This is a genomic window from Maritimimonas sp. 2210JD6-3 (assembly GCF_056591795.1).
In genome coordinates, this window is the sequence record NZ_JBWQOJ010000026.1 from 1 (window position 1) to 50,455 (window position 50,455).

Annotated in this window: 49 protein-coding genes; 32 read left to right on the forward strand and 17 right to left on the reverse strand. The window is 32.9% G+C overall.

Annotation, left to right across the window (positions count from 1 at the left end; genetic code table 11):
• Window positions 1-288 precede the first annotated feature (288 nt).
• Genes argE through AC1EUY_RS11205 form a run of 3 tightly spaced genes read right to left on the reverse strand, consistent with a single transcriptional unit; the run spans window position 289 to window position 3,264 of the window.
• Window positions 289-1,434: an acetylornithine deacetylase gene (argE, locus tag AC1EUY_RS11195; RefSeq protein WP_480195625.1), complete on the reverse strand. Its 1,146-nt coding sequence runs from the start codon at window positions 1,432-1,434 to the stop codon at window positions 289-291.
• On the reverse strand, window positions 1,434-2,828 hold the full coding sequence (locus AC1EUY_RS11200) for a YfcC family protein (protein ID WP_480195626.1): 1,395 nt from the start codon (window positions 2,826-2,828) through the stop codon (window positions 1,434-1,436). Before AC1EUY_RS11200 ends, argE begins: the two co-directional genes overlap by 1 nt.
• Before the next feature lies 1 nt (window position 2,829).
• Entirely contained in the window at window positions 2,830-3,264 is a 435-nt protein-coding gene (locus tag AC1EUY_RS11205; protein WP_480195627.1) for a nuclear transport factor 2 family protein, read from the reverse strand.
• 57 nt (window positions 3,265-3,321) lie between these two features.
• Between AC1EUY_RS11205 and AC1EUY_RS11210 the strand changes: the two genes are divergently transcribed.
• On the forward strand, window positions 3,322-3,996 hold the full coding sequence (locus AC1EUY_RS11210; RefSeq protein ID WP_480195628.1) for a peptidoglycan DD-metalloendopeptidase family protein: 675 nt from the start codon (window positions 3,322-3,324) through the stop codon (window positions 3,994-3,996).
• Here the strand turns inward: AC1EUY_RS11210 and AC1EUY_RS11215 are convergent.
• Window positions 3,993-5,258 (reverse strand): DEAD/DEAH box helicase, encoded by a 1,266-nt coding sequence (locus AC1EUY_RS11215; protein WP_480195629.1) that lies wholly within the window; start codon window positions 5,256-5,258, stop codon window positions 3,993-3,995. The two genes, AC1EUY_RS11210 and AC1EUY_RS11215, sit on opposite strands and share 4 nt — an antisense overlap.
• A gap of 452 nt (window positions 5,259-5,710) precedes the next feature.
• Window positions 5,711-6,943 carry a hypothetical protein gene (locus tag AC1EUY_RS11220; protein ID WP_480195630.1) on the reverse strand — a complete coding sequence of 411 codons (1,233 nt, stop codon included), beginning with the start codon at window positions 6,941-6,943 and terminating at the stop codon, window positions 5,711-5,713.
• 116 nt (window positions 6,944-7,059) lie between these two features.
• Between AC1EUY_RS11220 and AC1EUY_RS11225 the strand changes: the two genes are divergently transcribed.
• The 20 genes from AC1EUY_RS11225 (at window position 7,060) to AC1EUY_RS11320 (ending at window position 29,953) form a co-directional block, all read left to right on the forward strand.
• Window positions 7,060-9,417, forward strand: coding sequence for a TonB-dependent receptor (locus tag AC1EUY_RS11225; protein ID WP_480195631.1), 2,358 nt, complete (start codon window positions 7,060-7,062; stop codon window positions 9,415-9,417).
• A 133-nt stretch (window positions 9,418-9,550) separates the two neighbouring features.
• A complete protein-coding gene (locus tag AC1EUY_RS11230) occupies window positions 9,551-11,608 on the forward strand; it encodes a hydantoinase/oxoprolinase family protein (RefSeq protein WP_480195632.1) in 2,058 nt (685 codons plus the stop codon).
• A 2-nt stretch (window positions 11,609-11,610) separates the two neighbouring features.
• A complete protein-coding gene (locus tag AC1EUY_RS11235) occupies window positions 11,611-13,275 on the forward strand; it encodes a hydantoinase B/oxoprolinase family protein (protein ID WP_480195633.1) in 1,665 nt (554 codons plus the stop codon).
• A gap of 1 nt (window position 13,276) precedes the next feature.
• A complete protein-coding gene (locus AC1EUY_RS11240; RefSeq protein WP_480195634.1) occupies window positions 13,277-13,603 on the forward strand; it encodes a hypothetical protein in 327 nt (108 codons plus the stop codon).
• Between the two features lie 57 nt (window positions 13,604-13,660).
• Window positions 13,661-14,860 carry a cytosine permease gene (locus AC1EUY_RS11245; protein ID WP_480195635.1) on the forward strand — a complete coding sequence of 400 codons (1,200 nt, stop codon included), beginning with the start codon at window positions 13,661-13,663 and terminating at the stop codon, window positions 14,858-14,860.
• Window position 14,861: 1 nt separating this feature from the next.
• Window positions 14,862-15,938 (forward strand): DUF917 domain-containing protein, encoded by a 1,077-nt coding sequence (locus AC1EUY_RS11250; RefSeq protein WP_480195636.1) that lies wholly within the window; start codon window positions 14,862-14,864, stop codon window positions 15,936-15,938.
• 8 nt (window positions 15,939-15,946) lie between these two features.
• Window positions 15,947-17,530: a hydantoinase/oxoprolinase N-terminal domain-containing protein gene (locus AC1EUY_RS11255; protein WP_480195637.1), complete on the forward strand. Its 1,584-nt coding sequence runs from the start codon at window positions 15,947-15,949 to the stop codon at window positions 17,528-17,530.
• Between the two features lie 296 nt (window positions 17,531-17,826).
• Window positions 17,827-18,786 carry an NADH-quinone oxidoreductase subunit B family protein gene (locus AC1EUY_RS11260; RefSeq protein ID WP_480195638.1) on the forward strand — a complete coding sequence of 320 codons (960 nt, stop codon included), beginning with the start codon at window positions 17,827-17,829 and terminating at the stop codon, window positions 18,784-18,786.
• A gap of 18 nt (window positions 18,787-18,804) precedes the next feature.
• Complete coding sequence (locus tag AC1EUY_RS11265; RefSeq protein WP_480195639.1) at window positions 18,805-20,397, forward strand: nickel-dependent hydrogenase large subunit; 1,593 nt, start codon at window positions 18,805-18,807, stop codon at window positions 20,395-20,397.
• 80 nt (window positions 20,398-20,477) lie between these two features.
• Window positions 20,478-20,957 (forward strand): hydrogenase maturation protease, encoded by a 480-nt coding sequence (locus AC1EUY_RS11270; RefSeq protein ID WP_480195640.1) that lies wholly within the window; start codon window positions 20,478-20,480, stop codon window positions 20,955-20,957.
• Window positions 20,954-21,271 carry a hypothetical protein gene (locus tag AC1EUY_RS11275; RefSeq protein ID WP_480195641.1) on the forward strand — a complete coding sequence of 106 codons (318 nt, stop codon included), beginning with the start codon at window positions 20,954-20,956 and terminating at the stop codon, window positions 21,269-21,271. Before AC1EUY_RS11270 ends, AC1EUY_RS11275 begins: the two co-directional genes overlap by 4 nt.
• A complete protein-coding gene (locus tag AC1EUY_RS11280; protein ID WP_480195642.1) occupies window positions 21,271-21,537 on the forward strand; it encodes a hypothetical protein in 267 nt (88 codons plus the stop codon). Before AC1EUY_RS11275 ends, AC1EUY_RS11280 begins: the two co-directional genes overlap by 1 nt.
• Window positions 21,512-22,993 (forward strand): hypothetical protein, encoded by a 1,482-nt coding sequence (locus tag AC1EUY_RS11285; RefSeq protein WP_480195643.1) that lies wholly within the window; start codon window positions 21,512-21,514, stop codon window positions 22,991-22,993. Before AC1EUY_RS11280 ends, AC1EUY_RS11285 begins: the two co-directional genes overlap by 26 nt.
• A 2-nt stretch (window positions 22,994-22,995) precedes the next feature.
• Window positions 22,996-23,343 (forward strand): hydrogenase maturation nickel metallochaperone HypA/HybF, encoded by a 348-nt coding sequence (locus AC1EUY_RS11290; protein WP_480195644.1) that lies wholly within the window; start codon window positions 22,996-22,998, stop codon window positions 23,341-23,343.
• Between the two features lie 40 nt (window positions 23,344-23,383).
• A complete protein-coding gene (gene hypB, locus AC1EUY_RS11295; RefSeq protein WP_480195645.1) occupies window positions 23,384-24,085 on the forward strand; it encodes a hydrogenase nickel incorporation protein HypB in 702 nt (233 codons plus the stop codon).
• A 49-nt stretch (window positions 24,086-24,134) separates the two neighbouring features.
• Window positions 24,135-26,396, forward strand: coding sequence for a carbamoyltransferase HypF (gene hypF / locus AC1EUY_RS11300; RefSeq protein ID WP_480195646.1), 2,262 nt, complete (start codon window positions 24,135-24,137; stop codon window positions 26,394-26,396).
• Between the two features lie 4 nt (window positions 26,397-26,400).
• Window positions 26,401-26,682 carry a HypC/HybG/HupF family hydrogenase formation chaperone gene (locus tag AC1EUY_RS11305; protein WP_480195647.1) on the forward strand — a complete coding sequence of 94 codons (282 nt, stop codon included), beginning with the start codon at window positions 26,401-26,403 and terminating at the stop codon, window positions 26,680-26,682.
• On the forward strand, window positions 26,679-27,773 hold the full coding sequence (gene hypD, locus AC1EUY_RS11310; protein ID WP_480195648.1) for a hydrogenase formation protein HypD: 1,095 nt from the start codon (window positions 26,679-26,681) through the stop codon (window positions 27,771-27,773). The genes AC1EUY_RS11305 and hypD overlap by 4 nt, the downstream gene beginning before the upstream one ends.
• 20 nt (window positions 27,774-27,793) lie before the next feature.
• Window positions 27,794-28,855 carry a hydrogenase expression/formation protein HypE gene (hypE, locus tag AC1EUY_RS11315; RefSeq protein ID WP_480195649.1) on the forward strand — a complete coding sequence of 354 codons (1,062 nt, stop codon included), beginning with the start codon at window positions 27,794-27,796 and terminating at the stop codon, window positions 28,853-28,855.
• 3 nt (window positions 28,856-28,858) lie between these two features.
• Window positions 28,859-29,953 carry an NHL repeat-containing protein gene (locus AC1EUY_RS11320; protein WP_480195650.1) on the forward strand — a complete coding sequence of 365 codons (1,095 nt, stop codon included), beginning with the start codon at window positions 28,859-28,861 and terminating at the stop codon, window positions 29,951-29,953.
• Here the strand turns inward: AC1EUY_RS11320 and AC1EUY_RS11325 are convergent, their stop codons facing one another.
• Together AC1EUY_RS11325 and AC1EUY_RS11330 are read right to left on the reverse strand one after the other, a co-directional pair.
• The gene (locus AC1EUY_RS11325; RefSeq protein ID WP_480195651.1) at window positions 29,954-30,307 is read right to left on the reverse strand and encodes a DUF779 domain-containing protein; all 354 of its coding nucleotides are present in this window, start codon (window positions 30,305-30,307) and stop codon (window positions 29,954-29,956) included.
• Window positions 30,308-30,538: 231 nt separating this feature from the next.
• On the reverse strand, window positions 30,539-32,038 hold the full coding sequence (locus AC1EUY_RS11330) for an aldehyde dehydrogenase family protein (RefSeq protein WP_480195652.1): 1,500 nt from the start codon (window positions 32,036-32,038) through the stop codon (window positions 30,539-30,541).
• Between the two features lie 159 nt (window positions 32,039-32,197).
• On the opposite strand from AC1EUY_RS11330, the gene AC1EUY_RS11335 reads away from it, so the two are divergent.
• Window positions 32,198-33,115, forward strand: coding sequence for an AraC family transcriptional regulator (locus AC1EUY_RS11335; RefSeq protein ID WP_480195653.1), 918 nt, complete (start codon window positions 32,198-32,200; stop codon window positions 33,113-33,115).
• Window positions 33,116-33,154: 39 nt separating this feature from the next.
• Here AC1EUY_RS11335 and AC1EUY_RS11340 read toward each other — a convergent pair whose 3' ends face one another.
• The 8 genes from AC1EUY_RS11340 to AC1EUY_RS11375 all read right to left on the reverse strand — a co-directional run bounded on the left by AC1EUY_RS11340 (window position 33,155) and on the right by AC1EUY_RS11375 (window position 42,494).
• Complete coding sequence (locus AC1EUY_RS11340) at window positions 33,155-33,862, reverse strand: urease accessory protein UreH domain-containing protein (protein WP_480195654.1); 708 nt, start codon at window positions 33,860-33,862, stop codon at window positions 33,155-33,157.
• Window positions 33,863-34,129: 267 nt separating this feature from the next.
• Window positions 34,130-36,412 carry an FdhF/YdeP family oxidoreductase gene (locus AC1EUY_RS11345; protein WP_480195655.1) on the reverse strand — a complete coding sequence of 761 codons (2,283 nt, stop codon included), beginning with the start codon at window positions 36,410-36,412 and terminating at the stop codon, window positions 34,130-34,132.
• A 3-nt stretch (window positions 36,413-36,415) separates the two neighbouring features.
• Window positions 36,416-37,213, reverse strand: a complete 798-nt coding sequence (gene fdhD / locus AC1EUY_RS11350; protein ID WP_480195656.1) for a formate dehydrogenase accessory sulfurtransferase FdhD — start codon at window positions 37,211-37,213, stop codon at window positions 36,416-36,418.
• Between the two features lie 22 nt (window positions 37,214-37,235).
• A complete protein-coding gene (locus tag AC1EUY_RS11355; protein WP_480195657.1) occupies window positions 37,236-38,411 on the reverse strand; it encodes a THUMP-like domain-containing protein in 1,176 nt (391 codons plus the stop codon).
• 3 nt (window positions 38,412-38,414) lie between these two features.
• A complete protein-coding gene (locus AC1EUY_RS11360) occupies window positions 38,415-39,497 on the reverse strand; it encodes an AI-2E family transporter (protein ID WP_480195658.1) in 1,083 nt (360 codons plus the stop codon).
• 36 nt (window positions 39,498-39,533) lie between these two features.
• Entirely contained in the window at window positions 39,534-41,165 is a 1,632-nt protein-coding gene (locus AC1EUY_RS11365) for an ArnT family glycosyltransferase (RefSeq protein WP_480195659.1), read from the reverse strand.
• Window positions 41,158-41,781, reverse strand: coding sequence for a lipid-A-disaccharide synthase N-terminal domain-containing protein (locus AC1EUY_RS11370; RefSeq protein WP_480195660.1), 624 nt, complete (start codon window positions 41,779-41,781; stop codon window positions 41,158-41,160). Before AC1EUY_RS11370 ends, AC1EUY_RS11365 begins: the two co-directional genes overlap by 8 nt.
• Window positions 41,781-42,494: a glycosyltransferase family 2 protein gene (locus tag AC1EUY_RS11375; RefSeq protein WP_480195661.1), complete on the reverse strand. Its 714-nt coding sequence runs from the start codon at window positions 42,492-42,494 to the stop codon at window positions 41,781-41,783. Before AC1EUY_RS11375 ends, AC1EUY_RS11370 begins: the two co-directional genes overlap by 1 nt.
• A gap of 236 nt (window positions 42,495-42,730) precedes the next feature.
• On the opposite strand from AC1EUY_RS11375, the gene AC1EUY_RS11380 reads away from it, so the two are divergent.
• A complete protein-coding gene (locus AC1EUY_RS11380) occupies window positions 42,731-43,117 on the forward strand; it encodes a hypothetical protein (protein ID WP_480195662.1) in 387 nt (128 codons plus the stop codon).
• Between the two features lies 1 nt (window position 43,118).
• Here the strand turns inward: AC1EUY_RS11380 and AC1EUY_RS11385 are convergent, their stop codons facing one another.
• Window positions 43,119-44,705 (reverse strand): peptide chain release factor 3, encoded by a 1,587-nt coding sequence (locus tag AC1EUY_RS11385; protein ID WP_480195663.1) that lies wholly within the window; start codon window positions 44,703-44,705, stop codon window positions 43,119-43,121.
• Window positions 44,706-44,747: 42 nt separating this feature from the next.
• Complete coding sequence (locus AC1EUY_RS11390; protein WP_480195664.1) at window positions 44,748-45,404, reverse strand: peptidylprolyl isomerase; 657 nt, start codon at window positions 45,402-45,404, stop codon at window positions 44,748-44,750.
• A 114-nt stretch (window positions 45,405-45,518) separates the two neighbouring features.
• On the opposite strand from AC1EUY_RS11390, the gene AC1EUY_RS11395 reads away from it, so the two are divergent.
• The 9 genes from AC1EUY_RS11395 to AC1EUY_RS11435 all read left to right on the forward strand — a co-directional run.
• Window positions 45,519-46,739, forward strand: a complete 1,221-nt coding sequence (locus AC1EUY_RS11395) for a hypothetical protein (RefSeq protein ID WP_480195665.1) — start codon at window positions 45,519-45,521, stop codon at window positions 46,737-46,739.
• Window positions 46,740-46,798: 59 nt separating this feature from the next.
• Window positions 46,799-47,314 carry an isopentenyl-diphosphate Delta-isomerase gene (idi, locus tag AC1EUY_RS11400; protein ID WP_480195666.1) on the forward strand — a complete coding sequence of 172 codons (516 nt, stop codon included), beginning with the start codon at window positions 46,799-46,801 and terminating at the stop codon, window positions 47,312-47,314.
• A gap of 5 nt (window positions 47,315-47,319) precedes the next feature.
• Window positions 47,320-47,736, forward strand: a complete 417-nt coding sequence (locus tag AC1EUY_RS11405) for a 6-pyruvoyl trahydropterin synthase family protein (protein WP_480195667.1) — start codon at window positions 47,320-47,322, stop codon at window positions 47,734-47,736.
• Window positions 47,733-48,713, forward strand: coding sequence for a type I phosphomannose isomerase catalytic subunit (locus AC1EUY_RS11410; RefSeq protein WP_480195668.1), 981 nt, complete (start codon window positions 47,733-47,735; stop codon window positions 48,711-48,713). Before AC1EUY_RS11405 ends, AC1EUY_RS11410 begins: the two co-directional genes overlap by 4 nt.
• A 1-nt stretch (window position 48,714) precedes the next feature.
• Entirely contained in the window at window positions 48,715-49,404 is a 690-nt protein-coding gene (locus tag AC1EUY_RS11415; protein WP_480195669.1) for an HAD family hydrolase, read from the forward strand.
• On the forward strand, window positions 49,404-49,541 hold the full coding sequence (locus AC1EUY_RS11420) for a hypothetical protein (protein WP_480195670.1): 138 nt from the start codon (window positions 49,404-49,406) through the stop codon (window positions 49,539-49,541). The genes AC1EUY_RS11415 and AC1EUY_RS11420 overlap by 1 nt, the downstream gene beginning before the upstream one ends.
• 215 nt (window positions 49,542-49,756) lie before the next feature.
• Window positions 49,757-49,852 (forward strand): hypothetical protein, encoded by a 96-nt coding sequence (locus AC1EUY_RS11425; RefSeq protein WP_480195671.1) that lies wholly within the window; start codon window positions 49,757-49,759, stop codon window positions 49,850-49,852.
• Between the two features lie 53 nt (window positions 49,853-49,905).
• The gene (locus tag AC1EUY_RS11430) at window positions 49,906-50,175 is read left to right on the forward strand and encodes a hypothetical protein (RefSeq protein ID WP_480195672.1); all 270 of its coding nucleotides are present in this window, start codon (window positions 49,906-49,908) and stop codon (window positions 50,173-50,175) included.
• Between the two features lie 88 nt (window positions 50,176-50,263).
• On the forward strand, window positions 50,264-50,455 hold a 192-nt coding region (locus tag AC1EUY_RS11435), incomplete at its 3' end, for a hypothetical protein (RefSeq protein WP_480195673.1).

Here is a 50,455-nt window from a genome sequence, read left to right on the forward strand (position 1 = left end):
AATATGGTATAATAAATTAACAACCTAAATCTCCCGATAGCTATAGGGATTAACCTGTAGCCATATTTTAGGACAAAACATACTGTAAAAGCCTTGTCCCTGCATCACTTTTTACCAGTTTTGGGTGAATTTGAGATACTTTTTAGGGGTATAGGCCATAGCGGTCATATGCATGACCTTGTTGACTTGTGTTATACTTTAAAAGTAGCTAAATCTGAGAATTCACAAATGCACCTAACTAACGATTGAAGTCAAAAACAATAATGTTAATTTTTTATAAGTTGAATGTTAAGAAAGTTCCGTTATAAGATTTTCAAGCATTGCAACTCCTTTTTTAAGTTGTGAAATTGCTATAAATTCATTTGCGCGATGTGCTTGTTCGATAGATCCTGGGCCGCAAATAATACTTTGATACCCAGCTTCAGCAAATTGTCCGGCCTCAGAAGCATAGGCTACAGTATGCCAATGATTATTTTCTGCTATTTTCTGGGTGAACGATACAATATCATCATTTTCATCAGTATTCAAGCATGGTACAGGTGGATGTACAACCGTATTTTTTATTCTAAACCCATTAAAAATAGGTTTGATTTCTTGTTCTCTTTGCACACAGAATGCAAAATAGTCATTAAAAATATCGTTAATATTATCTTGAGGAATTACACGCACATCCCATTCAAAAGTGGTATAATCTGCTATTACATTGGTAGCGATACCTCCAAATATCTGACCTACATGAATAGTAGAATGCGCAGGTTCAAATCGCTGATCAGTATTATTTTTTGCTAAGGCATCCATTTTATTTTCTAACCATAAAATGAGCCGTGTACTTTCATGAATAGCACTTATTTCTTTGTGAATACCACTACTATGGCCAGCCGAACCATTGACTTCTGTTTTTAAATAACAAACCCCTTTCTGACCTATAATGGGGTGTAATAAAGAGGGTTCACCGATAATAGCATATTTTGGCTTCTCGTTGTAGTAAGATTTGATATGTGCAGCCAATTCGGGTGCCGCTAAGCATCCTATTTCTTCATCATATGAAAAAGCAAAATAAATAGGTTTTTTTAAATCTGCTTTTGCCATTTTTGGTAACGTTGCTAAACAACATGCTAAAAACCCTTTCATGTCTGCCGATCCTCTTCCGTATAATTTTCCCTGTTTTTTGATAAGTTGAAACGGATCAGTAACCCAATTTTGGCCTTCCACAGGAACTACATCTGTATGTCCAGATAGAATCACTCCATCATTATTTGCGGGCCCAATTCTACAATGAAGTGAAGCCTTAGCTTGCTCTTTATTAGGAACCAAAACGGTTTCAATTCCATAGCTTTCTATATACTCTTTTATCCAATGAATAATAGTGAGATTACTATCTCCGCCGAGTACAGGAAATGAAACCAGTTTTTCTAAAATATCGATTACATTCATTAACTATAATTAATTGCTGTAGCTATGATTAAAGCCATCCAAGATACTACTAAAATTGCCAAAACTATTGGAAAAATGAATTTCAGCCATTTATCTAATGGAACTCTACACATGCTAAGCATTGCTATCAATCCGCCAAGCGTGGGATTTATTAAATTTGTAACACCATCACCAATTTGAAATGCAAGAATCGTGGTCTGTCGGGTTAATCCCAATATTTCACCCAAAGGAATCATAATGGGTAAGGTCGCTAAGGCCTGTCCGCTCCCTGATGGAATGAATAAATTAATCACACTTTGCGCTACAGACATTCCGATAGCCGATAAGTATTGTGGCAATCCTTGTAATAGTTCTGCCATTTGAAATGAAATAGTATCACTAATATTTCCCATTTCTAGTAATACTTTTATAGAGGTAGCAAAACCCACCATAAAAGCACCAGGTGCCACTTTTGCGACACCGTCTAACACATTCTCACTAAATTCAGAAGGATACATGCGACAAGCGATACCGCAGGCAATCGCTATCATGATAAAAACGGCAGATAACTCATTGATATACCAAGATTGTGAAAAAACTCCCCACAAAATTATTAACAATCCGATAAAAAATATAGCAATCACGGTAATATCGGTTTTACCTAAGGTGTATTCGTTAATGTTTTTTGAAAGCGAAATTCCTTTTTCATCAAGTCCTTTTCCAAGTGATTTAGAAGGATTTTTGGTGATCTTTTTTAAGTACCATACATTATAATATGCCATTAATGATAAACTAAAAAAAGATAAAATACTACGTAACCATGCGCCAGAAAACAAAGGTAATTCAGCAACTTTATGCCCAATTCCAACGGTATAAGGGTTTATAGGTGAGAGCCCAAACCCAATGGTAATAGCACCTACCGAAATACCCGCGGCTAAGATCAGGTCGCCACCTAAGGCCAAGCTAAGTACAGCAGCAATAGGTACCAAAGCGATGTTGTGTTCATAGCCAACAGCGACTCCCATAAAGCCATAAAAAAAAGTCATGATGACTACGATGAGATATTTCTTTTCATACCCGAGTCTATTTACCAAAGTGCCTACAGCATTTTCAACTGCTTTTGAAGCATTCATGATATTAAACATAATACCACCCGCTAGGACCACGAAAATTACTTCTGCTGCCGTTTTAAAGCCCAACGGAATCGCTTTGAACATCTCTAAAAATGATACAGGAGTACTTGTAATTTCTGCATAAGAACCTGGTACTACACTATTTCGACCGTCAATAAGCACACGCTTAAATTGGCCTGCTGGTAAAATATAGGTAAGAATGCTTACAAAAACTATAATACTAAAAATAAGTACAACGGCATGCGGTATTCTTTGATACCACTTCTTACTTTTTGTATTCAAATTATTTTAAGTTTAGATTTCCAGTGGCGTAGCGAAGATTGTATTTCATTTTAATTATACGCCATCCATTTGGTTCTTTAGCAAGTTCAAAATCATAAGTCCCTACAAATTTTCTAGTAGTGCCTTTTCTAGCATTTTTTTTATAATGTGTGGCTGTAGCATAAGCAAAAACGGTAGCTTTATTATTATCTATGCTTACTAAGTAATTTCCACCAAGGTGATTCACAGCATCTAATTCTTTAAAACCTTCAGCCCAATTCGCACAAATTTCTGAAGCTAATAAATCACGTTTTTCACCACCCATAGATGTCATGTCTAGATGCACAAATTTTGAAAACACTTGGCCTTGTAAAGCTTGCCAATTACGATGGTCTATATAAATAAATAGCTTATTTATAAGTTCAATAATTTGTTCTCTTTGCGTAAATGTTGACATAAAAACTTTTTCTTAAAAGTACAAAGTATTAGTTTAGTTACCTAATAGAATTTAGACATGAATTTTAATGAATTGCTTGCAGATATTTCTAAAGAATCATCGCGTGTTATTGATGATATAATACCTCTAAATGAGTACGTAGCTATTGATTTATCTATTTATAATAAAGCACTTACTCATATCGATATTTCTTCTGCTATGACATGTGAAGCGCATATAGTTGATTATTTAAAGAAAACGAAATCGAAAGTAGCCTATGGCGGATATTTAGAAGAACGAAATCTTTATAAAGGAAGTCATAATTTCATTGGTACAGAAGATCGAAATATACATTTAGGTATTGATCTTTGGTGTAGTGCAGGTACGAAAGTGTTGGCAATATTTGATGGAGAACTGTATAGTTTTCAGAATAATAATAACGTTGGTGACTATGGACCCACCATTATTTTAAAACATATTATTGATGGTATCACGTTTTATTCACTGTATGGACATCTGAGTTTAGGGTCACTTAAAGGTCTAAAAAGAGGACAGCGAGTGACTAAAAGTGAGATTATTGCAACACTGGGTACATCTGAGGTTAATGGTGGGTATGCACCACATTTACATTTTCAGTTAATAAAAGATATGCAGGGTAATTATGGTGATTATCCAGGCGTGAGCTCTAAAAATGATTTAGATTTTTATAAAGAGAATTGCCCTGACCCAAATTTATTGTTGAAATTGAATTAAGCATTTCTATTTCTTGACCTGTTTCTACTCGATCTATTTCTATTGTTATTTTTTTTACCTCTTCGGAAATTTCTAGATTTAGAATTCTCATTGGGTTGTTTTTCTTCCGCTTTAATGGTATCAATGTCATGAATAAAAGGATGCTCTTTCACTACAGGAATTTGTTGTCGTATTAACTTTTGTATGCTTTGTAGGTATGGACGCTCTTCTTTATCGCAGAATGATAGTGCAATGCCACTTGCTTTTGCTCTACCCGTTCTACCAATACGATGTACATAGGTTTCTGGTATGTTAGGTAAATCATAATTAACAACAAATGCTAACGCAGATACATCAATACCTCTGGCGGCAATATCGGTGGCTACCAAAACCTTTGTAGTGCCATTTTTAAAATTCTCTAACGCTTTTTGACGTGCCCCTTGCGACTTATTACCATGTATAGCTTCCGCTTTTATATCGGCTTTATCGAGCAGCTTTACAATTTTATTTGCACCATGTTTTGTTCGTGAAAACACGAGCGTAGATCCCGTAATTCTAGTTTCAAGTAAATGAATCAACAATTTAATTTTTGCTTTCTTAGAGACAAAGTATAATGCTTGATCTACTTTTTCGGCTGTAGCCTGTTTTGGCTTAATCGTTACCTTTTCATACGTACCCAATATTTTTTGTGATAATGTTATAATACTAGCGGGCATGGTTGCAGAAAAGAATAACGATTGACGTTTGGGGGGTAATTTTGCGATAATTTTTCGAATGTCATGTATAAAGCCCATGTCTAGCATTTGGTCTGCCTCATCTAATACAAAATATTCAATATCTCTTAGAGTTATATAACCTTGTTGCATTAAATCTAATAGTCTGCCAGGTGTGGCTACTAGAATATCTACACCTTCTTTTAAGGCTTTTGTCTGTGCCCCTTGTTTTACACCGCCAAAAATAACGGTGTTTTTTATGCCTGTATATTTACCATAGGAGGTGAAACTTTCGGCAATTTGTATGGCTAATTCTCGAGTGGGCGTTACAACTAACGCTTTTATTTTACGCTGTTTATTCCGTAGGCTAATAGCATTATATAAGTGTTGTAAAATAGGGATCGAGAATGCAGCCGTTTTACCCGTACCTGTCTGTGCACAGCCTAGTAAATCTTTGTTACGAAGTAAAATTGGTATGGATTGTTCTTGTATAGGAGTGGGTTGCGTATAGCCTTGATCTTCTAAGGCTCTTAATATAGGCCCAATAAGGCCTAAGTCTTTAAATGTCATATAGTTTTTTGTACAAGCTACAAAGGTAGTTGAATCGTATGAATATTATTGGTTTAAATAGAAAAGGATTTTAAGAGGCTAACCACTTCTTTATTTTAGTATATACTTTTTGGCTGTTTAACAGGTCTATGTTTATACAAAAAAAGGAAGGCTACATTAGCACAAAGTCGAGTTTAAAAATTTAGAGATTTTTATAAACATACATACACAAAACTTTCGGAAAGCCTGTATTAACATGTTTTATACACTTCTTTGCCCGTTACAGCTATGGTTTCTAATTTCTCCGCTTGAAACTACACAAATGCCTATAAATAACACTATTTGCAGATATTTTTTATTTACTTCCATTTATACGTTAAAAATTGATCAAAAGGACGAACGATTTTGGTGATCTATTTTATACTTTTCAAGAACTTACCAAAGTGCTATAACTTATTAATAAATAGGTTTTTTTATAAACGTTTCTCTACTAGCACATCTCCAGAGACAATATTGTTATTAATGTCTATTCCCGAAAACTGTCCCTTTGATTTCTTACCCTCTGTAAATAATTCATATACACTTAAATAAATTGATACTTTTTGCAATAAAAAGATACCTATAATATTAAAATGGAGTTCTAGGATTTGACCTTTACTTTCTATGGAAATTCTGTCTTTTTCCAATTCAGTTCCTTCCATATTACTAATAACATTGTAATGGTATTTTTGAATTTTAAAAAGTAGTTTAATTTTGCTATTATTAATTTGAAAAGTAGCCCTGTATTTATTCGGTAATTTACCAAATATGCTTGCGTAAGGACTTTCTAAAGAAAGTTGAGATAATTTTTTTGGTAAATGACTCGGTATAACAAATCTATATTTAACTAATTCTTGACATATTGCTGGATCGAAAACGGGCGATTTTGATTCTTCTTCCATTTCTAATTTCGAATTCATCTGTTTTATCATTATTTTACCTGAAATACTATGATCATACTTATCAAAAGAAGAGTAAGCCCCAATTAATATAGGGCGCTCATTTTGAGAAGCTTTGCCTACATAAAAAATCAACTGCGAACCTTTAATTTTCTTACCTTCCATAAAATGTTTACAATCGAAGTGTACAAAATTATTCTCTTGCTTAATAACCCCAAAAAGATCATATAATACGGGTTCTTTCTTAATATTTTGATATACAAATATTAAATCAAAAGTTTTCCAATTATTATAAATAGTCATTTGACCTTTTGTCATTTTTCTGTCTTCTCCATAATAGTAGATAACATAGTAAAATTCTTCAGACGTTGAAAGATTTTTCAAAAGCTGAAGTTGTCTTTTGTTCTCTTCTTTATTATTAACTTTTTCCTCTAGAAATTCATAAATGCCTTTGTACCCTAGATAATTAAAGAAAACACTTTTGTACTCTCTACTTATCTTAATAATTGGTTTACCTGAAGCAGCCTCGCGTAATTTATTATATAGGTATTTTCCATTTACGTACCCCTTCATTATGAGTTCCAGATCATTTTTTAGATTGGGTTTTTCTGGTTCATAATTGCCAAAACCATATAGCTGAGAATCTCTATAATTTTCTACATTATGTGATGATTTAAAATGTTGAATAATTGCACTTAACACTTTTTTAAAAGTGTATTTAGTAAGTAAAAGAGCTCCATTATTTTTACTGTAATTATCATTTTCCATATAATTCCAAAATATTAGTTAGGAATTACTAATGTATAAATTAATATTTGGAATTTATAATTTGGAAAATATAGAGCTATACTTTTATCTAATAAAATTATTAAACCCCTATAAAAATGAAACGTAATCTAATTCTATTAGTTCTTTTTATACCGTTCTTTTTGTTCTCACAAGAAGTTACAGTAAGCGGTAATGTTAGGTCTTCAGATGGTGCTCTTCCAGGTGTTTCTATTATTGAAAAAGGAACTTCAAATGGTACCACTACCGATTTCGAAGGAAACTATTCTATTAAAGTTGATCAAGGTGCGACACTCATTTTCTCTTTTGTTGGATATAAATCGCAAGAAATTGAAGTAAATGATAGACCAACAATAAATATAACACTTGAAGAAGATTCATCACAGCTAGAAGAGGTAACCGTTAAAGGTTTTAGTGGTGTAATTGGTCAAGCCCGTAGAAGAGCAGAATCTGTCCAATCCATACCAGAATCTGTAGTAACTTTTACAGCAGAAGCTATTGAAACTAAAGGTATTTCAAATATACAAACATTTACAGATCAGATACCTAACGTTAATTTTACAACTTCTCAAAATATCGGAAATAACTTTTTAACTGTTAGAGGTATCTCACAAATACGAAACGGAGACTCTCCAATAGCATTTGTCATAGATGGAGTAACATTACCAGATGCAAACCTTATTAATCAAGAATTGTTTGATGTAGCTCTAATTGAAGTGGTTAAAGGTCCGCAAGGAGCACTGTATGGTAAAAATGCCATAGCGGGTGCAATTAACATTCTAACAAACGAACCTACAAATAGCTTTAAGAACAAAGTCCAGATTGGTTATGCTAATGGTAATTTATTCAAAGCACAATTATCTTCAACTGGACCATTAGTAAAAGATAAATTGTTCTATAGAATTTCGGGATCTTATAAAAAAGGTGACGGACTTTTAAACAACGTAACTTTAGACACCGAACCTGATTTTATTAAAGATCTTTCTTTAAGAGCGCAGGTAAAGGCAAATTTTTCTAATTCTGTTTCGGCTACGCTAACAGGCCAAATTATAGATGCTGAAGCAGGAGCAGTTTATTATGCGTCGCCTACTACGGGAAATGCCAATATTGACCCCGATGATTTTGATAACCTAGCAATACAAGGAGATCAACTTGGGGAATCAACATTAGACGCTATTTATGGAAACTTAAAGCTTAATTTTAATTTTAATAATACCAAGCTAACCTCTTTAACAAGCTACAATAAAGGAGAAAGAAATCACTTTGGAGATTTGGATTTTACACCAGCAGATGTGTTACGTCAAATTCAAGATAGTAATACAGAAACTATAAATCAAGAATTACGTCTAAGTTCTACGAATAGTGATAGTAAATTAGTTTGGGATCTAGGAGTTTTTTATCAAAAGTTAGATAAACAATTAATTACCGATGCAACGGCAGATTTTGGTTTTTTTGCACCTCCATTTCAACCTACAGGAACCCAGTCTAGGCTAGCAATAGGTAATTTTACAAATACATATAATACTATTGCCGCATTCGGATTTTTAGATTATAAAGTATCTGATCGTTTCTCTGTTTCTTTAGGACTACGTTATGATAGTGATAATATAAAACAAGATAATGTTAACGAAGGAACAAACCCAGAAAGAACAGATTCGCAACTACAACCCAAAATATCACTTTCGTTAAAGGCGACCGAAAACATGTTGCTATACACCAATTATGGTAGAGGTTATAGAACAGGAGGTTTCAATCAGGGACAAACAGTACGCTACGAAGAATCTTTTGAGCCTGAAACAACAGATAACTATGAGATAGGAATTAAAAATAGTTATTGGAACGATCGATTTATTTTAAACGTGTCTGGTTACTATATTAACTTTACTGATCAGCAATTATATGCGCTTGTAGTAGATGGTGCTAATGGAGCTATTAATATTGGTAACTTTAATGTTCCAGAAAGTGAATCAGTAGGTTTTGAGGCCGATCTAAAATTGAGACCATCTAAATATTTTGACATTTTGGCGAGTTATGGGGTTAGTAAAGCAACTATAGAGCGAGGTACTTCCACAATTAGCACTGGAACCAATGAAACTATAGATGTTTCTGGTAGAAATACGCCACTTGTTCCTCAAAATAGTTATAATATTGGAGTAGAATCTAATTTTAATATTTCAGAAAAAGTAGCCTTTACAGGGAATGTAAATTTAGAAGGCACTGGTAAAATTTATTGGCATGAAGATAATGCCGTAGTTTCATCAGGATACGCCCTGTTAAATGCAAGAATTGGATTTACACTCAATGATAGCTTTACACTTACACTTTGGGGAAATAATATTACTGACAAAGATTATATAACAGAATTTTTTGCGCAAACATTTTCTAATGGCGGATCTGATTTGGCTTGGTTAGGTACTCCAGCGTCTTTTGGTGCAAACATCTCTTACAAGTTCTAATGGTGTGTTTTTGTTAGATAGAAAATTTTGTTTGAATTAGCATTAGCTTAAATAGTGAATTAATTATTTGTAAAGGGTTACACTAAAATCCTCTTTGTAACCCTTTAAACCAAAATCATAATAATTTTATAATATGAGAGTCGCAACAGATATAGGCGGGACTTTTACAGACCTAGTATGCCTTGAGTTTAATCAAAAAACAGGTGATCCAATTGGTGTCAAAGTTGCAAAATCAGATACCACACCTTCAAATTTTGAACAAGGTATTCTAGATACTATCTCAAAAGGAAATGTAAACCTTAATGACATTAATTTTTTCGCTCATGGTACAACAGTAGTAATTAATGCTTTAACAGAGCGAAAGGGTGCTAAAACTGCTTTAATTACTACCAAAGGATTTAGAGATGTGTTAGAGATTGCACGTTGCAATAGACCCGATTTATTCAATTTTAACTTTGTAAAACAACCTCCATTTGTTCCAAGGTATTTGCGGTTTGAGGTTGAAGAGCGAATGAGTTATAAAGGTGGTGTTATTAAGAAACTTAATATCTCAACATTAAACTCGATAGCAAAAAGTTGTTTAGAAGAAGGTGTTGAGTCAATAGCAATTTGCCTTTTGCATGCTTATAAAAATCCGGCACATGAAGTTGTTTTGTTAAAAGCAATAAAAGAGTTAGTGCCCAATATAGAAGTAGTTAGTTCTCATCAAGTAACTAGAGAATGGCGCGAATACGAGCGAACAAGTTCAACAGTACTATCTGCTTATATTATGCCAATAGCAAAAAAATATCTCTGTAATCTTGAAAAAAAACTTAAGAAGTATGGATTGAAAAATGCGCCTTACATCATGCAATCAAATGGTGGAATAACCACCATTAATGATGTGAGTGTAAACCCAATAACTATGGTAGAATCTGGCCCAGCAAGTGGTGTTTTCGGTGCAATTGCTTTAGGAAAAGTAATAAATAAAAAAGATCTTATTGTTCTAGATATTGGTGGCACTACTGCAAAGTGTGCTTTGGTTGAGAACGGCCAGGTTAAAATTACTACCAATTACAAAATAGAACATTCTAGAACGGAAGCTGGGTATCCTATTCAAACTCCTGTAATTGATATTGTTGAAATAGGAAATGGAGGTGGTAGCATTGCCTGGATAGATGCTGGTGGTAAAATGCATGTAGGCCCCAAAAGTGCGGGAGCTGTGCCTGGCCCTGCAGCTTATGGACGTGGAGGAACCAATCTTACAACAACAGATGCTAATATTATTACAGGGCGCATACATCCCGATTATTTTTTAGGAGGCGATTTACGTCCCGATTATAGTAGTATAGAAAAAGCTTCAAAACCACTATGTAAAGAGTTACATGCAACCAAAGAAGATATTGCAAAAGGAATTATTCGTGTAGCAAACTCTAACATGATTAATGCCTTAAAATTGATTTCGGTAAACAAGGGTTATGATCCTCGTGATTTTACGATGGTTGTTATAGGTGGTGGTGGAGCCATGCATGGTGCAGATTTAGCTAGAGAATTACAGGTGAAAGAACTCATCGTTCCTGCACATGCAGGTGTGTTTTCAGCCTTTGGAATGTTAATGTCTGATTTGCGTCGTGATTATATACGTACCAATGTTATGGTTCTTGAAGAAGACAAAAAAAACGATATTATTTCTGTTTTTGAAGATATGCGTAAAGTACCTATAGACAACTATAGAGAAGATGGTTATAAAAAATCAGATGTGATTTTTACACACTATGCTGATCTACGATATGCAGGACAAGAACACTATGTAAAGGTGTTGTTGAATGATTTTTCAAACGATACACCATTAGAAGATATTATTGAGTCTTTTCATAAAGCACATAAAAAACAATACACTTTCAGTTTAGATACACAAGTAGAATTGGTGAACTTTCATTTAGTTGCTGAGGTTGAAGTAGATAAACCTGATTTTCCAAGATTAGAAAATACAGGTAAAAAAGTAGAAGATGCAATTTTTTCAATACAAGAAGTAGATTTTGATGACCTAGGAAAACATGAAACCAAATTTTACAACCGTGATTTGCTTGAACCTGGGATGAAGATTTTAGGACCAGCAATTGTTGCTGAAAAAGCAACTACTACCATTGTGACACCAATAAATAGTTTAACTCTTGATGAGTATGGTAATTTAATTATAACAACACATTAATTATGGAAAAGTTTACATTAGAAATCATACAAGATACTTTAGTTGCTGCTGGTGACGAAATGTTCAAAACACTCGAGCGAACTAGTATGAGCCCGATTATATATGAATCGCTAGATTATGCTGTTGGTATTACAGACGCCAAAGGTGAATTACTAGCACAAGGTAATGGTGTTACCGCTTTTTTAGCAGCGTTAGATGCTGTGGTAAAAAGTACACTTAAAAAATACCAAGGCGATGACGCTTTACAGGAAGGTGATGTAGTGATTGCAAATACACCTTATGCTGGGGGAGGTACACATTTGTCAGATGTTTCTGTGATATTTCCGGTTTTTTATAAAAAGGAGCTTGTCGCATTTACGGTTAACAAAGCACATTGGACAGAATTAGGCGGTACTTTCCCTGGCTCTGTTTCGACTGTAGCTACAGAAATTTACCAAGAAGGTTTGCACTTTCCATTTATCAAAGTAAAAGAGAAAGGAAATCTTAATAATGCAATTATTGATTTAATTAAAGGTAATGTTCGTTTGCCAGACAGTACATTAGGAGATTTATATGCTGGTATTGCTGCAGCTGAAGTCGGCGCAAAACGAGTTTTATCGATTATAGAAAAATATGGACTTAATACCTATAAAAAGGCAGCAAAAGATTTTCTAGACTACGGTGAGCGCATGTGTATTGAGGCCCTAAAAGAAATTCCGAATGGAGTGTATGAAGGTGTTACAGAAATTGAAGATAATGGTTTTGGCGAAGGACCATTTCCTATTAAAGCGAAAATTACCATTACAAATGCAGAATTTATAGTTGATTTTAACGGCTCTCATCCACAAGTAAAAGGAGCTACAAATTTATCATTTAGCGGATTGGTTACAGGTTGTAGAAGTCTGTTTAAGGCGATTACTACACCGCAAATGGATGCCAATGGTGGTGCATTTAGACCGATGAAAGTAGTTTGTGAGCCAGGCACTATTGTTAGTGCTAAAGCTCCTTCTGCCGTATCAGTCTATTATGAAGTGTTAATTACTGCTATTGATTTGGTTTGGAAAATTTTAGCGCCATTAATTCCTGATAGATTACCCGCAGGACACTTGCGTTCAGTTTGCGCGACCTTTATTTCAGGAATTCATCCAGATACCAATCAATTTTATATACAAGCAGAACCTTTAGCTGGTGGTTGGGGTGCTTCGGCAACACATGATGGGAATAGAGGACAGCTTTCTTGCGGAAGTGGAGAATCGTATAATATCCCCATTGAAATTCGAGAAATGCGCTATGGTATTCAGGTAGAACAATATGCATTTCATAATGAAGGTGGTGGTTATGGAGAATTTCAAGGTGGAAATGGACAATATTTAGATTATAAAATTGTATCAGATGGTGCTCATGTTACTGGAGCTTTTCTTGGTGAAAAAACCAAAACATGGGGAATGAATGAAGGGCACGATGGATCTTACAATTATTTTATGATCATTAGAAAAGATGGTAAGAAAGAAAGATATAGCCTTGGCACTAATATTTACTTGGAAAAAGGTGATATAGTAAGATGTGTAACGGCTACAGGCGGGGGCTATGGAAATCCTGAAAATAGACCCAAAGAACAAGTAGTATTAGACGTAAAAAATGGATATATAACCTCAAAAGAGGCTAAAGAATTTTACAAACTGGCTTAAGATGGAATTAAAAAAAATTGGCTATCCAGAACCTGATGAGTATTACAGTAAAGAGTTAATTTCACAAAACAATGCTGGTATTCGTACCATTTGTGGAACTGTTTTTTTAAAACAAGGAACACGTATTCCTAAAGTAGGTTTTTCTAAACACCCTTTTAATGAAATCTCAATTATCATCGAAGGCTGTATCGAAATGTTAAGTGAAGATGGGCATCCTATCGGTAAATTAGAAAAGGGGAATGTAGTGTATATAAATGCTGGCGAAGCACAAGCAGGGAATGTTTTAAAAGACACAAAACTTATTTATGTATTAAATCAACATCAGTAAATATGTACTCTCGAATACACAAAAAAAAATAATAGTGTTAAAAGTAACTGACTAATTATGGAAGATAATCAGAACATAACAAAATGGTATAGCCTAGCAAGCATATGGTTTGGAGGAATGGTAAGTGTACCTTCTTTACTAATAGGAAGCACTTTGATTGCTGCATTAAGTTTTGAAGATACGCTATTAGCAGGGCTAATCGGTTTTGGTTTTGTAGTGCTTTTTATGTCGTTTTTGAGCATTGCTTCCGTAGAAAAAAGGAAGAATACAGTATCACTTGCCTCAAGTAGTTTTGGTACATTAGGTGCAAATATTATCGTAGGCCTTGTAATTGGTATATCTACTTTGGGATGGTTCGGCATACAAAGTAATATAGCAGGAGCTTCATTTTCAAAAATCGTTTTTGAAATGAGCGGTATAGATATTCCTGTTTGGTTATCATCTGCATTTTGGGGCTTAGTTATGATACTTACTGCGGTTTTTGGTTTTAAGTACCTAAAACGGCTCAATTATATTGCAGTCCCTGCTTTAACGGTATTGCTTATTTATGGCTTAGTAGTTACTTTTCAAACACATAGTTTTGATGAAATACTAAATTTCAAACCGACTAAAACAATGCCTTTGCTTCAAGCAATTGGTTTTACCATTGGCTTTGTAGCTGTAGGTGGGGTTATTTCTCCAGATTATAACCGTTTTGCTGCTACTAAAAAAGATGCCATCTTAGGTTCGATCATCGGAATTATACCTTCTGCTATATGTTTACTTGCAGTTGGAGCAATATTTGCAATAACACAAAGCACCTATGATATTGTTGAGATATTTTCTTCCTTAGGGTATCCTTTCTTTGCTATGTCAACCCTTATTTTAGCTACATGGACTACCAATGTGGTGAATATTTATTCTTCAGGTTTGGCATTTACCAACTTACTTCAACTCAAGGAATCATCACGTTCAAAAGTTACCTTGGTTGTGGGGCTTGTTGGTATAGGACTTGCCATAATTGGTATACTAACATACTTCATGGGCTTTATAACAATATTGACCATTGCTATCACACCAATTGCAGGTGTCATGATTGCTGATTATTTTCTTTCTAAAACCTATTCCATCAATCCACAAAAACTAAATTGGAAAGGAATTATTTCTTGGTTGAGCGGTGTTGTGCTAATGTTGTTTATGACATCTGATATTAAAAATATATTGGGAATCGTAGTTGCCGCCATAGGCTATATTTTACTTCAAAAAACAATAAAATAAGATGCGAAAAATTGGAATAAATGAAATTGAATATATCGCAATGGGTTCAACTGTGTTGGGTACAGGTGGCGGAGGTGACCCTTATATCGGTAAGCTTTTAGCTAAAGAAGCTATAAAAAAATATGGAGAGGTAAGCTTAATAACCGCTGACGAATTAAGTGATGATGCTCTTGTGGTTCCCATTGCGGCATTTGGAGCCCCTATGATATTGGTAGAAAAATTATTTTCAGGGAATGAATTCATCAAAGCATTTGAAATGATGGAAGTATATTTAGGTAGGAAAATTGATGCAATTATGCCTGCAGAAGCTGGGGGATTAAATGGAGTCATACCTTTATCTGTAGCCGCACAAAAAAGAGTTCCTATCGTAGATGCCGATGGTATGGGTAGAGCTTTTCCTCGTTTAGAGATGGTTACATTTACCTTACACGGAATTCCAGTTTCTCCAATAACACAAGCTGATGAAAAAGGTAATAGAAATGTATATCATACTATTGATAATGTTTGGGGTGAAACATTGGTAGGTGCTACAACCATACAAATGGGCGGTAGTTGTGCAATTGGATGTTATCCAATGAGCGGAAAACAGGTGCAAGAAGCCGCTGTACATGGTATTATTAGTTACGCACAGACTTTAGGAAAGGCGATACTCAACGCTAAAGAGAGAGGGCAAAACCCAATACAGTCTCTTATAAAAGAAGCAAATGCTATTCAATTATTTATAGGAAAAGTAAGTAATGTGACCATTAAAACTGAAGGACGTTGGAATAAAGGAGTTTGCGAAATAATTGGATTAGATGTTGACCAAGGCGCAACAATGATTCTCGATTTTCAGAATGAATTTCTACTGGCTAAAAAAGATAATAAACCTGTTGCAATAACCCCAGATCTTATCGTATTAATAGATGCAGAAAACGCTCAACCAATTACTGCTGAAACCATTCAGTATGGTACCAGAGTTATAGTGTTAGGAATGAAAGCTGATAAACAATGGAGAACACCAGAGGGTATTAAACTGGGTGGACCTGAAAAATTTGGGTATAAAGAGAAATTTACTCCAATAGAAGAATTAAACTAACAGACAATATGTATTACAAAATAGGAGTCGATGTTGGAGGTACTAATACAGATGCAGTATTAGTTACTCATGACAATAAAATACTTTCAAAAACTAAACAGACAACAACATTAGATGTAAGTAGTGGTATAGAAAATGCAGTTAAAAAGGTAATTTTTGAAGCCAATATCCCTAAAGAAGAAATTAAGTATATCATGCTTGGTACCACGCATTGTACCAATGCTCTTGTAGAACGTAAAGAATTGAATAAAATTGGTGCGATTCGTATCGGTTTACCAGCAAGCAAGGCCATTCCAACAATGACTGATTTTCCAAGTGATTTAAAAGAATTTTTAGGAAATCATTTATATATGGTACGTGGTGGATATGAGTTTGACGGCAGATTAATAAGCCCTTTAGACGAAGATGAAGTTAAAAATTGTCTGCTTAAAATGAAGGGAAAGATTGAATCATTGGCAATTACTGGTATTTTTTCTAAGACTTTACCAGATCAAGAAAAACAAGTGGCACTCTGGGCAAAAGAAATATTAGATGCAAGTGTAAGAATAAGTTGCTCACATCAAATTGGGGGATTAGGTTTACTAGAACGGGAAAACGCAGCGATACTTAATGCAGCTTTGCAGGGAGTTGCTTCAAAAATGGTAAATGCTTTTAAAGAAACCGTAAATAGATTGGGGTTGTTATCTCGGTTATTTATAGGCCAAAATGATGGTACACTAATGTCATTAGAGCAAGTTCAGAAATTCCCTGTACTTACTATTTCTTCGGGACCAACAAATAGTATTAGAGGAGCTGGTGCCTTATCAAAAGTAGATCATGGTATTGTAATAGATGTAGGTGGCACTACCTCAGATGGTGGAGTGCTAGTCAACTATTTTCCGAGAGAGAGTACGCAAGCTGCACAAATTGGTGGTGTATTGACAAATTTTAGAATGCCAGATGTTGTGGCGATTGGTATCGGAGGAGGCACAATAGTAAGATTTGAAGATAATGAATGTAAGTTAGGACCCGATTCAGTTGGATACTTACTTAAAGATAAATCATTAGCATTTGCTGGAGATACATTAACGCTTTCTGATTTCTTTCTAGCTACAGGTGATTTGCAAATAGAAGGAGCACTAGACACAGAAAGCTTAAAACAAACGATAGAAGTTCTTTCTAAGAAAAACTATGTTGATGCTTTAGCTGCAGTAAAAGATCAAATTAAGCTTTCTGTAGAGAAATTAGTAGATAAGCTAAAAACTGATTCAAAAAAAATACCTGTTGTAGCATGTGGTGGAGGTGCGTTTTTATTACCGAAAAGTATAATTGGAGCATCCGAAGTTATTTTTCCAGAACATATGGAAGTTGCTAATGCCTTTGGAGCTTGCATTGCTCAAATTAGCAGTGAGAATGAATTGGTAATTAATACCCAACAAAATGATGAAGCTCAAGAATTAGAAAAACTCCAGCTAAATGTTAAAAATGATTTGTTAAATAATGGTGCTTCTGAGAGTAGCATTAATGTTTTAACTAAAGAGTCTATACCATTGGCTTATCTACCAGGTGCAGTTAAATTAAAAGTGAAACTTTGTGGAGATTTGATAAGCTAAATTCTATCATTACCAAATGGCAACAAATAGTTATAAATAAAAAGTGAGTGACTCTGCGACTAAGCACAAAGGTGTCTATATCTATTTAATAATCAACAATATAAAATCAAGACTCTGACCGCTCTTTCTCTGAAAAAGGAAAACTACGAAGTACGTGGTAAGACAAAACATCATTCAATAAAAATCATTTAATTGTAATAAAATATATAAAAAAATATCTATCCTGTTTATTTAGAATGATTCTAAAAGCAAAAATTATTATATTCGAGACTTACTTTAATAAAAACCAACACTTTATGGCAAACGTTTTATGGTTACAAGGAGGTGCATGTAGTGGTAATACTATGTCTTTTCTTAACGCGGAAGAACCAACCGTTGTAGAACTCATAACTGATTTTGGGCTCAATATTCTTTGGCATCCAACGACTGGATTACAAATTGGAGATCAAGTTCAGGATTTATTAAGAGATATTATTGCTGGAAAAGAGCAAATGGATATCTTAGTGTATGAAGGCTCATTAATTCAAGGTCCAAATGGAACTGGATCGATGAATTACTTTGCAGACCGTCCAATGAAAGATTGGATTAAAGAACTTTCTGAAGTAGCTGGTTATGTCGTTGCCATAGGAGATTGCGCCACCTGGGGAGGAATTCCTGCTGTACCACCAAATCCAAGTGAATCTACAGGGTTGCAATTTCATAAAAAACAAAAAGGAGGTTTTCTTGGATCTAACTTCGTATCTAAAGGAGGTTTACCAGTTATAAATATTCCTGGTTGCCCAGCGCATCCAGATTGGATAACTCAAATTTTAGTAGCTATTGCTGTTGGTAGAATTGGAGATGTTCAAATAGATGATTATCATAGGCCTAAAACATTCTTTACAGATTTTGTTCAAGATGGATGTACTAACGTTACCAATTTTGCTCAAAAAGTTGATGGTAATTTTGGTAAAAGAGGAGGATGTTTATTCTATGAAGTGGGTTGTAGAGGACCAATGACTAGAGCGAGCTGTAATAATATATTATGGAATAGACAATCTAGTAAAACACGCTCGAATCATCCTTGTTTAGGATGTACCGAACCTGGTTTCCCACATAACGACCTTATGAAAGGAAGTGTATTCAAAACTATGAAGTACATGGGAGTATTCCCTAAAGAAGTTCCTACAGGAAGAACTAAATTGGCATATTACATGGAGGCTGGTTTCCAAAAAGTAATGCCAACCAACAAGCGAGTAATGGAAACTTCTAAATAATCAATTAAAACTATAGTAATGTCAGTAAAAGAATTAAATATATCACCTGTAGGAAGAGTTGAGGGAGATTTAGATGTGAAGGTGTACATAGACAATGGAAAAGTAACCCGAGCGCATACACAGGCAGCTATGTTTCGAGGTTTTGAGAAAATTATGGCTGGTAAAGACCCACAATCAGGTCTTATTGTAACGCCAAGAATTTGCGGTATTTGTGGAGGTTCCCACTTGTATTGTGCTTCTTCTGCATTAGACACTGCATGGGGAACAAAATTGTCACCAAACGCCTTACTTTTAAGAGCAATTGGTCAAGCCTCAGAAACCTTGCAGAGTATTCCAAGATGGTACTATGCTATTTTTGCAACAGATTTAGCAAATAAAAAATATGCAAATCAACCTTTGTACAAAGAAGTAGTTGAACGCTGGTCTGCTTATGTAGGCACCACATTTCAAAAAGGATTAACAGCGAGTGCGTTACCAGTACAAATTTATGCTTTGTTTGGTGGCCAATGGCCACACTCTAGTTATATGGTTCCAGGAGGCGTAATGTGTGCACCTACTTTAAAAGATATTACAAGAGCACATGCTATTTTAGCACAGTTTAAGAATGACTGGTTAGAACCTATTTGGTTGGGATGTTCTATTGAGCGTTATATGGAAATCAAATCATGGGATGATATGTTAGCTTGGGTAGAAGAAAACGAATCACACAAAAATAGTGACTTAGGTTTGCTTATTAGAGCTGGACTTGAGTTTGGTTTAGATAAATTTGGACAAGGTGTTGGTAAATTTTTGGCAACAGGAACATATTTACATAAGGATTTATATAATAATCCAACGATTGAAGGAAGAAATCATGCTTTAATTAGTTCAAGTGGTTTCTTTGATGGGGAAAATTGGCATGAATTTGATCATTTAAAAGTAAGCGAACATGTAAAGCATTCTTGGTACGATAATCAAGAAGACGGTTTGCATCCTTGGGATGAACCTTTACCTACACCTGCAAAATCTCAGGTATTACATGACACAGATTTTGATGGACAATATTCTTGGGCAAAATCACCACGATATGATGGACACGCATGTGAAACGGGACCATTGGCTCGTGTTATTATGAATGCAAATCCAAAAAATAAAGAACATCAAATCAGAGATCCATTATTTGGAGACATTATTAAAAAATTAGGACCAAGTGTATTTACACGTGTTCTAGCTCGAGTACATGAAGCTCCAAGAATCTATAAATTTATTGAACAATGGTTATCTGAAATAGACCTTGATGGCGTATTTTATAACAAACCTGTTGAAAAAGATGGAAAAGGCTTTGGAGCAACCGAAGCTGCTCGTGGTGCGTTAGCTCATTGGATCGAAATTAAAGATGGTGTTATAAAGAATTATCAAGTAATGGCACCAACGACTTGGAATGTTGGCCCACAAGATGGCAATGATAACCCTGGACCAATAGAGAAAGCATTAATGGGCATTGAAATTGAAGACCCAGCTGATCCTGTTGAAGTTGGTATCGTGGCACGATCATTTGATTCTTGTTTAGTATGTACTGTACATGCACATGATGAAAAAAGTGGTGTCGAATTATCGAAATTTAAATTATAACACGTACAATATAAAATAGTTACATAAAACTTTCTTAAGGTAACACTTAAGAAAGTTTTTTAATTTTAAAGAAATTAAAGATGCAAATTGCAATTATGGGTTTTGGAAATCCAGTACGTAGTGATGATGGTATTGGTATGTATGTCATTGAAAAACTAAAAGAACATATTGGTGAGAACGATGCTATCAATATTTTTGATATGGGTACGGCTGCTTTTGAAGTATTGTTTGGTTTAAAAGGACATCAAAAAATAATTTTAGTTGATGCTGCTTTAAATACCAATGAGCCTGTAGGTACATTGTTTAAAGTACCAGCTGAAGAAGTGTTGAGAGCACCGCAAGAAGATCCATTGGTGTTTCTACACGGTATGAAATGGGATCAAGCCTTATCGTATGCTAAAAAGATTCTACAAGATGAGTATCCCGATGATATTCAAGTGTATTTAATTGCTATAGAAAATACGAAATTAGAGGTGGAACTAAGTGATGCTGTTAAACTTGCTGGAGATAAAGTTGTTGAGCATATATTAGACGAATTAAAAATTTTAGAAGTATTGTGAGCGAGAAGGTGTCATTAAAATCATCTCATATTTTTTTAGATAGTGAATTAGTAGAAACTGTTTTTCAAAATATTCATTATGCTTATGTTACGTACGTGAAAACTCAAAAAAGATTACTTATAACACCTGTTAGTAGTCAATGGTTTGTGAAAATGTATGAGCCAACACAATTTTTATTAAAATCAAGAAACCTAAAAGGAGACAGAACGTTGGCAATTCGAGAAATTTTAATTGATAATGATTTAGATATGACAGATAGAGCACTTGATTTTGAAGTGATTAAAAATACAAACCTTATAAAAGTTAATTTATAATGGCAAAACGAAATGACCCAAACGATGCTTGGTTATTAGATGCCGAAGTACAATATAAAATTGAAGAGGTAAATAGTCGTTGGGAAGTGTCACTTGTATTTATTAATACTAAAAACCCCAACCATATTTTAATCCAAAAAATAGGCGATTATAGATCGAAACAATTAGCAGAAGTGTATGCAAAGAATATGCAACAAACAGCCGCAAAAGATATTAGAGGAACACAAAAAGTAAACAAAGATGATTACAATATTAACAGCAACTAACTTTAAAGAACCTATTTCTGAAGTCATTCAAACTGTTGATCGCTTAAACGAGTTGGTTACCGTTGTAGATAATACAAACGATATTGATAATACATCTAAACTGCTTATAGTTGAGGAGAATATAATAAAAATTACACTTGATTGGTACGATACAGAGCCACCTTATGTACTGCCAAATGTTGCCTATGATTCTAATAATCTTTTAGCCATAATCTTTTATAAGTTAGGTAATCATCAAAAAGCATTCGAATTTCTTTCAGAAGAAAACAGCTTGTATAATGATCTTTTAGTAGCCACCCATTTGCAATTTGGTTATGAGATTTCAGAAGATATGTTTTCTAAAATCGACTCACTTCATAATCAATGCATCATACAGCACTACGGAAATTATAAAAATTCATATTCTTTTGAGGAATTTAAGCAACGTTATCAAAACGCCATTGATAATTCAACAGATGATGAGACAAGGGTATTTACAGCGAAGCATTACAGTAATTTTCTTTTAGATAATGAAGCTTTTAAAGAAGCAGAACAGCTTATACGTTCGCTTCAAGATAACGCTATATCTCTTGAGGCAAAAAATGTGTTAAATATTCAATTGGCCTCGGCCTTAATGGCACAATTGCAATTGCCATACAACGATGATACACTCGAAGAGATTTCAGAGTTATTTCGCAAAGGAATCAACTTTTATGAAACAAAAGACCAAAAGGTAAATGCTGGTTTATTATACGTTGATGCTTCAGAAATCGCCAATTTTCAAGAGGATTATATTGGTTCTAAAGACTTCATCAATAAAGCCATTTTAATTTTTAAGGAGGCTGATATTCCAGAGTTTTTGGGTGAAGCTGGTTTACGAAAAGCTATCTTGCTTTATACGTGGAGTAAAAACGGAAGTCCTCAATATTACAAACCTGCCATAAATGCATTTCAAGATACGCTAAAAGTGTTTAAGCGAGATACACATCCTCAAAAGTTTGCTGATGTACATCATAATTTAGCACTGATTTATTCAGAAATTCCTGTGTCTTCAGAAGAAAAACCAATTTGGACGGCCTTTTGTGCTTCCTCTTTTAAGGAAGTATTAAAATTTTATACTAAAGAAAGCTACCCTTACGAGTTTGCGATGGCAAGTCACAATTATGCTACCGCTTTAATGAGTTTTCCTGAAGCTAAATTACATAACAATTTAGATAAAGCTTTTGGGATGTTTGAAGAGGCTCTGACGGTTAGAACGGCAGAAGCATACCCTTTCGAACGTGCTTTAACTTTGGTGAATCAATTAGAACTCTATTGGATTATGCATAATGAAGATAGTGAAGAAGAATTTAAAAAGTACAATACGATGCTCAATAAAGCCAACGAAATAAGTCAATTAGTTACAGATAACACATTAATTGAAAAGGCCAGCGAACATATAGAAGCCTTAAAAAAATTAAAAATTATATTGAGTTAATTATGCACGAAACGTCCATCGTAAATAGTATTATGCGAACTTTAGAAATGGAGTTTGAACAAGAAAAATTGAATAAGATGAAAGCGATTCATCTTAAAGTAGGGATTTTGTCAAATATAGAACCACGACTATTACATAATGCATATAGCGCATACCATATTACTAATCCGGGATACCATCATGTAAACCTTTATATTGAATCTACAACACTTAAAATTCAATGTGAAGTTTGTAATCATATTACAGATGTAAAGAACTATCGATTTATCTGTGATAATTGCGAAAAGCCAAGTAAAAATGTAATTCAAGGCGAGGAAATGTTAATACATAAAGTAGAATTTGAAGATTAACACAGTGTTTATAAATCACTAATTATTTAAAAAATATATTATGAGTGTAGATAAATCCACAAAAGTTGCTCGAGGAACAGCACAATGCGAGAATACAAACATTAATCTGTTAAAGGCTAACGATTTTGTAGCAGATATTATAAAAAAGGAAATGACAAAAACCAATACACTATTGGTTAATATTACTTCATCTGCTGGTAGTGGAAAAACCACTTTAATGCAAAAAACTGCTGAAAAGCTAAAGAATAAATTGACTATAGCAGTAATGGTAGGTGATTTAGAGACCGAACGAGATGCCGATCGTATTCGAGAGACAGGAATCTTTGCTTTACAAATAGTTACAGGTGGAATTTGTCATTTAGAAGCACAGATGATTCATCAAGTATTAGATCAGTTTGATTTGCCTAATATCGATTTGCTTTTTATTGAAAATGTTGGAAATTTAGTATGTCCAGCTTCTTTTGATTTAGGTGAAGATTACCGTGTCACTTTAATGGCAACGACTGAAGGAGATGATAAACCAAAAAAATATCCGCGAATGTTTTTAACGAGTGATATGATGCTGGTTTCGAAATCAGATTTACTGCCTTATTTACCATTTTCTGTTGAGGCTGTAACGAAAGATGCACGAGAAGTAAATCATGAATTAGAAGTAATTCAAATATCTTCTATTAACGAAGAAGGTATTGATGAATGGTGTGATTGGTTAGTTGAAAAAGTAAGGCAAAAACAAGCAATTTAATAGTAACCCTCGAAGATTTTCGAAACCTTCGAGGTGTTAATGACTTAAGATGCTAAAAACATTTAAAATACAAATAAAAGGACGTGTGCAAGGTGTGGGTTTTCGTCCTTTTATTTTTAATCTTGCTAAAGAGCATCAGCTTAATGGTACAGTCTCAAATAATGAAAATGGTGTTATTATTTTTTGTAATACATCCGAAGTAGGTGTAGAAAAATTTTTAGATGCTATTCTTGTTAACAAACCTGAAATAGCTATAATCACTTCACATACTATTGATGAAAACGCATATTTAGAATTTAATGAGTTTACCATCGTTACTTCTAAAGTAAAAACTCAAATCAATTTGCCCCTAACACCAGATTTTACTGTTTGCGAGTCTTGTAAAGCAGAACTATCAGATTCAAAGAACAGACGTTTTAAGTATCCGTTTACTACTTGTGTACACTGTGGCCCTCGTTATGCTATTACTAGTAAATTTCCATTTGAAAGAACGCATACATCATTAACAAATTTTAAGATGTGTGAGGTTTGTAGTGAAGAATATACCAACCCAAATGATAGACGGTTTCATTCTCAAACCAATTCATGTAGTGCTTGTGGGATACAATTACGCTTTACGGATAATGAAGGAAAGTTAGTTGCAAGAGATCAAAATGATTGTATTAACAAGGTCGTTCAGTTTCTTAATCAAGGAAAGATTATAGCGATTAAAAACACCAATGGTTACCTATTGTGTTGCGATGCTTCAAATTCTAAAGCAATTAAAACTTTAAGAATACGAAAGAAAAGACCCAACAAACCTTTTGCTGTATTGTACCCTTCAATTGAAATGGTGAACGAATACTTTGAATTATCATCTTGTGAAAAAGAGGCGTTGCAATCTCGAGTTGCACCAATAGTAATATTACAAAACACTAAAAAAGCACAGATTGCGACTCAAGAGATTGCACCAAACTTAAATCAAACTGGTGTGATGTTGCCATCATCATCATTATTGCACTTGCTAATGCAAAAAATAGGAACACCTATTGTAGCTACAAGCGGTAATATACATGGCTCACCAATTATTTCTATAGAAGAGGAAGCAGAAAACCTCTTGAAAGAAGTGGCGGATTATTTCTTGCATCACAATCTTGATATTCAATTTTCACAGGATGACTCTGTTCTAAAGTTTGTAAATAGACAAAAACTTATCTTCAGACGTTCAAGAGGATTAGCACCAAATCATATAGAGGTTGAAGCAACACCTAATGAAGCACCTGTTTTAGCAATGGGAGCTCATTTAAAGAGTACATTTACTTTTGTTCCAAATGGGCAAATGTATATAAGTCAATACTTCGGAAATTTAGATAACTATGATGTTTTAGAGCGTTATAAAACTACAATAGAACAATATATAAACTTGTTTGAAACGAAACCAAAAACAATTCTTATAGATAAGCATTCACAATATCAAAGTTCTATTTTAGGAAAAGAATTGACCTCAAAATGGAATGTTAATCTAAAAGAAATTCAACATCATAAAGCACATTTTGCAAGTGTTTTAAGAGAGCATAACATGTTTGATTTCAGAGAAAAAATATTAGGTGTAATATGGGATGGAACAGGTTTAGGCGATGATCATCAGATTTGGGGAGGAGAGTTTTTTACATATCAAAATAAAGAAATAAAACGATCAACTCATTTTGAGTATTACGATTGGTTAGCAAATGATAAAATGGCAAAAGAGCCACGCTTGGCATTATTCAGTCTTTTAGACGATGAACATAGAAAACTAATAAAACATAAGTTTTCTAAAACAGAATGGGCTATTTATTCAAAAACAATTAAAACAAACACGCTTAAAACATCATCTGTAGGTAGATTGTTTGACGCTGTGGCTTCAGCACTTGATGTTGTTGATATAAATACGTTTGAAGCTGAAGCCGCAATGCTACTTGAAAAATGCGCTAGCACATCAAATTCTGATGATTATTCAGATTTGTTAGAATTCAAAAGTTATGATACAATCCCTTCAAAACTTTTAATTCAAATAATCATCAAAGCATTTAATGATGGTGTTTCTAAAGCTTATATTGCTGGTAGTTTTATTTTTACTTTAGCTAAAATAATTATCAATATCGCTCATAAAAACAATATAAAAACCATTGCTTGTAGTGGTGGTGTTTTTCAAAATTCATTATTGATTACTCATTTGACTCAAATGGCTAAGAATCAACAAATAAATTTAAAATTAAATCGTAAATTGTCTGCTAACGATGAGAATATATCTTTTGGACAATTAATGTACCATCAATATATAAAAAATTAGAATAATGTGTTTAGCAATTCCAGGAAAAATAAAAAGTATAGAGTTACAGCATAATGGTATGGTTAGAATGGCAAAAGTGTCTTTTGGAGGTATTACCAAAGAGGCAAGTCTTGAAATGTTAACAGATGCAGATATTGGTGATTATGTATTGGTGCATGTTGGTGTTGCGATAAGCAAAGTCAATGAAGAAGAAGCTAAGAAAACATTTGAATATTTAGAAGAGATAGGTGAATTGGGAGAATTGGAGGATGTTGATGAGTATTTACCAAAAAAGGAAGATTTATGAAGTACATGAATGAATATCGAGATCCTGAATTAGCAAAGCAGTATCTCGAAGAAATAAAAAAAACAGTTACACAACCTTGGTCTATAATGGAAGTTTGTGGCGGGCAAACACATAGTTTGGTTAAAAATGGCATTATAGAAATGCTTCCAGATCAAGTTACTATGATTCATGGTCCAGGTTGTCCTGTTTGCGTAACACCTTTAAATTTAATAGATAAAGCCATTCATTTGGCATTGAATGAAGATGTGATTTTATGTTCTTTTGGAGATATGCTTCGTGTACCTGGCTCTAAAATTAATTTGCTAGAAGCTAAAGCAAAAGGAGCTGATATTCGTATTTTATATTCGCCCTTAGAAGCGGTGAAAATTGCAGAAGATAACCCAGATATTGAAGTTGTGTTTTTTGCAGTTGGTTTTGAAACTACTGCACCAGCCAATGCTTTATCTGTTATTCATGCAGACAGAAAGGGCTTAAGTAATTACTCTATTTTGACGTCGCATGTATTGGTGCCGCCAGCGATTAAAGCAGTAATTGATGATGAGGAAAGTAAAATTGATGGTTTTTTAGCTGCAGGACACGTATGTACCATTATGGGGAATTCAGAGTATCATCCACTTTCGGCAACCTATAGTGTACCAATTGTAGTCACTGGTTTCGAACCTTTAGATGTGCTGCAAGGCATCCTGATGGTGATTCGTCAGTTAGAAGCTCATAAATCAAAAGTTGAGAATCAATATTCACGAATTGTTAAAGAAGAAGGGAATATCGAAGCTCAAAAAATGATTTTCGAAGTCTTCGAGATTAGAAATCAAATGTGGAGAGGTATTGGCGAAATTCCTGAAAGTGGCTATGCTGTTAAAGAAAAATATGCTGCTTTTGATGCCAATAAAAAGTTTAGTATCTCAATAGAGGAAGCACCTGAGCATCCCGATTGTATTTCTGGTCAAATTATGAAAGGCATAAAGAAACCTTTTGAATGTCCTCAGTTTGGTAAAAAGTGTAAACCATCATTTCCACTTGGTGCACCAATGGTAAGTAGTGAAGGCGCTTGTGCTGCTTACTACCATTTTTCAGGGCTTGTTGAAGCATAATTTTTATTTAATAGTTATAAATGTCGGATTCAAAAAAAATACGAATGCAACTGCAATGCCCAATGCCAAAATTAGATTTTGATGTCATTACACTTGGGCATGGAAGTGGAGGAACTCTAACCAATAAATTGCTCGATAGTGGTGTTTTCGATTTGTTGAGTAACGATATTTTAGATAAACGACATGATGGTGCTTTTTTGGAAATGAATGGCAAAATGGCGTTTTCTACAGATAGCTTTTTGGTATCACCAGTTTTTTTTCCTGGTGGAAATATAGGGGAGCTCGCTGTTAATGGTACTGTTAACGATTTAGCAGTGTGTGGTGCTATTCCCAAGTACTTATCCTTAAGTTTTATTATTGAAGAAGGGTTAAAAATGACAGAATTTTGGGAAATTTTAGTAGCTATTAAATACGCTTGTGAAAAAGCTAATGTAAAAGTAGTTACAGGAGATACTAAAGTAGTAGAAAAAGGTAAAGGCGATAAAATATTTATTAATACGTCTGGTGTCGGTAACATTCATCCTAAAGCAAATATTAACGAAAAGAATATTAAAATTGGAGACAAAATTATCATTAGTGGTAATATGGCAACGCATGGTATGGCGATTATGTCTGTTCGAGAGGGATTGGAGTTTGATTCAACTATAGAGAGCGACACTACAAATTTAAATCATACTATTTTAGGAATGATTGATAAGTTTGGTTCAGCAATTCATCTCTTAACCGATCCAACACGTGGTGGAGTTGCGACAGTTCTTAAAGAAATTGCATTATCCTCTAATGTAGGAATCGACATTTTTCAGAAAGATTTACCAATAGATAGCCAAGTGGCAAGTGCTTGTGAGCTATTGGGGTTAGATCCTTTATACGTAGCAAACGAAGGCTTGTTTTTAAGTTTTGTGGATGCTTCTATAGCTGATTCATTTTTAGAAACACTTCAGAAAGATAAAAATGGCATTCATGCAAAAATTATTGGATCTGTTGTAAATGAACATCCTAAACAAGTCATTTTAGAAAGTACTATTGGAGGAAAGCGTATGGTAAGTATGCTTCCTGGAGAACAATTACCAAGAATTTGTTAGTTTATGGATTATACTACTTTAGGTGATAAGGTTACAAATGCATATACTTTTAAAGGCTCAAAACATAAACCATTTTTAGCACCAAGGGGAGTTTTTGTAGCAAATAATATGTTATTTGTTTCAGATACAGGCCAGAATCGGGTGTTTATTTGGAACAGCATTCCGACGTCTGAATTTAAAGAACCTGATGTTATTTTGGGACAGGAAGTTATTGGGAATTCAGGCAGAAATTCTAATGAATCTGTTTCTTCAAAAACCTTACATTATCCTTCAGGTGTTTGGAGTGATGGGAACAAATTGATTGTTGCTGATGCTTGGAATCATCGTGTGTTGATATGGCATACCATTCCTAAAAAAAATGCACAACCAGCAGATGTAGTTTTAGGGCAACCAGATTTTGAAACGAATCAACCTAATGAGAAAGGGCAATCATCAAACCCAGAAGCCAATACTTTAAATTGGCCGTATGGTGTTTTTTCTGATGGTATAAGTCTTTGGATTGCTGATACAGGTAACCGTCGTGTTTTGTTTTTTAAAACAATTCCCACTGAAAACTTTGCCAATGCAGACAAAGTAATTGGAAAACCAGATTTCAAAACTCGTGATTATGAGAATAAAGATTCTGTTTGGCCATATTCTGTTAAACTTAATAAGAAAGGTTATTTAGCGATAGCCGATACACAGTTTTATAGAGTTTTGGTTTGGAAAGACAAAAATGATGCTTTTAATAAACCTGCTGATATCATCATAGGACAAGAAAACTTTGATAATGCGGGCCAGAATCAGTTTAGACTTTCACCAGAAGCCAATACCTTAAACTGGACGTATGATGCATGTTTTTATAAAGATGGTATTTTGGTTAACGATACAGGAAATAGTAGAATTTTAATTTTTAACGCTATTCCAAAAGAAAATAATAAAAATGCTGATGCTTTAATAGGAAGGCCAAATTTTATTACAAGCAGTGAGTATAAAGAGAATATGCGCGGAACGCATCCTGCTATTTATTGGCCATTTTCGATTACAACTGAAAAGGATAAATTATTCATTGCAGATACTGGAAATCATCGTTTGGTTATTGGTGATTTAAATTTATGATTATTTGTTAAAGAGTTGATTTTCTTCTTTGGTTAATAATCTTGATTGAATAATAAATCGAAGCCCTAGCGGAATTTCTAATGAAAAACTTGACCCCCTGCCTTTGGTAATATCTACGGTAAGATGTGTATGTCTCCAGTATTCAAATTGATCTTGATTCATATAAAAATTTACGCCCTCAATGATACCTAATAAAATGTCACTCTCATCAAGATACATTTCTTCTTTTTCTAATAGCATTGGTGATGAACCATCACAACAACCACCACTTAAATGAAAAATAAGTTCTCCATACTTTTCTTTTAGTTGATTTACTATTTTACCAGCTTCAACTGTTATTTCTATTCGTTGCATACTATTTTATTTACTAAAAACTCATTTAAACTTTTTCAATTTGCTACAAAATTACTTTTTTGGTTCTGTTTTGCCTTTTTATACTTTTATAGCATTGCTAGGTAACTCAAAAAAGCCTTCAATAGTAGCAAAAGACCTTAATTTTTGCTTAAACTCAAAAAGTTTAAATGAGTTTTATAATAAAAAGGTTGAATTAAAACTATTTTAACCTTTTTAGTTATTAATCTATTTCTAAAAGAAGCCTAGTTTGTTTTTATCATAAGAGATTAACATATTTTTTGTTTGTCGATAGTGATTAAGCATCATTACGTGGTTTTCTCTACCAAATCCAGATTTTTTATAGCCACCAAATGGCGCATGTGCAGGGTATGCATGATAGCAATTTACCCAAACTCTACCTGCTTTTATTGCACGTGGTATTTGATATAACTGATGTGCATCTCTTGTCCAAACACCAGCTCCTAATCCATATAAGGTATCATTTGCAATCTCTAAAGCTTCAGCTTCATCTTTAAACTTAGTAACACAAGCCACTGGGCCAAATATTTCTTCCTGAAATACACGCATTTTATTATGACCTTCTAAAAGAGTTGGCTTTATGTAAAACCCGTTTGCAAGGTTACCTTCTAAATTTTTAGCGCTTCCACCCGTTAATACTTTTGCACCTTCTTCAACGCCAATTTTTAAATATGATTGAATTTTCTCATATTGATCGTTGGAGGCTTGCGCTCCAACCATCGTATTTATATTATAAGGGTTGTCTTGAATAATAGCTTCAGTTCTAGCAACAATACGTTCTATAAATTTGTCATAAATATCTTCTTGTACCAATATTCTTGAAGGACATGTACACACTTCACCTTGATTAAAAGCAAACAAAACAGCACCTTCTATCGCCTTATCTAAAAAAGCATCGTCTGCATCCATTACAGAGTTAAAAAATATGTTTGGCGATTTTCCACCCAACTCCATTGTTACTGGGTTCAAGTTTTTAGAAGCGTATTGCATTATTAATTGTCCAGTAGTAGTTTCCCCTGTAAAGGCTACTTTATCTACACCTGAGCTTGAAGCTAATGGTTTACCAGCTTCTGGACCAAAACCATGCACTATATTAATAACTCCTGGAGGAAATACATCTGCAATTTTTTCCATTAATAAAGTTGCGGTAGATGGTGTTTGTTCTGCTGGTTTTAGCACTACACAATTACCTGTGGCTAAGGCAGGAGGTAACTTCCAAGATAACATTAATAGCGGAAAATTCCATGGAATAATTTGCCCTACTACACCTAATGGTTCTTTTATATTCATCGATAGTGTATTGGCATCTAATTCGGTAGCGGTTCCTTCTTCTGCTCGAATACAAGCTGCAAAATAACGCCAATGATCTATACATAACGGAATATCTGCGTTTAAGGTTTCTCTAATAGGCTTGCCATTGTCACAGGTTTCCATAATTGCAAATTCTTCTAAATTATCTTCAATTATATCTGCCACTTTATTAAGTAATGCAGCTCGGGTAGCTGCTGATGTATTTCCCCAAGCTTCTTTAGCATTGTTTGCAGCGGTAATGGCGTTTTCTACATCTTCTTTTTGAGATCTCGGATATTTTGCAATCAGACTATTATCAATCGGTGAGGTATTATCAAAATAATTACCTCCAACAGGAGCAACAAATTTACCATTAATAAAATTCTGGTAAGTGTCTTTAAATTGTGGTTTAGAATAACTCATTTCTTTATTTTTTTAGTGAATATTACGTTTAAAGTAGTCTGTACTTCAGTATCTATAAAGGTATTATACTACAATGAAAATTATTTGAACATACCTATTATTAACTTGAACATATCTCTTAATTTATCATTTTTCATGTAGTTTTTCGTATTATTGTATATGAGTACGTTGTTAAATACACATAATGCAAATAGAAAACTAACCACACTTGTGGAAAACCGAACAACGTATAATGCTGAATATGCCGAATTAAATATTTTTGAAACTCATAAAGTTGCAGAAAAAGTGGCACTTACTTTCGATTTTCCTGTAATTGCAAGTATGCTTACAGGCAAAAAAATTATGCATATTAACGGATTGCCTAGCTTTGATTTTTTTCCGGGAGAATCAGTAGTTATGCCAAGCAACAAAGAAATGGTTATTGATTTTCCTATTGCAAAACAAGGCGAACCAACACAATGTTTAGCTTTAGGTATTGATGCTAATAAGATTAATGATGTAGTACTTAATTTTAATAATCAGGTTGCTATTGAAAACGAAAATAATAAGTGGGATTTAGATAAGTACGCATCACATTTAACTAATAATATCGCTGTAAATCATCTAGTAGAACGTTTGGTTTATACTTTTACTCATAATAATAAAACTAAAGATGTTTTACTTGATTTAATGATACAAGAACTTATTGTTCGATTACTTCAAACCAAAGCAAAATCTATCATTTTAAATGATAAAGATCATTTGTTTAGCGACACTAGAATAGGAATGGTTATAAAATATATTAAAGAAAATCTAACCAATGGTGATATTAATGTAGATATGTTAGCAAAGAAAGCACACATGAGTACATCTCATTTTCATAAGAAGTTTAAAAATACATTAGGTGTTTCGCCGATAGATTTTATTAATTCTGAAAAAATAAAATTCTCAAAAAAATTAATTAAAGAAAAGAAAAGTTTTCAAGTTTCTGAAATAGCCTATATGTCTGGTTTTAACAATATAAGCTATTTTAACCGACAATTCAAAAAAATGGAGTTAATGACGCCACAGCAATTCAAGAAATCCATTCATTCATAATTAAACTTAAACATTGTAAAAACACTTATTGAGAGTACTTTATAAGCTTAAATACAACCAATAGAAGCCAACAACTATTGCAAATAATCCACCAGCAAAACGAATACCTTTAAAAAAAATATTGTTGTGTCGATGTTTAGAATACGATGCCAACTTTCCTAGAATTAATGCATAAGCAGACATTGCTAATATAGTGCCAATAGCAAAACCAATAATATATTGAATTCCTTCAGAATTATTTTCAAAGCCTAATACTGGTAATAACAATAAAAAATGAGCAACGCCAGCTAATCCATGTAAGAATCCTATTCCTAAAGAAGAAAAAATATTTTGTTTTACAATTTTATCATGAGTATGCTCATGACCTCCGTCATGATTATGTTCATGCGTATGTATATGCACATATATTTCCTTTTCATTATGAACATGAGGATGCAAATGTTTCTTTTTTTTATTAAAAATGCGGTAAAATGCCCAAAGCCCAACACCAATTAACACTACGGCAACTAACTGTTCACTATATTTAGAAATGGCTTCTACTGGAATAACATCTTTAAATAAAAGAAATAAAATACCTATTAAAAGCATTCCTAATAAATGTCCCAGCCCCCAAAACAAACCTATTTTCCATACTTTTCTTTTAGTTTCTATTACTAAAGGTGTCACAGCTGCTAAATGATCTGGACCAGAAATAACATGAAGCATTGAGGCTAATGTGCCAGCAAGTAGAGGAATAGTAATTGTCATTTCTAACTTAAAAGTTGCACGACCAATTTAATAAAAAAATAATCATAATCAATTATGGTAAAATAAGAAATATTGATTTGAAGTCATTTCAACCTACATCATGATAAAAAGATGTTTAATAAAAAGTGAGTGATTTGGTTAATAGGAGAGTGTTGTGTTTTTAATTGACTGTTAAACAATGAATTATAACTTAGATTCTGACCCCTCTTTCCCACAAAAAACCCAGATTGCAGTGTCCCCAATAACTTAGCCACTATTGGGGTATTTTTACTGTTTTTCTATTGTAATAGTAATTGTTTTAGAGGCAGGCGTATTACTTGTATGCGCAACACTATCAATAGGAACTAATACATTAGCTTCAGGAAAATACGTTGCGGTGCACTTTCGAGGAATAGAATAAGGAATTACTAAAAACGTCTCAGCGATACGTTTTTCATTATTAAAATGACTGATTAGGTTTACGGTATCTAATTTTTGGAGACCCTGATCAATCATATCATAGGAATTCATAAATAATACTCTTCGTTCATTTATAACACCTCTGTATCTATCATTGAGGCCATAAATAGTTGTATTGTATTGGTCATGTGTACGAATGGTCATTAAAATAAATTCATCATCATTTAAATTGATATCAGAAATTGTATTGATTGTAAAATTTGCCTTACCAGTTGAAGTGGGTTTAAAATTACCTTCACGAGCATTATTGGGTAAGTAAAATCCTCCTTTTTGGCGCACACGACTGTTATAGTTATCAAATCCTGGAATGGTAGCTTCAATTTTTTCTCGAATTAGATCATAATTAGTTATAAGCTTCTCCCAAGTAACTTTAGAATCTTTTAAAGTAGCTTTTGCCATACCAGCAACAATAGCAGGCTCACTTAGTAATTCTTCAGAAAGTGGTTTTAAATGTCCATGTGATTGATGTACCACACCCATTGAATTTTCAACACTCACAAATTGTTCGCCCGTTTCTTGAATATCTTTTTCTGATCTTCCTAGGCAAGGTAATATGAGTGCTTTTTTACCATGAATTAAATGACTTCTATTTAATTTTGTAGAAATATGTACTGTTAAGTTACATTTTCTTAAGGCTTCGGCTGTATATTCTGTATCGGGAGTAGCTGATATGAAATTGCCACCCATACCAATAAAAACTTTTGCTCTTTGGTTATGCATAGCCTTTATGGCATTCACAACATCATAGCCATGTTCTCTTGGTGTTTTAATTCCGAATTCTTTATCTAATGCATCTAAAAAACTGTCTTTTGGTTTCTCCCAAATACCAACAGTGCGGTCTCCTTGTACATTCGAATGACCTCGAACAGGACAAGTACCAGCTCCTTTTTTACCAATACTTCCTTTTAAAAGGAGAAGATTTACAATTTCACGAATATTATCTACCGCATTTTTATGCTGCGTAAGCCCCATAGCCCAACAAATAATAATTTTTTTATTGGAGGAAATAAGATTCGCCGCTTCTAATACCAATGATTTAGCGATGCCGGTTCTAGCAATTAATTCATCAACATTGTATTGTTTTAGATCTTCTTTTAAAGCTTCATAATCATGTGTTTTTTCTTTAATAAAATCAAGATCGATAACATCAGGTTTCGTTTCGGCTTTTTTAAGAAGTAGTATTAATAATGCTTTTAACAAAGCTACATCTTCATTAATCTTTACTTGAAGAAAAATATCTGTTAATTGATCCCCATGAAACCACTTTAAAGGATTTTGAGGATCTTTATAATGCATTAAACCAACTTCTGGTAACGGGTTTACCGTAATGATCTTACCGCCATTATCTTTTGTTGCTTTTAAAGCATTTAACATTCTAGGATGATTTGTGCCTGGGTTTTGACCAATAACCATCACAATATCTGCATGCTCGAAATCATCTAAGGTCACAGAACCTTTACCAATACCTAAAGTTTCTGAGAGTGCTACACCACTAGATTCGTGGCACATATTCGAACAGTCAGGAAGATTATTTGTGCCATACTCTCGTACAAATAACTGATATAAGAAGGCAGCTTCATTACTAGTTCTTCCTGAAGTATAAAAAATAGCTTCGTTGGGAGAATTTAGTGCATTTAATTCCCACCCAATAAGGTTTAAGGCATCTTGCCAGGAAATTTGTTCGTAATGATCACTGCCTTCATGTAATATTACAGGATGCGTAATGCGCCCCATTTTACCTATTTCATAATCCGATAATTTTGCTAATTCACTAACTGCGTGGGTGGCAAAAAATATTGGTGATACTCTATTGTTAGTTGCTTCTTCAGCAATCGCTTTAGCTCCGTTTTCACAGTATTCAGCCAAAAAAGCACGTTTTTCATCAGGATCAGGCCAGGCACAACCTGGGCAGTCAAATCCATCTTTCTGATTCATTTTAGCAAGTAAGCCTATACCTTTTACTAAACCAACTTCTTCAGTAATATGCTTAATTGTAGATTGTATTGCCTTTACACCAACAGCAGACTCTGGAATTTCTTTTAATTTAATTCCAGTTAATTTTTTTGGTGGTTGTGCTGTTGTCTTCTTCATAATTTACTGCATATCAACATAGTTAGCGTTCGCATAAATGGTTGCTTTATCATCTCTGCTAAATCCTATAAGGCATATTCCAAATTCCTTCGCGAAGTCAACAGCAAGCGATGAGCAAGCTGAAACAGCGACAATAATTGGAATCATAGCAATAAAGGCTTTGGAGACAATTTCATAGGAAACACGCCCACTTACCAATATGCAATCTACACTTTTTAATTCATTTTTATTTAATAAATCACCAATTACTTTATCTAAAGCATTATGACGACCAATATCTTCTTTAATACTTAATAAGTGCCCTTTTGCTGTAAAAGCAGCTGTTGCATGAGATCCTCCAGTAGTCGAAAACAAATGTTGCTGTATTTTCATTTTTACATACATTTTCTTGAGCTTTTCTATACTAATTTTCTTTGATGATTCTATTGCATCGCCTTTAAGCTCTATATCTGCTAACTCTTGTTTACCACAAATTCCGCATGAAGAAACTGACAACAGTGTGCGTTTATTCATATATCCATGTCCCAGCATTTCTTTAGGGATTGTAGCGTTTATAATAGAAAAACCGTTAGATTTCTCTTCAATAACTTCTAAAGTTAACGAATGGTTGTTTTTATAAATATCTTCTGCATATAATAAACCTCTAACTAGGTTTTCATCATCATTTGGAGTTCGCATCACCACAGTATAAGGCTCATTATTGATATTTATTTGTAATGCTGCTTCAACTACTAAAGTATCCTCTATTTTTCTAGAAATAGACGAACTGGTTTTTAATGCTTTATATTTTAGCGAATCCATAGATTAGATTTACTAGGTAAAGTTATATTTTTTCGCAGATAAGCACAATTTTATTAGTATTCATATCGGTTGTGAAAAACAGATAATGATTTCCACCATCTTTAAAACCTGTTTTTTTTCGTATCTGTACGACTGTTTCAGGGAAATTACGTGTAGTTATATTTGCTTTTTTTGTAGGAATGATTTTTATAAGTTCTTTCTTATTATACTTTGTTTTATAAAGTATTTTAAAGCTCCTTCCTGGATAACTTATTAATTTATTCGATGTGTATAAGTGACTGTTATTATGAATTTTAAATATATTTAATTGATTTGAAACTTTATCATGCAAATTTCCTTTTAAAATGGCAGCATTGGGTTCGTATAAATATGTTAAGGGCTCTGAAAAAGTGGTTGCAGTCTTATTGCCAAAATCACTTTCAAATATTTCCTTTGATAATTTTTTTATGTTTATCGTATTAATTTTTGTATTCCCCTTGTAGTTTTTATGAAGGATAAATAAGAGTTCTTTTACTTCATTCTCTATAGCGACAATGTGCACTTCTTTTACAAACTCTAATTCATTGATGGCACTTGTAATATCTAGTATTGGAGATGTTTTGATCATGATAGTGTTGGCATGCTCAAATAGTACATCTAAATTTTCTGGCACATTAGGTAGGCAATCTTTTAATAAGAAAACTTTACCTTTTATGTCATTTCTACGTGAAGGATCAATATAGATACAATCATAATTATGTTGATTGAGTTTTAAATATTGCAGTCCATCAGTAACTATGGTTTTGATGTTTAGGGCTCTTAATTGTTTGAAATTATAAGTTGCAATCTGAGATAACTCTTTATGTATTTCGCAATGTATAACTTGTCTAAACTGTTTAGAAAAATAGTAAGTATCTACTCCTAAACCTCCAGTGACATCGATAAGGCTAGAGCCTGAGACTAACCTCGATTTATAATTGGCAGTAATTTCAGAAGATGTTTGCTCTATATTTAATTTATTCGGATAGTAAATATTCTGGGTTTCAAACCAACTTGGTATTTTTTTTTGACAACGCTTTTTAGCTTCAATTTGAACTACAAGTTCTTGAATTGTGATATTATTAAAAGGGCTTCCTTTAAAAAGTAATTTTGAAGTGTCAGCTTTTAAATTATCATTAATAAATGTTTGAACTTCTTTATGTAGTAGTAGAAGATTCAAAAACTATAAATCTTTTGTGAGTGATTTTACAATCTTATTTTCTGATAAGAATTCTTTTAATATCACTTTAATAGCTGTGTACATGGGTACGGCGACAATCATTCCGGTAACACCGAATAGCAAGCCAAAAATGATAATAATTAAGAATATCTCTAAGGGATGCGCTTTTGTAGCTTGAGAAAAAATTCTAGGCTGGCTAATGAAATTATCTATCATTTGTGCGATAAAATATCCTATTAATACATAAATAGTAGTTGGTACTATTTGTGTTTGAAAATCTTGATCTAAATGACTCGTCATGGTTAAAATTAGTATTAATACCCCTCCAATTAAAGGGCCTACATAAGGAATTAGGTTTAATAATGCGCATAAAAACGCAATTACTATAGCATTATCAACACCAAAAATTAAGAGAATAATAGTGTAAAGAATAAATAGAATAGTTATTTGAGTAACTAAACCAATAAAATATCTTGATAAAAGGTTTTCAATTTTCTCTAAAGAAGCAGCAAAGCGATTTTCAGTTTTATCAGGAACAAGAACCATAAGTGCATTATGAAGCAACTGACTATCTTTCATTAAGAAAAAAGCAATGAACAATACAGAAAACAGACCAATACTAAAGCTACCAAGAGCTCCAATAATATTATTTAAAAAGTTGGGGATAGCCTTAAAGTTTGAAAAGATATCCATTTCTTTTAGTTGCTCGAACATATTGATACCTCTAGAAGATAGGTAGTCGTTGAGCTGGCTAACTAGGTTTTCAATTCTAAATTCAAGTTGATTTATGTCTAACAACGATAAATTTTGACTTTGTTTAATGATAAGCGGAACAAACATTGAAAACAACCCGAATAACATTGCTAAAAACAAGATCATTGTGGATACTACAGCTAAGGTATTAGGAAATTTTAATTTTCTTTTTAAAAAGCGAATAATAGGTCTTGCAATTAAAGAAAGTACTGCAGCAATAATCACATAAACTATTACCGATCTAATTTGATATAAAAAATAAAGCAACACTAAAACACCTAAGATAATACCAATAGCTCTTAAGATTCCGTTACTAATTGTTTTTGAATTCATATTGATAAATATAAATGAAATTTTTAAAGGTAAGACTTACTTGGTATCGATAATATAAAAATGACTAATCAAACGTGGTTTAAATTGTCTTGATTGTTCGGTAGCAGTATTTAAATTATAGGTTTCAATATATTCTATTTTGGTGTTTTTTGGTATTAAATTGACTAATTCATTCTTAGACTTTGAACTTAACAAAGCAAATTTATTATCATTTGGAAGCTCCAGCTTTTCATTGGTAAGTTTGAGATTCGGAATTTTATTTCCGTATTGCCAGATAGCTTCAGGAGCAATTTTATAACCGTATAGCAAAATTTGTTGTTCGTCAACCTTTGTTTGAAGTGTACTTAGAGGTTTGTAATTTTCACTTATAAATCCTTTTGAAAGTGGTAATCCGATTACTAAAATAGATACAAATAAGAGTATGGTAAGATAAAATACGTTTTCTATGTTTTTTGATTTTAAGTGCCTTATTATTAAAACACTAATTGTTACTAGTATAATTGAAAGCACGAAAAATCGTATTAAATGTTTTTGAATACTACCTTCAAATAGAAAATATATTAAAAAAGGAAGAACTAACCCTATCAAAGCAATGAACCCAAAATTAAAATATACCAGAATTCTCTCTTTCACTTTCATTTCGTCTTTAAAAGCTCTTATGAGATAAGAAATATAAACCCCAATATTAATTGCTAAAGGGATTAATACCGGCATGAGATAACGCGATTTCTTTTCTGGAATAATAGACAATAGAATTACGGCTATGATTGTCCATAAAAAACTAAACTTATAGGCCGTTTTATAAATAACCTTTTTACGTAAATAAGGATACAAAAGACTTATAAATGCTAGAATTGTCCAAATGCCACTTTGTGTGAAAAAACTCCAATAATAATAGAAGGGGCGTACATTATAACTTGACCAATTACCTGTTTCGCGTTCAGTAATAGCCTTAAATGTACTCGGGTCTTCGAGTCTTACATAGAGATACCACCAACCACCAATTATCAAAGCAATAAACACAAATGCTATGATAGGTAATATTTTAGTTTTAATGGACTTGTATTGAAATGAAAAACCAAAAGCTATTAAAAAAGAAAATAGTAATACATACACAGATACGGGACCTTTACTTAGTATAGAAAAACCAATAAAAATGCTAGAAAGTAAAACATTTTTCCAAGAAACTTTTGCTATATAAAATAATTGAAATAAATAATAAATACCTATCAGCATAAAGCCATGTGCAAAAATATCCCAGGGAGCCTCAATGATAATGCCTAATACATAAAATGAGGTAATTACAATCAATGCATTTATAAGACTGTTATATACAGGTAAGTATAATTTTGACAACTTAAAGATAAAAACCCCAGTAAAGAGTACCATAATAACAGATGGAAGTCGCATACCAAATACGCTGTTAATACCAAATAGAAGCGCTGATAGTGCAGATAACCATGTTGGTAATGGTGGTTTTTGATACCTGGGTTCACCATTCATGGTTGTCAACAACCAATGATTATCTAAAATCATTTCTCTCGCTGTTACAAAATTTCTGGCTTCCATAATGGTAACATTTAGGACTTCTAAATTTGGTAATAACATCAGTAGAACTGCTACACAGATAGTAGTGATTGGATATTTTTTTAAAATGGCTCTAATCATGTTGTTTTCGTAATAACATAAGATTCCTTACATAAATAGTTGACCCAAGCAAATGTCCTACTAAAAGCACAGGATCTTTACGAATAATGGCATATGCTAAAATCAAAATGGAACCTAGTAAACTTAGTAGCCAAAAACCAAAAGGTAGATCTGACTCTTTAGTTCTTTCAGAATATATCCATTGATAAACAAATCTTAGTGTAAAAATAACTTGAGAGACAATACCAAGTATTAATAACCACTTAGGTATAGCTTCATTTCTAAATAAATTATCAACATCAATAATATTATTATTAAAGTAATAGATACCTATTAAAATAGGGAATATCAACAGGAACCATCTAATTATCTTAGGGAATTTTTGCCATTGATTTTGTAATTGTAAATTACGTATGTAGATAAAGTAGGTGAGTGATTGTCCTAACATAATTGCAAAATCATCGCGTAGATATCCATATATAAACAATAGAAAAGACGCTAACAAACTTAAAAACCAAAATAGAGAAGGGGTAATTACTTTTTTCGCCTTTTCAGAAGTCAGCCATTGTATAATTAGCCTAGATGAAAAAAGAAGTTGTGCTAAAAAACCTATGCTATAAATAAGCCAACTTCCCATTATCCTTTTTTAGCAATATCGTAATTAATATATTTTTTCTTCATCCACAAATAAGCAAAGCAATCACTTAACGGACCTAATAATCGATTCCACAGGCCAAACTTAGCTTCTCCTGCTATTCTAGGAAAATGCCTTACAGGGATTTGCTTTATGCGTTTATTCTGTAGCAGCACCATGGCAGGTAAAAAGCGATGCAAACCTCTAAACATGGGTATTTTTTTAGCAACATCCGTTCTCATAACTTTTAGTGGGCACCCTGTATCATCCATACCATCTTTTGTAAATGCCCTTCTGATACTATTAGCAATTTTAGAAGACATGTTTTTTACAAAGCTATCTTTTCTGCCTGCTCTTACACCAGTTATAAGTGCATAGTTATCACAATGCTCAAGTAATAAATTAAAATCTTCTGGTGTCGTTTGTAAATCAGAATCTATATAACCAACATATTCGGTCTGAGTATGATCGAAACCAGCTTTTATGGCTGCACTTAATCCTCGATTTTCTTTAAAACAGATAAACGAGAAGGCCTCGTTACGTTCGCAAATATTCTCTATTAATTCTTGACTATTATCTTTAGAGCCGTCATTTACAAAGAGCACCTTCGTTTCTTTAAAAGCATTTTTAAAATAATTTATAAAAGCTTCTTCAACTCTAGCTAGATTATCTTCTTCGTTATATACGGGTACAACTACGGTGAACTGATAGTTCATAAGATTTATTGTTATCCTGCAAATGTATTCTTTTTTGGTAAATCGGCTAAAATAAAGAAAAGCCTTATAGAGTATCATTATGCTCTTTACTTACGTAAAGAAGATGTGTCATACCTAGGTAAGGTATTTTTTTGAATAGAAAGTATTTTTATATAATTTAAACTAATTTAATATTATTTATATCTATATTTAATACTGTATTCAATAATTATTTTGTTACTCAAAAAAGTTTTGCTATGTCGAATAAAAGAAAAAGTGTAAAAGTTAGCTGGAGGCAAATACAAGGACATCAGTGTCTTTATTTTGAATTCAAAAATATTTTTAAGGCTGATGATGCCAAAGAAGTAATTGATGTTTGGAAAGTAATGCTTGATAAGCTTCCGGAGAATGAAAAGCCAATTATTGTCTGGGATTGTAGCCAAATGAAAGGATACGAATCTGAAGCAAGATTGTTATGGCAACAAAACATAAAAACATTAAAGAATAAGATTGGTATTATTTATTTAATTGCAGACTCTGTCGCTATTCAATTAGGCGCAGATATGGTTTCATATTTTACTTCTATCAAGATTAGAACAGTTAAGTCAAAACAGAACTTAGAAAAACTTTTAACATCTGTGTAAATTAAAACTCACTCGTTGTATGTAACTTAACAGTGGGATATTTTTGCTGTGTCATTTGAATTGTGAATGCAGAATCTGCTAAAAATACTAATTGCCCTTGTTTGTCTTTTGCAAGATATCGTTGTTTTACACGTTTAAATTCTGAAAATTCTTCATTCTTTTCATCTTCTGGCTCTACCCAACAAGCTTTGTGCACATTTAGATTTTCATATGTACATTTTGCACCATATTCATGTTCTAATCGGTATTGAATCACTTCATATTGAAGGGCACCCACAGTACCAATAACTTTTCGGCCATTTAATTCTAAGGTAAATAACTGAGCTACACCTTCATCCATTAACTGATCTAAACCTTTATATAATTGTTTAGCTTTCATAGGATCTGCATTATTTACATACCTAAAATGTTCAGGTGAAAAGCTGGGAACTCCTTTAAAGTTTAAAATTTCTCCCTCGGTTAGCGTATCACCAATTTTAAAGTTTCCCGTATCATGAAGTCCTACAATATCTCCAGGATAGGATTCTTCAACAATTTCTTTCTTTTCGGCAAAGAATGCATTTGGACTTGAGAATTTTAATTTTTTGTTATTTCTAACATGTAGGTAAGGAGCATTTCGTTTAAAAGTACCTGAAACTATTTTAACAAAAGCTAGCCTATCTCTATGCTTAGGATCCATATTTGCATGTATCTTAAATACAAAACCAGTTAATTCTTTTTCAGTCGCTTCGACGAGTCGGGTATCAGACATTTTAGCCTGCGGGAAAGGAGCTATTTCAATAAAGCAGTCTAATAACTCTTTAACTCCGAAATTATTTAAAGCTGAACCAAAGAAAACGGGCTGTAATTTTCCGTTTCTATACTTTTCATAATCAAACTTAGGATATACCTCATAAACCAATTCTAATTCTTCTCTTAATTGATTTGCAGCAGCTTCTCCAATATGCTTATCTAATTGAGGATTTGCTACATCATCAAACTCAACACCTTCAGAAACAGTTTGCTTGTTTTCAGATGAGAAAAGATTCAGTTTTTTATCCCATATGTTATAAATACCTTTAAAGTCATATCCCATACCAATTGGGAAACTTAAAGGAGTTACAGTTAGTCCCAATTTCTGCTCAACTTCATCTAAAAGATCAAAAGCATCTTTCCCTTCACGATCAAGCTTATTAATAAAAACAATTATTGGTATGTTACGCATGCGGCAAACTTCAACCAGTTTTTCTGTTTGTTCCTCGACTCCTTTCGCAACATCAATAACCACAATTACACTATCTACGGCAGTAAGTGTTCTGAAAGTATCTTCAGCAAAATCTTTGTGACCAGGGGTATCTAGAATGTTTATTTTTTTATCCTTGTAAATAAAAGCTAATACCGAAGTAGCTACAGAAATACCACGTTGACGCTCGATTTCCATGAAATCTGAAGTAGCCCCTTTTTTAATTTTGTTATTTTTTACGGCTCCAGCTTCTTGTATTGCCCCTCCAAACAGCAAGAGCTTTTCAGTTAACGTAGTTTTACCAGCATCAGGATGCGATATAATACCGAAGGTACGTCTTTTATGTATTTCTTCTATAAAGCTCATCTCTAAAATTTGCGATGGCAAATATAGGTTTAATTTAAAGATTTATTGTAGTACTTCTACTTCAAAAAACACATCGTTCTTGGGCCACTCTTGCTTGTCTATTTCTTCTTGTGCTATTTTATTTAGAGTGCTAAAACCACTAATAATTTCACCATAAACGGTATGTTCTCCATCAAGGTGAAAGGCACCGTTTTTATCTTGAACGAAATAAAATTCAAAAGGAGTAGAGCGCTTATTGGGATTGTTGGTCCAATCACGAGCAGCCGCCAATGCACCATATTTGTGTCTTCTCTCTTTTTTGAATTCTGAAGGAATGGTATAAGAATCAAATTTTTTGCGCATTCTTCTCGTTAACGGATTTTCTGAATTACCACCCTGCACAACAAAATCTTTTACAACTCTATGTACACAAACCGTATTAAAATACCCCTGTTTAGCTAAAAAAATAAAACTTGCACGATGAATAGGTGTATCCTTATACAATCTCACTTTTATATCACCCAATCTAGTTTTAAATAAGACAATTGTTTCTGGATTTTCTTTACCATATTTTTCAAGAAAAGCTACTGTGTTTTTTCTACTGATAATTTCTTCTGTTTGAAGTTCTTCTTTTACTTTAAGAGTAGTTTTCTTCTTAAGAATCACTTTTTCTGTAGGCTTAACTTCAACAGAAGCTTTTTTATTGTGAGTACAACTCAAAAACAAGATTGAAAAAACGGTAACCAATAAGAAACAATAACGCATGCTATAATTTTGTATGTAAATATAATTATTGTAATAAATCTTTGTACTTTCGATAGCCTATTTTATTCTATGCGTTTATTTATCATTTTTCTTCTATTATGTACACTATTCAGTTGTAAAAAAGAACCGAAAGAAAATATATCGAAAAGTTTCTCATGGAAAGAAGTTCATATGCCTGTTGAAGGTAATACAATGCAGCCTTATTTATTTGCAAGTAAGACAAATTTATTGTTATCATGGACCAATAAAATTAACGACTCTATTGCTTCACTTAAGTATGCTTCGTTAGAAAATGAACAGTGGAGCAAGGTAACGGAAATTGCAAAGGGAAAAGATTGGTTTGTTAATTGGGCAGATTTCCCTGCAATAGCTCAAAATAATGGAAATATTTTAAGTTATTATTTAAAAAAATCTGATGAAGCTACCTTTGCATACGATATTTTATTAAAACATGCATCTGGTACTCAGTGGAAAGAACCTTTTAAATTGCATGGTGATACAACGAAAACTGAACATGGCTTTGTATCAATCATACCTTATAAAAAAACATCCTTTTTTGCTTCTTGGTTAGACGGACGAAATACTTCTGGAGGACATGATCATGAAAATGGAGGTGGTGCAATGACTATAAGAGCTACAGAAATTCTTGATAATGGCGAGAGAAAAAATGAAGTAGAATTAGACACTAAAACTTGTGATTGCTGTCAAACAAGTGCAGCAATTACGCAAAACGGACCCATAGTAGTGTATAGAGATAGGTCTGACGATGAGATACGTGATATTTTCATTTCAAGGTTTATTAATGGCGATTGGACACTGCCTAAGCCTATTTTTAATGATAATTGGAAAATAACGGGTTGCCCTGTAAACGGACCTAAAGCTACTGCTTTAGATAACAATCTGGCAATTGCGTGGTTTACGAATGCAAATAGAAGTGCAGAAGTAAAAGTAATATTTTCTAATAATAATGGTAAGAAATTTGATGAACCCATTATAATTGATAGTGAAAATGCAATCGGTAGAGTAGATTTAGCTTTTCTAAATAATGACGAGGTACTAGTAACTTGGATGAGATCTAACAATAATGAAGCAGAAATATGTATAGCCAAAGTGCATAGAAAAAAAGGAAAGATTTATGAAGATATTATAGCAAATGTAGTGTCGTCTAGAGCAACAGGTTTTCCACAATTAGAAATTTATAAAAATAAAGTTTTTGTAGCTTATAATGATGTAAAAGATACTAAAACCAATGTTAAAATATTAAATATTAATAAAAGTGTTTTTGAGTAGATACGGTAAATTTTGGCGTATTTAATTAGTACATTTGTCTTATATGATTTAATGAAAAGATGATAGAAGAAAAGGTAATTCTTGTTAATGAAAATGATGAGCAAATTGGTTTGATGAACAAACTAGAGGCACATGAAAAAGCACTATTGCATAGAGCTTTTTCTGTATTTGTTTTTAATGCTAAAGGACAATTATTGTTACAACAAAGAGCTGCAAGCAAGTATCATTCACCATTATTATGGACAAATACTTGTTGTAGTCATCAACGTGACGGAGAAACCAACTTAGAGGCTGGGAAGCGGCGTTTACAAGAAGAAATGGGATTTACTTGTGAATTAAAGGAAGTCTTTTCATTTATATACAAAGCTCCATTTGACAACGGGTTGACAGAACATGAATTAGATCATGTGATGATAGGTGAGTATGAATACGATCCTAAAATCAATAAAAGTGAAGTAGAAAATTTTAAATGGATGAGACTAACAGATATAAAAGAAGATATTGAAGAGAAGCCAGAAATTTATACAGAATGGTTTAAAATAATTTTTAATGAATATTACCAACGATTATTGTAAGCTTAATGAGAGTTACTGTAAATAGAAAAGCACATTTTAATGCAGCGCATCGGTTGTTTCGTAAAGATTGGACCGATGAAAAGAATGCTGAGGTTTTTGGTAAATGTAGTAACCCCAATTATCATGGTCATAATTATGAATTGATTGTATCTGTTACGGGGCCTATAGACCCAGAAACAGGTTTTGTAATAGACATGAAAGTGTTAAAAGACATTATTAAATCTGAAGTAGAAGATGCGCTAGACCATAAAAACTTGAACCTAGAAGTGAAGGAGTTTGAAAATTTAAATCCAACGGCAGAAAATATTGCTGTAGTTATTTGGAATAAACTTAGAATACATATTGATGCCATCAACGATCTTTCAGTTACCTTGTATGAAACACCTCGCAATTTTGTAACTTATTCTAGAAATTTATTATGAGTCTTAATTATCCTTTGAAATTTAGACCCATTCTGAAAGAAAAGATTTGGGGAGGAGAGAAGCTCATAGAGCTTCTTAATAAAGATTCTGAAAAAAATAATATTGGGGAGAGTTGGGAAATTTCTAATGTTAAAGATAATGTCTCTGTAGTTTCGAATGGAAAACTGAAAGGGCACACCCTTTCAGACCTTATGGTTTTATATAGAGATGAACTTTTAGGAAAAAAGGTTTTTTTAGAGTTTAGTTATGAGTTTCCTTTACTTATAAAGTTTATTGATGCTAAAGAAGCATTAAGTATCCAATTGCATCCTAATGATGAATTAGCCAAAGAACGTCACGATTCCTTTGGTAAAACAGAAATGTGGTACATCATGCAAGCTGATGAAGGAGGGAAGTTAGTAGTAGGTTTTAAAAAGAATTCTTTCAAACAAGAATATTTAAATCATTTATATGATAAATCGCTATTAAAAATCCTCAATGTAGATAAAGTTTCTAAAGGAGACGTTTATTTTATTCCAACAGGAAGAATTCATGCTATCGGAGCAGGAGTATTACTTGCTGAAATACAACAAACAAGTGATATTACCTATCGTATTTACGATTGGGATAGACAGGATGCTGCTGGTAATTATAGAGAATTGCATACAGATTTGGCATTAGATGCCATAGATTATAAAGCGGTTGCAAACTACCATGAAGAATATAGTAAAGAGCTTAATAAACAGTCTAAAATTGTTGATTGTCAATATTTTACAACTAATATTCTTCCGCTTAAAGAAGCATTGAGTATAGATCATAGCAGTAAAGATTCATTCATAATTTATATGTGTGTTGAGGGTAATGCAGTTATAAAAACAGCTGGAGGAGAAGTAGAATTAAATTACGGAGAGACGACTTTGATTCCGGCTAGAGTTAAACAACTAGAGATCATTCCTAGTACTGATTATGTAGAACTTCTAGAAGTATATATAAGCTAATATGAATTACAAGCATGTAAAAGTGATTGCTTTTGATGCAGACGATACTTTGTGGGTGAATGAAACCTACTTTAGGGAAGCAGAGCATGAATTCGCTAAGCTTTTATCGATTTATGAGACTAAAAATAAAATTGATCAAGAATTATTTAAAACTGAGATGAAAAATCTCAAATTATATGGTTATGGGGTAAAAGGTTTTATGCTCTCAATGATTGAATCTGCTTTAGAATTGTCTAATTATACAATTAATCAAAAAACAATAGAGAAAATTATCACTATAGGTAAAGAAATGTTAGAAAAACCTATAGAACTTTTGAATGGAGTTGAAGAAACTTTAAAAGTATTGCACCCAAAATACAAACTGGTTTTAGCTACAAAAGGTGATTTATTAGATCAAGAAAGAAAATTAGAAAAATCTAATTTGATACAATACTTTCATCATATTGAAGTACTTAGTGAAAAAAAATCAGAAAATTATACAAAACTCCTAGGTCATTTAGATATTAATTCTTCAGAATTTTTAATGGTTGGTAATTCATTGAAATCTGATGTTTTACCTTTACTAGATATCGGTGCAGAAGCTATTCATATTCCATTTCATACAACTTGGGCTCATGAAGTTACTGAGCCTAAGCAAACTCATAGTTATAAAACAATTTCTAAACTGACAGATTTATTAGAATTTTTATAATGAAAGAGCTTACACTAAATACATGGAATAGAAAGCAGCATTTTAATCAATTTAATGACCCTTATTTTGTGGTTACATTAGATTTTGATGTGGTTAGAACTCATAATCATTCAAAAGAAAGCAATAAATACTATTAAAAATTTCAAATACCGAATTTATGATCAAAGAGTATTTATACACAAGATTATTCATGCTTCAGCATCTATTTTAAGACCAAATAAAACTTTTGGCTGCTCATTTATACATTGCCGTGGTTTAATTTTTAAAGACATAAAGAACCATATTTTAGGATTAAAGAATCTATGCCCAAATTGACTTTTGGTAAATTTCTAAAAAAAGAAACAAACTAATAATGCCCGTTGCAATCGCTGTTAATCATGCTTTGGTTGATGGTTGCCATGTAAGATCATTTGTAAAAAAGTTTCAAGAAAATTTATACGATTTTTAAGAAATAGACACTTTCATTTAGTGTAAATTTGCCCAAACTTTTAAATATAATATATGGCTAGTGTAAAAAATTTAAAAAAAGATATAAATTATGTGTTATCTGATATCATTGAAGAATGTTATATGTGGCAAATGCTTCAAGAAGATGATAAGAAAGCAGCAAAAGCAGAAGCAATTATAGATGAGACAATTGTAACTTTTGACGATTTAATTTCAAAAATACATGCTAAAGATGTAGCTGAGAAGAAGTTACATTATAAAGCAATTAGTAAAGAATTAGAAGACAGAGCGAATGAATTATTAGCTAAGATTCAAAAGTTGTAATTATTATAAAATTTTTAACATCTCTTTACACTAAGTTGCTTTATTTTTACGTTATTAACTAGTAGATATTTTAAACTGCGAATAGTATATGTCGAGAGCAATGTTTGAATACACAAAAACGATTCTAAAAAAAGTAAGCTTTAATGTAGAATTGTTTTGCAAAGAGTTAGAAAAAGCCATTAATAGGTTATTACCTCACGAAATAGAGGAGCTAAAAATATGGTTAGATGAATTTACAGTGAATAAGCCAGAATTATATGTTTGCTTAGCAGCTGTTAAA

Coding starts and splice junctions, on each gene's coding strand:
- AC1EUY_RS11240 (WP_480195634.1), top strand. CDS start 13,277: ATGGAATTAAAAAAAATTGGCTATCCAGAACCTGATGAGTATTACAGT.
- hypE (WP_480195649.1), top strand. CDS start 27,794: ATGTCGGATTCAAAAAAAATACGAATGCAACTGCAATGCCCAATGCCA.
- AC1EUY_RS11430 (WP_480195672.1), top strand. CDS start 49,906: ATGGCTAGTGTAAAAAATTTAAAAAAAGATATAAATTATGTGTTATCT.
- AC1EUY_RS11385 (WP_480195663.1), bottom strand. CDS start 44,705: ATGAGCTTTATAGAAGAAATACATAAAAGACGTACCTTCGGTATTATA.
- AC1EUY_RS11250 (WP_480195636.1), top strand. CDS start 14,862: ATGCGAAAAATTGGAATAAATGAAATTGAATATATCGCAATGGGTTCA.
- AC1EUY_RS11325 (WP_480195651.1), bottom strand. CDS start 30,307: ATGCAACGAATAGAAATAACAGTTGAAGCTGGTAAAATAGTAAATCAA.
- AC1EUY_RS11225 (WP_480195631.1), top strand. CDS start 7,060: ATGAAACGTAATCTAATTCTATTAGTTCTTTTTATACCGTTCTTTTTG.
- AC1EUY_RS11395 (WP_480195665.1), top strand. CDS start 45,519: ATGCGTTTATTTATCATTTTTCTTCTATTATGTACACTATTCAGTTGT.
- AC1EUY_RS11285 (WP_480195643.1), top strand. CDS start 21,512: ATGATTACAATATTAACAGCAACTAACTTTAAAGAACCTATTTCTGAA.
- AC1EUY_RS11220 (WP_480195630.1), bottom strand. CDS start 6,943: ATGGAAAATGATAATTACAGTAAAAATAATGGAGCTCTTTTACTTACT.
- AC1EUY_RS11205 (WP_480195627.1), bottom strand. CDS start 3,264: ATGTCAACATTTACGCAAAGAGAACAAATTATTGAACTTATAAATAAG.
- AC1EUY_RS11425 (WP_480195671.1), top strand. CDS start 49,757: ATGCCCGTTGCAATCGCTGTTAATCATGCTTTGGTTGATGGTTGCCAT.
- hypB (WP_480195645.1), top strand. CDS start 23,384: ATGAGTGTAGATAAATCCACAAAAGTTGCTCGAGGAACAGCACAATGC.
- AC1EUY_RS11415 (WP_480195669.1), top strand. CDS start 48,715: ATGAATTACAAGCATGTAAAAGTGATTGCTTTTGATGCAGACGATACT.
- AC1EUY_RS11370 (WP_480195660.1), bottom strand. CDS start 41,781: ATGGGAAGTTGGCTTATTTATAGCATAGGTTTTTTAGCACAACTTCTT.
- AC1EUY_RS11405 (WP_480195667.1), top strand. CDS start 47,320: ATGAGAGTTACTGTAAATAGAAAAGCACATTTTAATGCAGCGCATCGG.
- AC1EUY_RS11230 (WP_480195632.1), top strand. CDS start 9,551: ATGAGAGTCGCAACAGATATAGGCGGGACTTTTACAGACCTAGTATGC.
- AC1EUY_RS11280 (WP_480195642.1), top strand. CDS start 21,271: ATGGCAAAACGAAATGACCCAAACGATGCTTGGTTATTAGATGCCGAA.
- AC1EUY_RS11335 (WP_480195653.1), top strand. CDS start 32,198: ATGAGTACGTTGTTAAATACACATAATGCAAATAGAAAACTAACCACA.
- AC1EUY_RS11235 (WP_480195633.1), top strand. CDS start 11,611: ATGGAAAAGTTTACATTAGAAATCATACAAGATACTTTAGTTGCTGCT.
- AC1EUY_RS11260 (WP_480195638.1), top strand. CDS start 17,827: ATGGCAAACGTTTTATGGTTACAAGGAGGTGCATGTAGTGGTAATACT.
- AC1EUY_RS11270 (WP_480195640.1), top strand. CDS start 20,478: ATGCAAATTGCAATTATGGGTTTTGGAAATCCAGTACGTAGTGATGAT.
- hypF (WP_480195646.1), top strand. CDS start 24,135: ATGCTAAAAACATTTAAAATACAAATAAAAGGACGTGTGCAAGGTGTG.
- AC1EUY_RS11420 (WP_480195670.1), top strand. CDS start 49,404: ATGAAAGAGCTTACACTAAATACATGGAATAGAAAGCAGCATTTTAAT.
- AC1EUY_RS11305 (WP_480195647.1), top strand. CDS start 26,401: ATGTGTTTAGCAATTCCAGGAAAAATAAAAAGTATAGAGTTACAGCAT.
- fdhD (WP_480195656.1), bottom strand. CDS start 37,213: ATGGATTCGCTAAAATATAAAGCATTAAAAACCAGTTCGTCTATTTCT.
- AC1EUY_RS11290 (WP_480195644.1), top strand. CDS start 22,996: ATGCACGAAACGTCCATCGTAAATAGTATTATGCGAACTTTAGAAATG.
- AC1EUY_RS11380 (WP_480195662.1), top strand. CDS start 42,731: ATGTCGAATAAAAGAAAAAGTGTAAAAGTTAGCTGGAGGCAAATACAA.
- AC1EUY_RS11340 (WP_480195654.1), bottom strand. CDS start 33,862: ATGACAATTACTATTCCTCTACTTGCTGGCACATTAGCCTCAATGCTT.
- AC1EUY_RS11210 (WP_480195628.1), top strand. CDS start 3,322: ATGAATTTTAATGAATTGCTTGCAGATATTTCTAAAGAATCATCGCGT.
- idi (WP_480195666.1), top strand. CDS start 46,799: ATGATAGAAGAAAAGGTAATTCTTGTTAATGAAAATGATGAGCAAATT.
- AC1EUY_RS11320 (WP_480195650.1), top strand. CDS start 28,859: ATGGATTATACTACTTTAGGTGATAAGGTTACAAATGCATATACTTTT.
- AC1EUY_RS11375 (WP_480195661.1), bottom strand. CDS start 42,494: ATGAACTATCAGTTCACCGTAGTTGTACCCGTATATAACGAAGAAGAT.
- AC1EUY_RS11365 (WP_480195659.1), bottom strand. CDS start 41,165: ATGATTAGAGCCATTTTAAAAAAATATCCAATCACTACTATCTGTGTA.
- AC1EUY_RS11255 (WP_480195637.1), top strand. CDS start 15,947: ATGTATTACAAAATAGGAGTCGATGTTGGAGGTACTAATACAGATGCA.
- AC1EUY_RS11330 (WP_480195652.1), bottom strand. CDS start 32,038: ATGAGTTATTCTAAACCACAATTTAAAGACACTTACCAGAATTTTATT.
- AC1EUY_RS11265 (WP_480195639.1), top strand. CDS start 18,805: ATGTCAGTAAAAGAATTAAATATATCACCTGTAGGAAGAGTTGAGGGA.
- AC1EUY_RS11245 (WP_480195635.1), top strand. CDS start 13,661: ATGGAAGATAATCAGAACATAACAAAATGGTATAGCCTAGCAAGCATA.
- argE (WP_480195625.1), bottom strand. CDS start 1,434: ATGAATGTAATCGATATTTTAGAAAAACTGGTTTCATTTCCTGTACTC.
- hypD (WP_480195648.1), top strand. CDS start 26,679: ATGAAGTACATGAATGAATATCGAGATCCTGAATTAGCAAAGCAGTAT.
- AC1EUY_RS11215 (WP_480195629.1), bottom strand. CDS start 5,258: ATGACATTTAAAGACTTAGGCCTTATTGGGCCTATATTAAGAGCCTTA.
- AC1EUY_RS11360 (WP_480195658.1), bottom strand. CDS start 39,497: ATGAATTCAAAAACAATTAGTAACGGAATCTTAAGAGCTATTGGTATT.
- AC1EUY_RS11345 (WP_480195655.1), bottom strand. CDS start 36,412: ATGAAGAAGACAACAGCACAACCACCAAAAAAATTAACTGGAATTAAA.
- AC1EUY_RS11410 (WP_480195668.1), top strand. CDS start 47,733: ATGAGTCTTAATTATCCTTTGAAATTTAGACCCATTCTGAAAGAAAAG.